We start from the raw sequence: 57,671 nt of genomic DNA, 5'->3' as shown, positions 1-57,671 counted from the left end.
GCCCTACTTCCTTACGGCCAACCACTGTGGCATTGATACCGACAATGATGCCTCGATGGTAACCTACTGGAACTACGAATCAACCCTCTGTCGCACGGTTGGTTCAGCTGAAAACGGCACGCCATTGCCCAAGCCTAACACCACCATGACGGGGGCGGTTTTACGGGCCAACTATGCCGCATCAGACTTTGCCTTGGTTGAGCTTGATGATGCAATTCCAACCGAATATGCACCATTCTGGGCTGGTTGGAACGCCCAAAGTGGCGACTTCCCCAGTGTGGTGGCGATTCACCACCCTGGCGTTGAAGAAAAACGCATTAGCTTCGAGAACCAAGCGACCCAAACCACCGACTACCTTGGCACAACCCCTCCCGGCGGCGGCACGCACATTCGCGTTGTCGATTGGGATCTAGGGACAACTGAAGGTGGTTCGTCAGGCTCACCATTGTACGATCCCAGCCATCGGGTGGTTGGTCAGCTCCATGGTGGTTATGCTGCCTGTGGTAACAATGATTCCGACTGGTATGGTCGGGTATCGGTTTCGTGGAACGGCGGCGGCGCAAGCACAAATCGCTTGAAAGATTGGCTTGATCCAACCAACTCAGGTTCATTAGTGCTTGATGGCACTGGTGGAACCCCAGCCTTTACCATGAACGTCAACCCATCGAGCGTGGCAGTTTGTGCGCCTGTTTCAGCCCAAACGACCGTTAACCTCGGTTGGATTCAAGGCTTTAGCGAACCAGTAACCCTCTCAGCAAGCAACTTGCCTGCTGGTGCAACTGCAAGCTTTACGCCAAATCCAGTTATTTCGCCAACCTTAAGCAGCCAACTCACGCTTGGCAACCTCAGCACAGCAATGGCAGGCGATTATAGCGTGGTTATCCGTGGCGATAGCACGACGATCAGCCGCACCGCCGACTTGGATCTCAGCATCTCAGGCGGCGTGCCAAGTGCTGCCCCAAGCTTGACGGCTCCTGCTAACAATGCAACCAATGTTAGCGAAACCCCTGCATTCAGTTGGTCAAGTGCTGCTGGCGCAACCAACTACTTGCTGGAAATTGCTAGCGATGCCGGCTTCAGCAACTTGGTTTATACCGCAACCACCGAATTGACCAGCTTGACCAGCGCTCCATTGAGCACCAATACCAAGCACTACTGGCGCGTTCGCGCTGCCAATGCTTGTGGGGTCAGCGCCTATAGCAGCATCTTCAGTTTCACCACCGAAGCTGCACCAGGCGATTGTCCAATTGGCACCGAAACCGTGGTTGCCTTCAACGAAACCTTTGATAGCGACCCAAGCTGGACTCATGGCGGCACTGGTGATACCTGGGCCTATGGTGCGTTTGGCTATAACGGTGGCAATGGCATCAAGGCTGTTGATCCTGCATCGGTATCCGATCAATGGATTACGACTCCAGCAATTAGTTTGACCGAAGGTTTGACCCCAACGTTGCAATTCTGGAACTCGCAAACCATCGAAGATCGCACTGCTGGTGGCTGTTATGACGGTGCATTGGTAGAAGTTTCAACTGATGGTGGCTCAGCTTGGAACCAAATTCCAAACTCAGCCTTGTTGACTGACCCATATAACGGTGCAATTACCGCTTCAACCAACCCACTCAACGGTAGCCAAGCTTGGTGTGGAGACCCCCAAGATTGGTTGAAGAGCGTGGTTGATTTGAATGCCTACAACGGCCAAAGCGTGATGTTCCGCTTCCGCCTTGCGTCCGACGATTCAGTTGGCCGCCCTGATGGTTGGAAGATCGATAACGTCAGTGTCAAGGCTTGTGTTGCCGAAGCCGAGCCAGAAGGCCCATCGTTGGTCTTCTTGCCAGCAATTACCAAGAACTAAACTGATCAACTAAATTCAAAAAGCCCCGTGCTTGTAATAAGCACGGGGCTTTGTTTTAGGCCTAATCTATTGGTTTTCTAAGGCAATCACTTTATCCAAGCGTCGAGTAAAGCGAGCTTCATTGTGAAAGGTGGCGCTCAAAAATGCTTGGACAATTTCGCCAGCCAAGGCTGGGCCAATCACCCGTCCGCCCAAACATAACACATTCAGATCGTCGTGCTCAACGCCTTGATGCGCCGAGTAGGTGTCGTGGCATAAACAAGCCCGCACGCCTTTAATTTTATTGGCGGCAACAGTCACGCCAACGCCACTGCCGCAAATTGCGATGCCACGTTCGGCTTGGCCACTCACCACAGCATTACCCACAGCCGCAGCAAAATCGGGATAATCGACCGAGGCAGGTGAGTCGGTGCCAAAATCGAGCACCTCGTGGCCTAGCCGTTGCACTTCTTCAATCACTGCTTGCTTCAAAATCAAGCCACCATGATCGGTTCCGACCGCAATTTTCATAATCATTTGCCTTTCCACAGCATAACGCGAAGCACGAGCAACTCGTCCTTCGCGTTATATGGTTGATCGATCAATTAATTATTTGGCCAACAAGGCCTTGGCACGGGCAATCAGGTTTTCGGCGGTAAAGCCAAATTCTTTCATCAAGATATTAATTGGCGCTGAAGCACCGAAGTGATCAATCCCAATAATATCGCCCTCTGTCCCAACATATTTATACCAGGTCACGGGATGCGCAGCTTCGATCGCAATCCGTTTGGTCACAGCCTTGGGCAGCACGCTCTCGCGATATTCCGCAGACTGAGCATCAAACAGCAAGGTTGATGGCATACTGACCACCCGTACCTTGACTCCTTCGCCACTCAATTGCTCGTAGGCTGCGACGGCATGTTGCAATTCCGAGCCAGTTGCAATGATGATCAACTCTGGTTGACCAGCGCTATCAGCCAAGACATAGCCACCTTGAGCCACACCCTCTGCCGAGGCATAGCGGGTGCGATCAAGGGTTGGCAAGTTTTGGCGGGTCAAGGCCAGCAACGTTGGGCCTTTGTGACTTACTGCCACGCGCCAAGCTTGGCTGGTTTCGTTGGCATCACCAGGCCGCATCACATTCAAATTGGGGATAATTCGCAACGATGGAATGTGTTCGATTGGCTGGTGGGTTGGGCCGTCTTCGCCAACCCCAATGCTATCGTGAGTAAAAACTTGAATCGTCCGAATGCCCATCAAGGCTGCCAAGCGAATCGAGGCGCGGCAATAATCGCTGAAAACCAAGAAGGTTGCGCCGTAAGGAATTGTGCCGCCATGTAAGGCCATACCGTTGACGGCGGCAACCATGGCATGCTCACGAATCCCCCAGTGCATATTGCGGCCTTGCGGCGTATCGGCTTGGAACGATTGAGCATGCTCGATCAAGGTAAAGGTCGATTCGGCCAAATCGGCTGAGCCGCCAATCAAGGCTGGAATTTGCTCGGCCAAGGCGTTCAAGGCGGTTTCAGATGATTTGCGGGTTGCCACGCCTTTGGCATCAGCTGGCCAAACCGGTAAGGTGCTATCCCAACCTGCTGGCAATTCGCCCGACATGCGTTGCTTGAAATCAGCAGCTTTTTCAGGATGGGCCGCCGTGTAGCGTTCGAGCAATTCGTTCCAGGCTTGCTCAGCAGCCGCACCGTGATCCAAGGCTTGGCGGAAGTGGGCCAAGACTTCTTCAGGAATGTAGAAGGTTGGTTCGAGTGGCCAACCAAGCGCTTCCTTGGTCAATTTAACTTCATCGGGGCCGAGTGGCGAGCCGTGGGCCTTGGCCGTGCCAGCCCGATTGGGCGAGCCAAAGCCAATCACGGTGTGAGCCACAATCAACGATGGCTGATCGGTTACCGCTTTGGCAGCATGCAAGGCCGCATCAACTTGCTCAGGATCAAGCCCGTCGATCTCTTGGACATGCCAGCCATAAGCACGGAAACGCGCTGGCACATCTTCGGTGAAGGCAATTGAGGTATCGCCTTCAATCGAAATTTCGTTATCATCATACAGATAGATAAGTTCGCCTAATTTGAGGTGACCTGCCAACGAAGCAGCTTCGGCGCTAATCCCCTCTTCCAAATCGCCATCGGAGACAATCGCATAAATATGATGCTTGACGATTTCGAGTTCAGGCTGATTGAACGTGCCTGCTAAATGGCGGGCGGCAATCGCCATACCCACGCCCGTGGCAAACCCTTGACCAAGTGGCCCAGTTGTGGTTTCGATGCCTGCGGCATAGCCATATTCTGGGTGGCCAGCCGTTTTGCTATGCCATTGGCGAAAATTCTTCAAATCATCGAGTGAAAGATCATAGCCCGTGAGATGCAACAAACTATACAACAGCATTGAGCCATGACCTGCCGACAGCACAAAGCGGTCGCGATCAGCCCAATCTGGATTAGCCGGATTATGTTTAAGGTGACGCGTCCAGAGCACATAAGCCATGGCCGCTGCCCCCATTGGTAAACCTGGGTGGCCCGAATTAGCCGCTTGCACACCATCAACCGACAACATGCGGATTGTATTGATGGCCCGTTCATCGAGTGTATGTGCTTGAGTCACAAATCCTCCTGCGGTGGTGTATCAGTTCCAACTGTCAATTATAGCAGAGGCCGATCCATTGTCATTCTATGGTACACTCCACATTAAGGGATCGTCCGTAAAGATTTAGCATGGTTAAAATATCAGGATCACACCAGTATGCTGACAAAACTTATCATTCATAACTTCAAACGGTTTGATCATGTTGAAATAGATTTAGGAAATCCAGTTATTTTTATTGGCCCGAACAATTCTGGTAAAACAACTGCCTTACAAGCATTGGCGTTATGGGATATGGGGCTACGTCGTTGGCGCGAAAAACGACTGGGTAAAACCGCACCTGAACAACGGTCTGGTGTCACCATCAATCGGCGGGATTTTGTGTCACTGCCAGTCCCTGATGCAAATTTATTATGGCGTGATTTACGGGTGCGCAAACAAAAAGCAAATTCACAGAATGGTACTGAGAATATTCGAATCGATATTATCGTTGAAGGCATAACCAATGGTGAGGCTTGGCAATGTGGCTTTGAATTTGATTATGCAAATGAAGAATCATTTTATTGCCGACCGCTACGAATTACAAATGATCTGAATCAGCGGATGCCTGTGCCAGAAGCTGCATATACAACCAAGGTTGCCTTTCTGCCGCCAATGTCTGGTTTAGCTGCCAATGAATTACGTTTAGATGTTGGTGCAATTAATGTGCGTATTGGCGAAGGACGCACTGCTGAAGTATTACGAAATCTTTGTTATAGCGTTTATCAACAACATCCTGAACAATGGCAGAGCTTAATTCAGCATATCCATATATTATTTGGAGTAACCCTTAATCCACCAGTCTATATCAGTGAACGTGGTGAGATTGTGATGGATTATAAAACAAATTCCGGGCGTAATTTAGATCTATCGACGAGTGGTCGCGGCCTGCAACAGATGTTGCTTTTATTGACCTATTTAATGACAAATCCTAAAACCGTATTGCTTTTAGATGAACCAGATGCTCATTTAGAAATCTTACGCCAACGCCAGCTGTATAATGTTTTAAATGATCTGGCTAGAATCAATCAATGTCAGATTGTGGCGGCTAGTCATTCAGAGATTATCTTGAATGAAGCAGCAGATCGTGATGTTGTCGTGGCATTTGTTGGTAAACCTCATCGGATTGATGACCGCAGTTCAACATTACAGCAGGTTGCAAAATCGTTGAAGGAGCTTGGTTTTGACCAATATTATCAGGCTGAACAAAAAGGTTGGGTTTTATATATTGAAGGCTCAACTGATTTAGAAATTCTACGTTCTTTGGCTCAGCGATTAAACCATCCAGCGAAGCATTATTTGGAACAGCCATTTGTCCATTTTATTAATGCCAATCAGCCTCAAAAAGCGCGTGATCATTTCTATGGTTTGCGCGAGGCTAAAGCCAATTTAGTCGGTATTTGTATTCTTGATCGAGTTGATAAGGTTTTCAATAGTCGTGAAGCGCTGCATTTTACCACATGGTCAAAGCGTGAAATTGAAAATTATATTTGCTACCCTGAATCAATCCAGGGATATATTCGTGATTTTTTCAAAGAGGAATCGCCTGGACAGCTTGAGAATATCATAGAAAAGCTTGACAGTATTATTCAAGAATTAGAAAAAGCTTTTAAACTCCTTAATGGTATATCCCCATGGGATGATAGTGTAAAAGTCTCTGATCAATTTCTTAATCGGGTTTTTGAACACTTTTTTAGTTCAATTAACATAAGTAATCTGTTACGCAAAACAGATTTTCATCGGCTTGTACCATTTGTTCCATTCGATAAAATTGACCCTGAAATAACTCAAAAACTCAACTTGCTCGTTGAGGTGGCCCAACGAGCAGTGATTGATGAAACGGAATAGCCATGAATCTTAATCAACAACTGACTGAATTACAGACAGAACTCCAACGCTATCACCGCCAGCGCCTGCTGATTCGCGCCGCATGGATGGCGCTTGGTGTGCTGTGCCTTGGCTTAATTGGCCGAAACTGGCTAGCTTGGCCGCTTTCATGGCCAATTCTAAGTTTAATCGTGATTCTCGTTGCAGCCTTAGGCGTAGTTTATGCTTGGAAGTCGATTCTCTCACCCACTCAATTGGCGCAATTACTTGATCAACAATATCAATTAAATGCCCAACTAAGCACTGCCAGCGAGTTTCAACGCCAACGCGATGGCTTTCATCTGGTCAATCTTGAACGGGCTAATCGTCGGTTGCCCAGTGTCGCCCGTGATGCAACCAGCCGCGTGCTTGCCCCAATTGCGCTTGAATGGCAAAGTTTGGGCTTAGCCGCACTGTTGGCAACTGGCCTGTTTGTGCTTGGTCAAATCAACGCAGGCTTGCCTGATGCCACCGCCGAGCCATTGAGCGAATTGGCAAGTTTAGCGACCACCGAGCCACCCCAGCAACCTGCCACCGAACAAGATCCAGCCGCCGATCCCAATCAGCCAGTCGGCAGCCAACCTGATCAACAGCCCGAGCTTAGCCCCGAAGGCCAAGAAATAGCCGATGCTTTAGCCGATGGTTTGAGCGATAATGGTGCAACCCGCGCTGCCGCCGATGCGCTACGCCGTGGCGATGTGCAACAAGCCAGCGAGGAACTGGCCAAACTGGCCGATCAAGCCGATCAGCTATCGCCGCAAACCCGCAACGAAATTGCCGATGGGCTTGAACAAGCCGCCGAGCAGTTGCAAGATCAGCCTGAGGTAGCCGAGCGTTTGCGCAACAATGCCGACCAATTGCGCGGTAATCCCCAAAATGCTGCCGATGCACTCGAAGATTTGGCCCAACTAACCGATCAACTTGACAATGCTCAAGCCGATTTTGGTAATGGCGACCAGCAACAAGGCCAAACCAGCAACGATCCTCAAGCAGGCAGTGATCAGCAACAAGGCCAGACTGGCCAAACTGAAAATGGCCAGCCCAATAATAATGGTGCTGGCAATAATCCGGGCACTGGCAGCCGTTCATCGCCCGCCCCCTCCGATGCGCTTGGCCCTGATCTCGATTTGCCTGAAGCCCCAGCAGTTGGCGAAACCACCGCTGGTACTGGCGGCGATACCTCAATCACTCTACCAGGTGGTGAAGGCACTGGCGGCGGCAACACTGGCAGTAGTGGTGGCAGCGTTCCCATCGATATCAGCGATCCATCCAATATTCCAGCGGAGCTACGCGATGCGATTCAAGACTACTTCGGGCGCTAGCGGCGATCTGTTCAACCCAGAATTTTTAGCGCGGATCGAGCGTTTGGCCTTGCGTTCGCGCCGTAACTTGCGCGGTGGGCTGAGCGGCGAACATGCCTCACGCCGCCGCTTGCCAGCGCCAACATTTAGTGATCATCGCGCCTACAGCCCAGGCGACGATCTGCGCCACGTCGATTGGTTTGCCTATGCCCGTCACGAAGATTTGCATCTCAAACTGGGCGAAACTGAGCAAGATATCAATGTAACGATTGCCTTGGATTGCTCGGCCTCATTGGATTGGGGCCATGGTGAGTTGCATAAAGGCCGTTATGCCTTGCGCTTAGCGGCGATGCTGGGCTACCTCGGCCTAACATCAAACGATCAAACCACAATCTGGCCCTTCACCAGCAAGTTAATCAAGCCATTTGGGCCGATGGTTAGTCGGGCGCGTGGCCCCGATATGCTGCGTTATTTGAGCAATTTGAATTGGGCTGAACAAACCTCATTCACGCCAATTACGCAAGCAGTTCGACGCAGTGCTGGCGGCATGCTTTTAATTATTTCCGATTTATGGACGAGTGATTTAGAGCCATTATTGCGGGTTGCGGCCCCACCAGTTTGGCAAGTTGTCGTCTTGCATCTGCTTCACCCCGAAGAAATCAAGCCAACCTTAACTGGCCCAGTCGAATTCGAGGATAGCGAAACTGGCCAAGTGCTGGCGCTTGAACTTGATCAACAAACCCACAAAGCCTATCGCGAAAAATTAGTTCGTTGGGTACGCATGCACGAACAAGTATGTCAGCGCTATGGCGCAACCTATGCTGGCATCCGCACTGATCGCCCACTCGAACAAAGTATCTTGCCCTTCTTGCGTCGGCGCGGCATTATTGGACTATAAAGGCAGAAGGCAAAATAGCGATCAAGGGAAGATTTAACGCAGAGGCGCAGAGGAGAGGATTGCTCTAGGCTTTGGCCGATAGGCTATCAGAAGATTGGTATGGATTATGAATCTCGATAGCCAAAAGCCCATAGCCTCATCTTGATAGTCTTCGCGCCCTTCGTGGTTTCAACGCTTCGTGTGTTTCGTGAATTAAAATTGATAATCTAGCCATGATCGGCTATTGCAGATTGCGCTCGAAAAAACTACCATCGATCTATAGCATATTGGCTGTTACTGATTCAGCCGAGGCTATTGTTTAGGAGGATGGTATGAATTGGATCGAACGCTCAGGCGCTATCCTTTTGATAGGGCTGATCGGACTGTTCGTCGTCGGTATGGTTGTTGATCCGGGTAGTGCGAATTCAGCCACATCAACCAAACTTGTACAAGCCCGTGGCGAGCCAACCGCAACTCCACCGCCAGAACCAGTTTTGCAATCACCAGCAGATAGCGCCGTCTTGGCTCAACCCATTGCCCCGAATAAATGGGTGTTTAATTGGCAAGGCCCACGTTGTGGTCACAAAATCTACCTCAATGGCCCAGGCGATCGCGACTATATCTTCAATGGCACTATGGGTTCAGGCCCACCACCATCATCATTTACCTATAGCTACACCCAAACTCAAGCTCTACCAGCCGATGCATTAGAAGCATGGAATTGGCATGTTGAATATGATTGTGGTTCGTTCCAAGGCCAAAGTGCTACGCGCACATTCAAAGTCGTGCCTGCCAATTTCGTTTATTTACCATACACGACGCATTAGGCAAGCCAAAGCAAAGCATGAAGGATGAACATGAGGGATGAAGGCTAAATCAAAAGGCAGAAGGCAAAAATCAAAAGGGGCTAGATGTTAACGCAGCGATGTAGAAAAAGGATGAGGGATGAAGGATGCGGGATGAATCTAATTCGTGCAATTCGTGGAATTCGTGGCTAAAACCTTAACTTTGTGATCTTCGTGCCCTTCGTGGTTTCAATTCTTCGTGCGTTTCGTGTCTTGAGCACTCCAAAGCTTGATTAGCTGTTGACGATAGCGTTTGAGCAAGGTTTGCAAGAATTTAGGTGCAACCCGTTGCCAGCGAAATAGCCAGCGATCACTAGCACTCAGTACAATTTCGGTTTCACCTGCCAAATAGCGCTGGATAATTTGCTCGCCAACTTTATTGGCTTCAGCGAGTGGGAAGCGTTGGACAGTTTGTTGCGCCATAGCCGCGGTCATGGCGGTTTTGGTGGCTGGGGGGTAGGCCCGCACAATCTTGATCGTGGCTTCGGCTGCCAGTGCCAAACCCCAAGCCTCAAGCGCAGCTTTGCTCAGGCTATACAAGCTGGCCCCAGGCATGGCCACGCGGCTAACCGTGCTGCCGATAATCAGTACCGTTTTTGGCAGTAGTTGGCGGGTTAGCCAAATTGGGTGCAGCAAATTGGCATTGAGGGTTGCAAGGATTGCTGATTCTGGCAGTTGATCAAACGCACCGCCCGCCAGTAGTGCCGCATTGTGAATCAAGAGATCGAGCTGAACATAACGTTGGGTGATTTGAGTGGCGAGGGCGGCAACCGCTTGACGATCGCTCAAATCACAGACGATCGGCCACGCTTGCCCACCTGCTTGGGTGATCAAGCTGGCCGTTTGCAGCAGCGGTTCGCGGCGGCGTCCAACCAAAATAATTGTTGCGCCACGTTTGGCCAAAGCCAAAGCCATGGCTTGACCAATCCCCGTGCCAGCCCCAGTAATCAACCCAACCATCGCGATTTCCTAGTAAATCAAAGCCACAGCACCCAAGGTAATTCCAGCGCCAGAGCCAAGCAGCACCAAGCGGTTGCCGCGCTGAATTCGGCCAGCCGCAACTGCTTCGGCCAAGGCTAAGGGCACGGATACCGAAACGCAATTGCCCCGGGTAGCGAGATTGCTAATCACTTGATCAGACCGAAAACCCAAACGTGCTTGCACTTGCTCGATCGCATGGCGGTTGGCTTGATGGGGAATAACTGCATCAATTTCACTATTTTGCCAACCCAGCTCGGCCAAAAAATGCTCAACAAACTGCTGCATTTCGCGCAAAACAAAGCGAAACGCCAACGGCCCTTGCATCATAAACCAATTCATGTCGGGCGTGGTATCGGCAGCGTTGGGATGCTGAGCCGTGCCGCCGCCGCGCACCTGAATCAAATCGCTGCCATTGCTCCAGGTGGCAAATTGGCTATGTTGCAGGCTGCTGCTGCCATCGCCGCGTTCCAACACCACTGCCGCCGCTGCATCGCCAAACAGCGCTGTCGATTCCCATTCATGCGGATTGAGCGAAACGGAAGCGCGTTCGCTGCTGACTAACAGCACGCGTTGATAGACCCCACTATTAATTAATGGTGCTAACAATTGCAATGCCAGCATAAAACTCATACAGGTTGCATTCAAATCGAAGCAGGCACTACGGCCAACTGGTGCTTGCAAGGCGTTTTGCAATAAGGCCGCTGTGCATGGGATGGCTTGGTGCATGCCAGCCGAAGCCACCACAATTAAATCGATGCTATCAAGCGCATAATTGGCGTTGGCTAGCGCTTGCTGGGCGGCTTGGGTGGCCATGGTCAAGGCAGTTTCAGCTCCAGCGTAACGGCGCTCACGAATGCCCGTGATTCGCTCAATTAAGCCTGGATCAACGCCAAAGCGCTCGGCTAGCTCGCTGGTGGTAACAATGGTGGCTGGTAAGTACGCGCCGATTCCGGCGATGCGCAGAGGAAACTGCATAACACTACCTCGTGTAATTTCAAAATCGTTGTTTTAACCAAGCTATGGCCTTGGTTACGCCTTGCTCTTGGGCTAATTGGGTCGCAAGCTGCTGCGCTGCTGCATGATAATCATCGCGCTCAATCAAGCTGCGCAGCAAATTAGCGAGCTGCGTAATTTGCAATTGGTTGGCTGGCACAGGCGCTGGCCCCGCTTTAAGATCATACACCCGCTGACCCCAAAAGTATTGGTCGCCCAAAAATGGCGTGACCAAGGCGGGCTTGCCTGCACCGAAGGCTGTAGCGGTTACGCCCGCCCCGCCATGATGCACAACCGCCGCTACCTGCTCAAATAACCAAGTATACGCTAGGCCATTGATTGCCAAACAGTTGCTGGGCAACCTGCCCTGAGCTAAATCGCCCCAGCCTTGGTTGATAATTAAGCGTACTTTGGCTTTTTGGCTGGCAGCAGTCAGCAATTGGCTCAATTCGGCACCACGCTTTTGACCATGCAGCATGCTGCCAAAACTAATGGTGATTGGCGCTGAGCCTGCTGCCAGAAATTGCTGTACTAGCGTTGGTGCTTGCCAATCTGTCGCCGCAGCCAGCGACCAATAGCCTGTGATCGTGCCATCGTCAAGCCAATTTGCTGGCGGCGGAGCGACCAACGCGCTATAGGCATACAAGGTTGGTGGCTGAAAATTGTGACTTCGTTGCCATAGTTGGCCGATACTTAGGCTTGGGCGTTGCAATATTTGCTGACGTGCTTGATTAAAGGCCATGCGCAAGACTTGCCATTGCAATTGCTCGGCCACGCGATAGCTCATTCGGCGATAGCTCGGCCATGCCAGTTGCGGCGCAAAATGATGGGCGGTTTGGCTGCTAGCAGCATAAGGGTGCAGATGTACCAAAACCACGGGAATGTGCAAATGCTCAGCTAGATGCAGCGCTGGCCACATCCCCAAACTGGAAACGATCAAACAATCGGCAGTTTGGCAGGCTGCTAGGGCATCAGCGATTAATTGACGAATAATCGGTGGCGTTTGTTGAAGAAATTGTTTGATGATTGCGCCGCGACCTGCTGCCAAGTCCACCGCCATGTGCTCAGGGTCGAGCAAGGCCGGAATTGAGCCAACCAACGGGGCAAAACGGCAGCCATAGCTTTCAACCAAACTGCGATAATCATGGGCAGCGGCGATCACGACCTGATGACCCTCAGCTTGCAAACCAAGCGCCAAGGCGATAAATGGTTGGACATCGCCGCGCGAACCAAGCGCCAAGATACAATAATTCATTGGCGAATCACTCGCCGACGTTTATTGACCAAGCCATACTCGATTGGCGCAAAATTAATGCTCATTTGGCAATTTGTACAACCATAATCCGCCAGATGCAGCTTAATCTGCTGCTCAACTGCTGCGCCAACCACCGCCTCGTCAGCCGCCGCCGCAAGCATCAATGTGATCGTAAGTTGATCGTCGTGGGTTTGGATGATTTGATATTCTTGGATGGCTGAATGCGCCAAGAGCATGGCACGGCGCAAACTATCAGGAAAGATCGCTTGACGCTGGCCGTGGCAGGTGAAATAACAGAGATCATCGCGCCGCCCCTCGATTTGCTCAACCACTGCAAAGGCGCTACCACAGCTACATGGCTGCGAACTCAACCGCAATACGTCATTTAAACGATAGCGAATAATCGGCTGAGTCCGTCGCCATAAATCGGTGATATACGGTGTAACGCGGCCTTGACCCAACTGCTCAAAATCGATAGCTACAATATCTTCTTGAAGGTGCAAATTGCCGTGAGCACACGAAATACCCAGCAAACCTTCGGTTGCTTGGTAGATTTGCTCAATTGGAATGCCAAAGTAGTTGCTGAGTTGTTGCTGTTCATCGCTAGCCAACGCATCGGCGACACTAATAATTCGTTCAGGCCGATGGGTCAATTGGCCGTTTTGGGCCGCTGCTAGCAATTGCAGCAACAAGGCTGGTGGGGCTACAATAATTGTTGGTCGATAGTCGTTGAGCGTTTGAATCTGTGGGGCTAAGGCTTGAGTCAAGTCAAAATAGCGAAATTGAATTAAACGCCCGCCTAACTGCTGATAGAGATTGCTGTTGGCTCGCAGAAAAAAGGCGATTTTGGTGGGCTTGATTTGGTGCAATGTGCGACCTAAAATCGTGCCAGCCCACAGCAATTGCTCGGCGGCGCTCACCAAAAATAAGCCGCGATGACCCGATGTGCCCGACGAAAGCCCGACCGTCAGATCGCCCAAGCGTGGCACAAAATCACGCTGTTGCTCGGCTTGTTGCGCCAAATCGAAGGCCGCCGCTGCTGGCACTTGCAACGTGTTGAATTCACGAAAATTGGCCATCATCAAGCCTTTATCGACGGCTGGCAAATTGCGCCAATCGTTAAGGTCGTGGCCCTGCCAATGCTGGCGATAGAAGGCTGAGTGTTGGGCAACCCAAGCAATCAATTGCCGTGCTTTGGTAGCTTGAAAGGCTGGCAAGCGTTCGGCATTGAGCCGTTGCCAACGCCAACGTGCCTGCCCAAAATGGTAGCCCATAGTCAACACATCGCTGATACTCACGCCGTCGCAACCTCGCTGGCATAAATTTCTGGGCAATGACAGGGCACAATCAGCACTTCAGGGTAGGCTTGGGCAAAGGCGCTCAAACGGGCCAACGTTGTGGCCATGGCCTTGGCATCGTCGATCATAAAATAGGTGATTGGGTGGGGCAACACTTGTTCGCGAATTGCCCGCGAATGCCAAGCGCCATCGGCTGCCAACAAGATTGGGCGCGAATTGGCGATATACATGCCGATTTGGCCCTGTGCATGGCCAGGCAATTCGACCAAACGTAACAAGCTATCGCCAAACAAATCGTGGGTATTGCCCAAGGCAAACAGGGGTTGGTCGCGAAATTCATGAATTAAATGTAGTCGTTGATGCCAACCTTGGGGAAACAAATGGGGAATAATCCCCCGTCGCAAGGCATCAATCCCTTGAACCTGGCTGAGCAATTCAAAAGCCGTGGCTGACATGTAAATTTGGGCTTGCGGAAAATCGGCCAAAGCGGCTACATGGTCGGCGTGAGCATGCGAAAGCACAATCCAACCAATATCGGCGGCGCTCAAGCCATAGCGTGGCAATTGATTGACTACTTCTAATTCAGGCGCTAATTGCAAGGGCGTTGCCTGGCGATAGAGCGACCACGGCAAATGCTGGGTTGCGCTGATCATCGCTTGGCTATACCCAACATCAAACAAGCCCCAGCCACGTTGAGGATGCTCAATCAAGGCCACAACTGCATGGCAATCGAGCATGCGGCGACTGCCATCACGCAGCACATGAAATTCGGGGACGCGACAAATTCCAGTATCCAGTAATATCACTTGCATTGGTTAAACTCCCTTGGTTGGTTGTTTAAGCGCGGCGATGGTGCGTTGAATCCCCGTTTCAAGGCTGACCAACGGCTGATAACCCAAATCATGTTGGGCGGCAACCAGTGAGTGAGTTTGGCTGCGGGCCAGCGCCAACACACTGTAGCGCGTCAATAATGGCTCACGTCGGGTTAGCACGCTGATGCTTTCCATAATTCGTGCCACGGCTAAGGCTAGCGACAAGGGCATTGGCTGCAACTGGCTAGGCAAACCCAATTCAGCCAACACCCGCCGAATCACCGCCCAGAGCTGGGGATGTTCGCCATTGGTGATTGTATAACACTTGCCAAGCGCTGCCGGAGCGGTTAATGCCAACTCAATTGCATGCACCACATTCGCAACGTAGGTCAAATCAACTAAATTTTGACCATTGCCAAATTGACGTAAGCGGCCAGCGCGGGCGGCGGCAATAATCCGTGGCAATAAGGCTTGGTCGCCCTCGCCAAAAATTGCCTTAGGCCGCAAAATCACGCTGGGCGTAGAATGCTTGAGCACCAATTGTTCTGCTTGCTGTTTGCTGGCCGAATACAGCGAAATTGGCCGTGCTGGGTAAGGCAGCGTATCCAGCAAATCAAACTGATCGCGGCCATTGGAAAGAACGCTTGGTGATGAAATAAACACCAAGCGTCCGACCTTCTGCGCAGCACAACCAGCTAGTACATTGGCTGTACCATCAACGTTAATGGTTTGAAAATCGCTGCGACTGCCCCAAGGAGCCGAAAGTGCCGCGCTATGCACCACCACATCGCAACCAGCACAGGCCGCAATCAGCGTAGCGCGATCGCGCAGATCGGCCTTGATTGGCTGAATGCCAGCGCTCAGCAGGTGTGGAACCTGCTCCCAGCGGCGACCCAAGCCCAATACCGTATGCCCAGCTTTTTGCAAAGCCAACGCGGTGTGCGCACCTAAAAAACCAGTAGCTCCTGTGACTAAGATTCGCATTGTAAGCTACGTCCCAAATTGGCGGTCGCCAGCATCGCCCAAGCCTGGCACAATATAGCCTTGCTCGTTCAATCGCTCATCAAGCGCTGCCAAATGAATCTCCACGTCGGGGTGAGCAGTTTGCAAGCGTTCTACCCCTTCAGGTGCGGCGATTAACCCCAAGAATTTAATTTTGGCTGCGCCCCAAGCCTTCAAAATATCGACTGCAGCAACTGCCGAGCCGCCAGTTGCCAACATTGGGTCGAGAATCAAACAGACATCAATATCTGGCTGAGCTGGCAATTTATTGTAATAGGTGACTGGCTCAAGCGTGTTGTGGTCGCGATAGAGACCCAAATGCCATACATGGGCGGTTGGCAAAAGGTCGATAACTGGCTCGACCATGCCCAGTCCAGCGCGTAAAATCGGAATCAAACCAATGCGGGCACCGATGGCATGACCTTGCATAGTTGAGAGCGGTGTTTGAATAGTATAGGGTGCGAGTGGCATATCTGCCGTCGCCTCATAGACCAAAAATTGCGAAATTTCCCGCACCAATTCGCGAAATTTCTTCGGTTCGCTTTCTACACGGCGTAGTAAAGCCAATTTATGTAACACCAATGGATGTGACGATACATGCAAGCCCATAACACAACCTCATACTAAAAAACAGCAGATCGTGGTTATTGTATCCCATCTTGACAAACCCCTCTTAGGCGTGGTTAAATCAACCCGTCACATTGCACTTTCACTCCTCTCTGTGGAAACGTCTTCTAGTACTTCCATCCCAACCCTAGCCTTACCCCTGCATAGCACTAAAGAGTATTGGCATATCATAGACGGATGCATCCAGTTGCGACCATAATAGTGTTGTCATTTTTCTAACGTCGATGCTTGCAATAACGCCTAATAGAAAATATTTTGTTCCATCTACATATCATATTGACATTATTTGGACAAATCCTTGACAACATCGACCATTTGTACCGCACACAAAGGAGACGGCTATGGCGCTTGAAGGTAATTTTGCTGATATGCCATTAATTGACTTGATGCATGTATTTCATCACGGGCGCAAAACCGGTCGTCTTTTGATTGCGAATGCTCCATTCAAGGCGATGTTGTGGTTTTTCGATGGTGCGATCATCAATGCAGGGGTGGTGACCCAGAATGCCCACGAACGAGTTGCGTGTGGCGAACAAGCCGTGTTTGATATGTTGGCCTGGGATGATGCCCAATTTGTCTTTTTGCCACCCAACCCGCAAGAGTCGGTGTCGGTGCAAATTCAACGTTCGATCGATTGGCTGATTATCGAAGGCTTGCGCCGCCGTGATCAACCGCAACGTTTGGCAGGCACGACCAAACTGCAACCAATTTCACGCCTACGCTTAGTGCCAATGTTGCGGCAAGCCAGCGATATTACCCTAACCATCGAAGATTGGCGCATTTTGAGCCAGTTGGTGCAAGAATTAAGTGTGGCCGAACTCGTCGAAGCCACAGGCTGGAATTACGATCAAACCCTCAAAGTGCTGCATCGTTTGATCGCCTTGAATTTGGTGGAGGTGTGTAGCGAGATTGTTGTTTCTCAGCGTTCGCTTAGCCCAGTTTTGATGGCTCCTAACCCTGAGCATATGGTTGAGAATCGGGTGCGTGGGTTGGTTCAAGCAATCAAAGCGCGGCTGCGTCGCACCAGCGCCAGTGCGTAGGAGTGACAATGGTCAATTATAAAATTGTGATCACGGGAGCATACGCGGCGGGTAAATCGCAATTTATTCGTACCGTCAGTGAAATCGATGTGGTCGATACTGATGTTCCCGTGACCCACGCCGAGGAGAAAGAACTCAAACATCATACAACCGTTGGTTTGGATTTCGGCACCTTGAGCATTGATGCCGAACAACGCTTGCTCTTATTTGGCACGCCAGGTCAAGAACGTTTTGATTTTATGTGGGAAATTTTAGCCGAAGGTTGTTTGGGCTATATTGTTTTAGTTGATAGTTGCCGACCTGCCCATTTTAACGAGACGATTGTGGTGTTGGAACGTTTTGCGGAGATGACCCCTGTGCCATTTGTGGTTGCCGCCACAAAACAAGATTTACCCGGGGCCTTGCCGCCAATGTATATTCGCCGCCGCTTGGGACTACCAACCGATATTCCGATCCTCGCTTGCGTTGCCACCGATTACCCCTCAGTGAGCGATGTGATCAGTACCTTGCTTGATCGAATCGACGTTTTAGCCCAAGATTCATCCTCCTCCTCTGAAAATAACAAGGAGCATTCTCATGGCTAGTCGTTCGGAACAAATTAATACTATTTTAGGCCAACTTGTCACAAATAACGGTAATGATATTAACGGGGCTGCATTGATTAGCTCCGATGGGATTTTAATTGGCTCACGGATGTCGGCGGATGTGAATGCCGACCGCATGGGCGCAATTGCCGCAACCATGATGGGGGTTACCACCCGCGTGGTCAACGATTTGAAAATTGGTAAAGCCAATGAGGCAATTGTCAATGCCGAAAGTGGCTATCTCTTGGTTATGCCGGTGGCTGCTCAGATGATTCTAGCAATTATTCTGCGCCAACACGCCAATTTGGGCATGATTCGGATTGAAGCTCGTGAAACAGGTCGGGCCATCGCCGAACTGATGACCGCTTAATTCAAGGAGGTAGCTCATGGCAGATCGTCAAAGTTGGAGCGTGAAGGGAACCGCCATTCTGACCGAGTTGGTAAAAATGATGGATGTTTCGGCTGCTGAAGCGCAATTACTTGGCAGTTTGCACGATGGCGCTAAAGCACAAACCACCGCCTTCACCGATGCTTTTTACAAACGCTTGTTGGGGCACGCCGCCACTGCCGAATATCTCGATGGGGTGTCGGTCGAACGCTTAACCGGGATGCTTGGTATGTGGTTTAGCGATCTGTTTCGCGGCAATTATGATGAAGCCTATGCGCAACAACGTTTGAAAATTGGCGAAATTCATGTGCGGATTGGCTTGCCTGTGCGTTATCCTTTGGCCATGCTCGATGTGATTATGCCGTTTGGTGAGCAAGTTGCTGCCACCAGTAGCGACCCCGCCAAGGCTATGACGGCATTTCGCAAGGTGTTAGCCCTCGATGTTGCCCTCTTTAATCAAGCCTACGAAGATAATCAATTGTCGCACTTGGCCGATTTGGTTGGTGGTGAGCGCTTAGCCCGTTTGCTGCTGGCTGGTCAATAAATTTGGTTGGGCTTTCCTCAATTGCGCTGTTGCAACGCTCGAATATTTGTCAGACAACCTGCAAAATCCCAAATTAAATCGTCGTGATCGAGGCGTAAGCGCTGTTCGCCAATGCTTACCTCTATCTGATTGAGCAGTGGGGTAAGTACAAATGTGCCCTGTGGCGGCGTGTTACCATCGTGTAAGCGCCGCCGCACGACGTTCATGCCCTCGCTGATTAATTGTTGACTCAGTTGTTCAAGCAAGCTATCGCCTAGCCAGAGATCGCTGATCTGTTTGGCATGAATTAGCTGTTGCCAGTTGGTGCTGATGAAGGTAATGCGCCGAAAGCGCTGGGCCATAATTGGCTGAGGCAATGCTTGCAAGGCTCCAACTTCAAGCCGCCAATAACGTTCGTGGGCACGCGGATGCTCAGGTTGCTCAGGGATGAGTTGGCTGCGCGTGGCTTGGCTCACCTGCGCAATTGGCGCATACCAGCGAATTTGACCACCCTCAGCACCAAAGGCTTTGGTTTGATACCATGCCAACATGCCAGCCGCCATCCGGCGCGGAGCATGGGCCAGCGGAACACGATACCAGTGCTCTTGTTGAATTCGCTGCCAATCGGCGTGGTTATTCAAAACGGCGACTAAAACAGGTGTGTTGGCCTCAGGCATACGTTACTCCACATCAGAAATCTCAGCTGCAAAGCGTTGCAAATCGTTGCGTGCCCGTTCAATTGCCAAATCTCCAGCTTTAACCTCAAGCATCAGATCATATTCGCGCTGATATGGCAGGCGCAGCAGGCTAATCAATTCAAATGGATTGGCCAAATCGCTGTGTTCATGCCAGGTTGGCAATAGCAGTTGTTGGCGCTGCCCAAGCCGAATTTCGGTTCGCGGTGAGCTAAAATGCGCTTTGGGCTTGCGCTGAACTGGCCAAGTTGCTAAAGCATAATTTAAGGCTTCAGCATCATTCAATTGTGCTGGATTGTAAAGTTGATGATGCAGCCAATCGAAAATTACGGGAATGCTGGTTTGCGCATGAATATGCAAAGCATCGAGCAAACTCCAGACCCGACCATCGGCCTCAAGGGCTAAAACATTGATTACTGCTGGCTCAAGTTGTTGCAAGCTGGCGACGCTTTGGGCTAAGGCACTCGCTCGATCACCATATTGCGCCCCAATATGCACCACGATCACTGGATCATCACTACCCAAATTGGTTAAATAGGCTGCGGCGCTAGTGAGATAATTCAGCGCATATTGGCGAATTTGGGGATCATGACTGTTGAGCAGCACATTGCTGGGCACATGATAGGTTAGGCGAATGTTGGCTTGTTGGGCATAATTGCCGATTAATTGGAATTGTTCGGCGGCTTCGGGCCAGGTATTGAGCAATTCGTATGGCCAAGCAGGCAAGCGATAACAATGAATCTGTTGTTGTTCAAGATAGCGTAGCACATCATAAAGATACAAGACCCATTGGCTTAACTGCTGCTGGTTGGGTGCTTGCAAATCAGGGCGTTTGAGAATCCGGCCACTCAAGCCCAGATAACGCATTGGTAACTCCACAAAGGCTAGTTTGGGTGAAGACTTCCAGCCTTTGTGGAATGGATGCTATGCAGAACATAGCTGGTAAATCTATTCACTCACTGTATTAGATACAAACCATGGCGATTTTTCGCATGCAAGCATAGGCAATTTGCGAAATTGGCCGAAAGTTGCATAATTATTTTTTGGATGATGCGCCTAACTAGGAGCAGGTGATGGTTACAACTACCCAGCGATTTCAATTGTTGGCCTTTGATTTAGATGGAACCTTGGTCGATTCGGCTCAAGGGATTGTGGATACCGTGAATCAAGTGCTGGCTGAGCATGGTTTTGCGACTGCGGCCTATAGCCAGATGGCTCCATGGATTGGCTTGCCTTTGCAGGTATTTTGGGAGCGCTTGACTGATTTTCAGCCTGAAAACTATGGAATTTTGACCGAGCGTTATCGCACGATTTACCGTGAAATTGCGATTCCAAGCAGTCGCTTGTTTGCAGGCGTGGCCGAAACGATCGATCAACTTAAAGCAGCAGGCTATCGTTTGACGATTGCTAGCTCGAAAATCACGCCTGTGAGTAGCGCAGTGCTGCAACAAGTTGGCTTGTTTGACTATTTTGATTTGCTGATGGGCAACGATTCGGTCAGCCAACCCAAGCCCCATGCCGAAATGCTGGCTAAAACGTTGGCCTATTTTGGGCTGAATCCAACCCAAGCCTTGATGATTGGCGATACCACCCATGATATTACGCTTGGTCACAACGCCCACGTTGCTAGTTTGGCAGTTACGACTGGCACCCATGATCTGGCAACATTAACTGCCGCCCAACCACTGGCCATTTTGAATCAGCTGAGTGAACTGCCTGCGTGGTTGGCGCAACCAGCCTGAATGGTACAATAACAACATCTCAACTTCTGGAGGATTGTATGCCACAATATAAAAATCGTATGTATCGCAAGGAATGGCTCTCGGAACGCCGTAAATTGGCGCGAGCTTTAGAAGGCCTCGAACAAAATTGGGATCTTGAGGCCGAAGGAATTGTCTTACCAACTGACGATGATGGTGCTACCTTGACGGTTGAGCAATTGCGCGAACGAATTGCCGACCTTGATGGCAAGCTTGAGCGCTATCCCAACCCACAAAAGTAGGTTGATTTCTGATAGTGTATTTGCTAAAGCCACTTGCGTTCGGCCAATCACAGCCGTATCATGGTTTATGGCGGCGACTGTTGATCGATGGGATGAACAGCGGCGACCAAACTAAGGAGTAATCAACGATGATTCGTACCCTCGTGCATGCCAAAATTCACCGGGCAACCGTAACTGGTGCAGACCTCAATTATGTTGGTTCGATAACCATTGATGAGGATCTGTTGGAAGCAGCCGGAATTTGGCCGTTTGAACGGGTTCAGGTAGTCGATGTCAATAATGGAGCACGCCTCGAAACCTATGCAATCGTGGGCGAACGTGGCTCAGGCACGATTCAACTCAACGGTGCTGCGGCGCACTTGGTCAATGTTGGCGATTTGGTGATCATCATGGCCTATGCCCAAGTTGATGCTAAGCCCGAAGAGTGGGAGCCAACCGTGGTGTTTGTGGATGAACAAAACGCGATTACCGAGGTTAAGGCTTTGTTGCCGGTTGGTGGTCGCTAGTTGTTGCGAGGAGTGTGCCATGGATTGGGTTTTGCGACCCATCCATGGCCTTTTTTATGACTCTACTTGCTGTTGCTGATGCTCAAGCGGCGATTCTTGAGCGCATGACCACCCTTGCCAGCGAATCGATCGAATTAACTACTGCCTTAGGTCGCGTGCTGGCCGCGCCAATCTATGCCGACCGCGATGCCCCACCCTTTGCCAATTCGGCCATGGATGGCTATGCGGTGTTGGTCGCTGATTTGAACACTGCCAGCGCTGACAATCCAGTGGCGTTGCAGATTATCGAGCGGGTGGCGGCGGGCGCTGTGCCGCAACAACAATTGCGAGCTGGTAGCGCGATTCGGATTATGACTGGGGCGCAAGTGCCTGCCAATGCTGAGGCAGTTGTGCCATTTGAAGAAACCGATGAAGGCCAAGCTAATGCCCAAACTGAGGTTGTGCGCATGTTCCAGCCAACCCAGCATGGCAATAATATTCGGCCTGCTGGCGAGGATATGCAGGCTGGTAGCTTGGTTTTAGCGGCTGGTCAAGTTATTAATCCTGGCAGTATGGGGGTTTTGGCAACCATTGGCGCGTCCCAAGTGCCAGTCTTTCGCCAACCACGGGTAGCGATTATTGCCACTGGCGATGAATTGGTTGATGTTGGCGTTGAGCCAAAGGCTGGCCAAATTCGCAACTCGAATGGCTATGCTAACGCCGCCCAAGTGCGTGAAGCTGGGGCAATTCCAATTATGTTGCCGATTGTGCCCGATAATGCTGCTGCCTTGCGAGCAACTTTAGCGCAAGCTGTAGCCCAAGCCGATGTATTATTGACTTCTGGCGGTGTGTCGGTTGGTGATTACGATTTGGTCAAGCAAATTTTGAACGAAGTGGGCAAATTGGAATTTTGGCGAGTGCGTATGCGTCCAGGCAAGCCCTTGGCCTTTGGCTCGATCGATGGCAAACCAATTTTTGGCTTGCCTGGCAATCCAGTTTCGGCCATGGTTTGTTTTGAGTTATTTGTACGGCCAGCGTTGCGGAAGATCGGCGGATATCAACAATTGCTCCGCCCAAGCGTTTGGGCGAAGTTACTTGATGCCGATTTGGAAAGTAACGAGCGTCGTCAATATCTGCGGGTGATCGTTAAAAGCAGCGCCACTGGCTTAACCGCTGAATTAACTGGGGCACAAGGTTCGGGTTTGGTTAGCTCGATGGCGCGAGCCAATGGTTTACTGATTGTGCCCGAAGCAGGGCAGGGCATTAATCGTGGTGAAATGGCCGAAGTTGTGTTATTTGGGGAACTGCACTAGTTGAGGGAGCGTAGCGCATGCCGTTTGAGTCGTTTCAAGATCTGATAACAATGCTGGTGGTTATTCTCGTGCTCCAAGTGAGCTTGGCATTGTTGTTAATTGGTGTGCGCAAATGGCGACCAACACGCTATCAACGCTATCCGCGCATTAGCCTGCCACCAACCAGCGACGAACGCCATCAATTTCAGTTGTATATGTCGGGCGAAGAGCTGTTTCCGGCCATGCTGCAAGCGATTGAATCGGCGCAGCGCCTGATTTTGCTCGAAACTTTTATTTTCAAAGGCGATGATTTAGGCCACAAATTTCGTGAAGCCTTATTGCGCAAAGCTCGTAGCGGCGTGGCCGTGTATGTAATTATCGATGGATTTGCTAATTTGGTGGTTCCGCGCAAATTCAAAAAATTTCCGCCCGAAATTCAACTGTTGAGCTATCCGGCTTTTCCGCGTTTATCGCAGATTTTCGATATTGGTTCGTATGCGCGTGACCATCGCAAACTGTTGGTTGTTGATAACGAAGTAGCCTTTATTGGGGGCTACAATTTGGGTGAATTGTATCGCACTGAGTGGCGCGATACCCATGTGCAGGTGCGTGGCCCGATTGTGCGCAATTTGGCCGAAATGTTTGCTTCGCAGTGGAACCGCTATCGTCGCCGCCTAACGCGCTTGCACATCGACCTCGAGTTGGAATGGCAATCCACAGTGCGGGTACAGCGCAACGACGCTGGCCGCTTGGTTTTTCCAATTCGTTCGATGTATCTTGATGCAATTGAACGAGCTGAACGCTTTGTTTACATTAGCAATGCCTATTTTATTCCTGATCGGGCGATTTTAGAGGCCTTAGTAATGACCGCGCGGCGCGGAGTTGATGTGCGCATTTTGGTTCCAGCAGAATCGAACCATGTGCTGGCCGATTGGCTGGCACGGCATTATTTTGAATTTTGTCTGCGCCATGGGATTAAAATTTTTCTTTACGAAAATGCCATGATTCATGCCAAAACCGCTACAATCGATGGAATTTGGTCAACGGTTGGCACGGCCAATCTTGATCGGCTGAGTTTAGCGGGCAACCATGAAATCAATCTAGAAATTTATAATGCCGCCTTTGCTGAACGCATGCAAGAAATTTTTGCCTGCGATATGGCTAATGCCCGTGAATTAACCTTGGCCGAATGGATTAAGCGCCCATGGTATACCAAAGCCGCCGAGTTGGTGCTCTCGCCGTTATGGCCAATTTTGTAGAAATGGAGCAAGCATGCTCAAACGCAACGAATCTTTAGCCTTTGGTCGCCCATTTTTGATTACGGTGATTGCAATTGGCTATGTTTTGACTGCAATGTTGGAAGTTGCAGTCGCCTTGTATGGACGAGTGCCAGCATTCCTTGAACAATTTATTTTGTCTGACGATCCGTTTTTACTGATTGTGACCGCATGTTTTCAAGTAATGATGGGTTTGGCACTCTTCCAAGGCTGGCGGGTCATGTGGTGGGTGGTGATTGGCAGCGCCTATCTTTCAATTGGCAGCTATATTTTGGATGGGATATTGGGTGAACGTTGGGCTTGGGGCGGCATGTTGTGGAATGTGGTTGTGCTGGCCTATATGAATTCGCGCGATGTGCAGGCCTTTTTTGGCCGTGAAGTTTATTATTGAGGTTGCAAGGCTTGCGCGATCAAGTGCTCATCAGTTTCATGCTGCTGCAAAAAATCGCTCAAATGTGGGCTTTGTCGCCAGCGCAAGGCCATCGGCGCGACTGCTTTGATATCGTTGGGGGTAGCGCGAACCCGATCATCAGCCGCCGCCCGCGCCCGCGCCGCCTCAAGCAATACGATTTCGGCGCGATGTGATGGGATTGCCAATTGGGTAATGACCTGCATGGCATAGCGTTCAGCAGTTTTGGTTAAGTGAACTTTAGGTAATAATTCGCGAGCTTTGAGCACATCGAGGCGTAATTGGGTGGTTGCTTGGGCGTAGGCCATGCGAAAAGCTGTGCGATCTTGGCGAAAGGCGATTGCACGGCGATAAATTTCTAAGCGTTCGCGGGCGTTTGGCAGCGGCCCAACCCAAACCCGCAAGCCCAACCGATCCAAAATTTGCGGGCGCAGCCGACCCTCTTCAGGATTCATCGAGCCAATTAAAATCAAGCGACTCTGATAAAGCTTGACCATTGCCCCACGGCGCACGAAGGTTTGGCCTTGCGCCGCAGCATCGAGAATCGCATCGACGACAGCGTGATCAAGCAAATTAATCTCATCAACATACAGCAAATTATGATTTGCCCGCGCCAAAACTCCTTCTTCAAGCACCACCCGCTGTTGTTCGATTGCGACCCGCTCGTTTAAACCACCAACCACGTCTTCTAACCGAGCGTTGAGGGGTAGCTCGATTAAGCGCATCAGATCATCTTTGAGCCGTGACTCACCGCGTGCCAAAAAATCAAGACAGGTTGGGCAAAGATCGCTCTCGTCATCGGGGGGGCAATTATTCTCGCAGCGCGACCGTTTGACCAAGGGCATAATATCGAGCAAGCCACGCACGGCGGTGGTTTTGCCAACGCCATAGGGGCCACTTAACAAAACCCCACCCACCGCTGGATTGACCAAGGCTAAGGTGAGCGCTGTTTTAAGCTCACGCTGGCCGACAATTCCGAGCAGTGGATAGGGCAAAAGCTCATTCATGAGGCGCTTTATTTCTCGCTAACGCTGCGGGTAGCCGCAAAAATTTCGAGAATTTCGGTGATGGCCTGTTCGCGTTCGCCCTCGTTGGGTGAGCGAATGGCATTGGTCACGCAGGTTGAGAGATGGCGTTCGAGCACCAGGGCATCGACTTTTTCGAGGGCACGTCGAATGGCCAAGGTTTGGCGCAGCACATCGATACAATAGGCATCCTCTTCGAGCATGCGTTGAACGCCACGGACGTGACCTTCGATGCTTTTGAGTCGCCGAACTAAGGCTTCAGTTTGTTCATCGATCATGAACTTGACCTACTATGCCGCTTCTGCCGCAGCGCGGGCCTCGTTGACTGGCCGTTTTAAGAAGGCGTGAAGCACCTTGTTAAACTGGGCTGGCTCGTCGAGGAACGGAAAGTGGCGACTTTCAGGCATTACAAACACCTGGGTATTGGCCATATCGCGCTGCAAGAAAATATCGGCCTGATTGGGATTAACAATATCGTCGCGAGCACCATGAATAATCAGGGTTGGAATCGTCAATTGCTCAAGTTCAGGCCGCAAATCGGTGCGCATCATCGAGCCAACTGCGCGGCGCAAACTCTCTTCGGTGGGCTTAACGCTATCGTCGAGAATTTCGCCATAGGCCGTATCGTTGACATTGCCTAAGAACCAGCGAAACAAAAACTTGGTGACAACTGGCACTCGCGCCATTGCTCGCGAAACATACTGATTATCGGTGAGTTTGAGCAAGCCTGAAAGCGATGTACCAACGATCGGAGCACCAATCGCCGCAACTCGGCTAATCCGATTGGGGTGGCGGATTGCAGTTTTGAGCGCGACCATGCCGCCCATAGAGTGGCCAACCAGTGGAACTTTATCGATGCCCATTGCATCGAGAAATCGAATCACTTGATCAGAGAAATTGGTAATGCTAATGCTCTTGGCAGTACTCGTTTTATCTGAATCACCAAAACCCCAAAAATCGAACGAATATGTGCGGAAATCTTTGGAGACGAATTCCATCGTCGGCATCCAGTATCGCCACGAACCGAGCCAGCCGTGGAGAAATAGGACTGGACGACCACGCCCAAAGGTCTCGTAATGCACAACTTGGTCATCAATGACGATTACGCTCATGGTGATGCTCTCACGTTGCAGACTGCTGTCAACCAAACTATACCATACCGCCTAAAGCTCGGCAACGCGGTATTGCCAGCAACAATTGGTTCATGGTTGAGTGGTCGCTGTAGTGTACCCGTGATAGCACGTTTATGTCAATTCTCAAAAGTAGGATCTACAAGGGGGACTTCTGGGTCAATTGTAGGTTGGGTTTGTCGGGTAAAATGGCAGCCTGTGGTGTTGCTCCAAAGGTGAGTTGTATGTCAGATTTTCGTGCTCAGATTCGGCACTATATTCGTGAACAGGCTTTGCCAATCGATAAGTATAGCCATCAGCCGCGTTTGTATCAATTAATTTCGACCATCGGCCAAGGCCTGAGCTATGATGATGATGTGGTGTATGCTGCGGCTTGGTTGCACGATTTGGGTGTATTTATCGGCCATCGTCCGGCTGAGCCTGAGGCATTGGCGGTTTGGGATAATGTGGCTTATGCCTTGGAAAAAGTGCCCGCCTTATTGCAGCAATGGCAGTTTCCGCCAGAAAAAATTGAGGCAGTGTTGACAGCGATTGCCCAACATAGCCCACAGCAAACGCCAACAAGTATTGAAGCAACTTTATTGCGCGATGCTGATATATTGGAGCAACTAGGGGCGGTAGCAATCTTACGAATTGTCAGCAAAGTTGGGCGCGATACTCGATATCAAACCTTTGAGCAAGCTTTGGCGACCTTAGAACATAATCTGGAGCATTTGCCGAGCCAGCTGCGTTTGTCCAATTCGCAACAACTGGCGCAAGCGAGAATTGCAGTGTTGCGCCAATTTATTACGGCTGCCCAAGCCGAAGCGCAAGGGCAGCCGTGGTGATTTAGGGCTGTTTGAAGTATTTGATCCAATAGACCAAGCCTGCGGCCAAGCCAATGCCCAGCACTAAGGCGATGCTAAACCAGAGCAATAATGATGGTTCAGGCTCAGCAATCGCGATTGGCACAGGCTGAGCGGTTGGTGTTTGCTCCTTGAGCACTGGTTGCTCCAAATCGAGCGTATCGGGCGATGACGTACCATTTTGATCAATCAGCGGGCTATTCAAGGGACTACCAGCCAAAGCGGTGGCTTGCTCGGCGCTCATGCGGGCCATATCAGCAGTATCGCTGATTGGGAGCGAGCTATAGGCCATGGGTGTTGGATAACCCTCAATCATCGCTGGAGCTGCACCACCAACCATCGGCTCAGTTGGTTGCTGCATCAGTGCTGTATCTTCGGTGGTAGCCGTAGTTGGTTGGCCTGGATCGGCTGGGCCACTACCCATCGGTGGGGCGTCAGCACTCGTGTTACTATTTTGAGTTGCCATGCGATCTGAAACCCCATTGGCAGTTTCAGGGTTAGCCATCTCAGCAACTGGAGCCATGGTCATTGATTGTTCAGATTGATTCGTCAGTTGCAAGCCAACCGTGAGCATTAAGGCGAATGCCCCAACCACACCGACCCAACGCATCCAACCGCCGAGCCAGAAGCTGCGTTTGGGTGCATGGATTGCTGGATCGAGGGTGAAACTGCGGGGTGGACGAACAGGCGGGAGTTCTTGCAACAACGCCTGCATCGAGCGCAACTCGGCAAATTCCGCAGCTAAACCATGGTCGTGCTCAAGCTGTTGATCCAGTTGAGCTTGCTCGGCGGCGCTAAGCTGACCATCAAGGGCTGCCGAAAGAAGTTCTTGTTGTTGTTCAGATATTGGTGTCATTGCATACCCACTTGTGTAGTCATATCAAGCTTAACGTTCGGCAGTTGGCAAAAGTTCCCGACTTTTAAGATAATCGCGTAACTTTGCCCGTGCGCGACTGAGCCGCGATTTGACCGTCCCCAGTTGGGTATCAGTAGCCGCCGCGATTTCTTCGTAGGCAAAGCCTTGAATATCACACATAATTAAGACTGCGCGTTGATCTTCAGGCAAGGTTGCTAAGCCTGCTTGAATCGCTGCCTGCAACTCGCGATTGATCATATGCTGATCGAGCGGCAACGATTGGTCCTCGAATTGCTCGCCTGGACTATCATCATCGCCAGCGAGCAATTGATCCATCGAGGTGGTACGGCGGCGTTTTTGTGCTCGCAACACATCGTAGCAAGCATTAGTGGCGATGCGCAGCAGCCAAGCGGCAAACGAGCCTTCGCGAAAACGCTTGATCGCCTTAAATGCTGAGATAAAGGTATCTTGGGCTACATCGGCGGCGCTATCGCTATCGCCAAGCATACGATACGCCAAGCCATAGACTCGCCCTTCGTACATCCGCACTAATTGATTGAAGGCTTCAACGTCGCCATCTTTGGCGGCGCTAACCCATTGTCGTTCTGCATCGGTCATGCAGGCCATTCCCCCACGCCCATAACGGGTTCTGCTCCAAAAGGTGGTCGGAAGCAATAGCCCATATCATAGCATATCAACCGCTCATTCGTTAGTATCAGGACCCAAGGGTTTGCGCAAAAGGTCAAGAAATAGTTGAGCGGCATTGGTAATATGGCGGTCACGATGATGCACGACGTTATAAACGCGGCGGGTTGGTACATTGGCTAAATGAATTTGGCGCAAACGCCCAGCCGCCACTTCGCGCCGCACGGCCATGGCTGGCACTAAGGCGATGCCCAAGCCAACCTCAACCGACCGCTTGATCGCCTCTAAATTGCCTAGCACAATTGGCTGTTTGGGGCGAATTTGCTGGGCATTGAGCAATTCGCTGACGCTGGCTTGCAAGGCTGAGCCTTCCTCGCGCAAGAGCATGCGTCGCCCGTGCAAGGCCTCGATGTTAATTTGTTTTAAGCGTGCCCATGGGTCATCAGGGCTGACAATCACGACCAATTCAGTCGTCAAAAACGGCATAATAATCAATTGAGTATGCACAATTGGCGAGCCAACCATGGCCAATTCAAACTCGCCCGAAATGACTTGAGCCAGCAATTGTTCAGTGTTGCCAGTGCCAATATGCACCACAAACGCAGGGTGTTCCCAGTTGAAGCGTTGCAGCAAATCGGGCAGGGCATAGGTTGCCAAGGTATTGCCAACGCCTAAGAGCAAGGTACGTTCGCTTTGACCAGCGGCGGCCCGCACCGCTTGCTCAGCAATCCGTTCGAGGGCGATCATTTGCTCGGCATGCGGCAAGAGTGCCCGCCCAGCCGCTGTTAGCTCAATTCCACGGCTTAGCCGCTCGAATAAACTAACACCTAATTCGCGCTCAAGGGTTTGAATTTGCTGGCTCACGGTCGGTTGAGTTAGGTCAAGTTGCTCGGCAGCACGGGTAAAATTGCGACTTTGAGCCGCTGCCACAAACATCCGTAATTTTTGTAAATCCAACATACGTGTTCTCGCTGTGTTGATTGTGGCCTGCACTGTAGCATAAGTTTAAGCCGATCAAAAATCGCAGCACCTTAGCGATGCTGCGATAGATACTTGGTTGGTGATTAAGGATTAAGGATGAATGTACTTGCGTTCTTTGGTGACTAAGCGGCCATCACCAGCATTGACCTCGACCTTGAGCATAATTTCATCGCCAGTTTTATAGGTATCAGGAATGTTGAAGCTGGCACGATATTGGCCAGAAACCTCTTCGGCGACTTCACCATAAAAGCTGCTAAGTTGCTCTTTTGAAGGGGTTTGGTAGATCATGGCTTTGGTATCGCGCTGCAAATCTTCCAACAATTTACCATCAAATTCAGGGCTGGTGAGGCCGATGATGTAGGTTGGAATTTTGGCTTTATTGGCTTTGGTTACGATGCTGTCGTAATTATCGCCCTTGCTGGCAGTATCAGCGCCATCGGAAATCAAGACGATGAAGGTTTGGCCTTTGGCACGGCGCAATTGGGTATAGCTAATTGCCAGTGCATCGTAGATTGCGGTTTGACCTTCGGGTTTAAGCTCGGTGATACTTTGGCGCACTGCTTCAAGATCCTCGGTCAGTGAATGGTCAACCGTCACCAATGTGCCAAAGTGAATCAAGCCAACATTGGCATTTGAGGGCAGATGATCGAGGAAATCGAGGGCTGCAATTTTAGCTGCATCGAGGCCGCCATCGGTTAATCCCTCTTTGCTTGGCCCCATGCTCCCGCTAGTATCCATCACCAACATAATATTGAGCGGATCTTTGACCCGCGAGAGATTGACCCACGAAAAACCTTCGATCGGGTTATTATTTTGAAAGACATTCACATTTTGGCGCGGCACATCAGTTACCACGCCAGTTGGGCGCATGATGCTCAAGTACATATCGATTTCGGGGAAGCGAGTATCATCAATCCGATTAATTTCCACCCCATCGATATCTTCTAGCTGTACCAAACCGTCGCCCGTATTGCCTTGGTTAAAATCGGTAGTTTCGCCGTTTGCTTCGGCTGTTCCAAACGTGGTATTTGGTACGGTATCGCGGCGCGACAAAACATAGATTACCCCCCACATAATTGCTGCAGTTGCGATTGCGCCCGCCAGCCACTTCAAGTGGGAAGGTTTCTTTTTGGCAACTGGGGTAACTTTGCCCGACAACCAATCTTGGATTTGCTGACCAAGGTCTTGGGCGCTTGGGCGTTGGCTGGGATTAGCGGCTGTAGCTCGTTGCAAAATGCTGCGTAATGTGCCATCAATCGCTGGTAGCATTGCCAAAGGGTTACCTGCTGGAGCAAATTGACCACTAAGCATCCAGGCGATCAATGCTCCGATGTAGTAGATATCGCATTGAGGGCTGGGCTGTTCGTTGATTGGCAAGAGTTGGGCTGGAATCGGCCCAGCTTTTTGTCCAGCACTGGGATCAATTTTTGGCACGATTGTGCCTTGCGAACCAAGGTCAAGCAGGCTTGGCCCATACTGATTGCTGGCAGTAAGCGCGGTGCGTTGGCGATGATTAAATTCAGCAGTTTCAATTAAGCCCAAGGCATATTGGGCCGCAACCTGCGCTGGCAAACTTCCGGCTGTATCCAATAGTTGTTGGAGCGTCAACGACTGCACATCTAAAATCGCTACTTCACTGCCCGCTTGGTCGGCAATTTGAACAACCATTTGTTGTTTGCGCAAGGCATCAGGAATGCGGCTTTCCCACCAAACAAGGTGCGGAATACCCGATTTTTTGGCCATAAAAAAACGACGATGGGTTGATTGCTTGCCACAAGGGCCAATCATTTCAAATGGCGAGGGCAGCGATGGGTAGGTTAACGTAGACATTGCCTCTACACTTTCTACATTTATTTCGTATCAGGGGAGATTTTTTCTCAAAGGCGATTATATCATGCTATGCAAGCCCCTAGCTATGCGATAATACGCTTATGAAGAAATTTAAACGCCCAAAAATTGTAGCCTTGGCCGTCCGCCTCACAATCACGATGGTGGCGGTCAGTGTCTTGCCATTGGCATTAATTGCATTGATTATTCTGCTGGGTGTCCGTATCAGCGAAGCCGATCGCCGCAGCTTAGAATTAAATAATCAGCTTGAATTGTATGTGGCCTTTGCTGAGCAATTGATTGCCAGCGATGGCGATTTGCAATCAGCCAGTAATATTTTGTTGAGTCGGCCAGTTGGGAGTGGTGATGGTGCGATTCGGGTATTTGGTAGTGCTGGCCAGATTTTTGGAGCCAATGGCTCAAACTCGGCTTTTCCCAGCCGTGCTGCCGCCAGTCAATTTGTGACCAGCATTCCAACGGTGTTTGTGGCCGAAACTCGTGGTCGGCGCTATGTGGCGGGCCAAGTGCGTTGGCAGCAAAAAGTTGTGGGGGTAATCGAGGTTTCGCAAAGCGTCGAAGATGAAGATCGCTTGTTGCGGGTGTTGATTCGTTTTGTGTTTATTTCGATTGGTTTGGCTTTTGCGGCGGCCTTTTTAGGCTCTTCGTTGGTGGCTCGTTGGTTGGCTCGGATGATTGGCCAATTGCGTGAAACGGCTGAGCAAGTGGCCAATGGCGATTTGACTGAGCGGGCACTTGAACGCGGCCCCGCTGAATTTGTGCAATTAGCACGTTCAATCAACACCATGACCGACCAATTGGCCGAGCGTTTATCGCGGATCGAGCAGCAATCTGAGGCTCAGCGGCGCTTTTACCGTGATGTTTCGCATGAATTGCGCACGCCAATGATGGCCTTGGGCGGCTACTTGGAAAATATCGAGGATTCCGAGAACGCCGATGAACAAGCTCAATCGATTCGCGCAATGCAGGCCGAAATTGCCCGTTTGGCCCGTTTAGCCGATGAGCTTTTGCGCAGCGATGCCCAACCAAGCCTAACCCTTGGCCCCAAACAAACCCTTGATCTTGGTGCGATGATCCACGAGTTGGTGCAGAATTTGAGTGGGCGGGCGCAGCGGAGCGGGGTTGAATTATTGGCCCAAGTTCCGCCGCGCCCAATTGCAGTCGAGGCCGATCGTGATCGCTTGAAGCAGGCTTTATTAAATTTGTTTGATAATGCTTTGCGGGCCACCCCACCTGGCGGCCAAATTAGCATGCGCGTCAGTTTGACCGCTGATCAGGTGGTGATTGATGTGCAAGATACTGGCGAAGGAATTCCGACGGCTTTGTGCGAGGCGATTTGGGAGCGGGGAGTGCGTGGCGCTGAAGGTGGCTCAGGCTTAGGCTTAGCCATTGTCCGCACGATTTTGCGTGCTCATGGTGGCGAAGCTCTGCTGATTCCCAGTGAGCAAGGTGCCCATATTCAATTAAGATTGCCAATTGATGGGTAATGCTGGAGCCGTTTTGATGCAACATCTCATAACTGCTGACGATTGCCAAGGTTGCTATCAGGCTATGCTTGAGCGTTATCCACTTCAGCACGTAACCATCAACGGCCACGAATGGGAGTTTTGTGATACTGGCGGCGATTTGCCTGCCCTATTGATTTTGCCTGGTGGTTTGGCTCGCGCCGATTTGGCCTTTCGTTGGCTGGCCCGTTGCCATCAACGCTTTCGGGTGATTAGCCTGACCTATCCTAACACGATTCGTAAGCTCGCTGATTTGGCCAAAAATCTACAAGCCCTATTTGAGCATTTGCAAGTTAAGGCGGCTTGGATTGTAGCTGGCTCGTATAGCGGCTTGATCGCCCAAGCGGTTTTGCATTATCGCCCGCAGTTGGCCTTGGGTTTGCTGCTTTCCGATACAGGTGTGCCGCGCCGAACCCGTTGGATTTGGCTGACCCTGCTCCAACCGTTGGTCGCGATCTTGCCGTTGGGCTTAGTGCGGCGCTTGTTTTGGCATGGTACACAGCAATTTTTGCAGCCGATGGCTGCTAGCTTGCGGCCATTTTGGGCCGAGCGCTTGCACCACAATATTCACCATTTGCAGCGCCACGATTATCTGAGCTTGTTGGGCTGGTGGCGTGAGCTTGATTGGCATTTGGGTGCGGCCCGCTGGCATGGCAAGTTGGCAATAATTGTGGCTGAAAACGATAGTTTGTTTGGGCAGCGCGATCAACAGTTGTTGCGCCAATATTATCCAGCTGCCAGCTACCAACTCATGGTTCACGCCCAACATTGTGCCTCGTTAGCGCAAATTGATCAGTATATTGATTGGGCTTTGGCTTGGATTGAGGTTGCCTGATGCGTTGGTTGGCTTGGTGCTATCTGCTTGATCGCTGTTGGCGTTGGCTGGTGATTCGACGGTTTTTTGCTAAACCCAAACCGCCAGCACCCAAGCATTGGCCAAGTATTGATCTGATTCAGCCATTAACCCACGGGGTGTTTGATTTAGCCAAAACCTTGCAACAGCGTCTCGATTTGCGCTATGCAGGCCAACTTCAACATTATTGGATTGTCGATCAAGCTGATAGTCAAACATTAGCAGTGTGTTCTGCTTTACAGAAAAAACATTCTGAGCAGCGCATTACCATTATCCAAGTTGCGCCAGATTGGGGCCAACGCGCTTCGAAGTTGGTTAAATTGCAAGCTGCGCTAGCCCAAGCCAACTCTGAGGTGCTGTGGTTTATTGATGATGATGTCAGCTTGCCCGTTGATGGCTTGAGCCAAGGCCTACCCTATTTGTTCCAGCCGCAGGTTGGGGCAATGTTTGGTTTGGCTTGCTATGTGAATTGGCGCAATTTACCGTCGGCGTTGATGAGCAATTTTGTTAACGCTAACGCCTTGCCCAGCTATATCGGCTTGGCAGCTTTGACCGAGCCATACACAATTACTGGGCATCAATTTGCTTTGCAACGCCATATTTTTGAACAAATTGGCGGGTTTAGTGGCATGCAAGGGCGAATTGATGATGATCATGAGTTAGCGCGGCGGGTGCAGGCCCATGGTCTGCGCAATCTGCAAACGCCATTAATCTATCAGGTCGATAATTATTTTGTAAATTTACCAGCCTATCTTCAGCAAATGCAGCGTTGGTTTACGATTCCTCGTGTTCTGATGTTGCCTCATCTAAGCCAGCACGACCAATTTGTGACCAGTTTGACCAGCCTTGCCCAGCCGATTCCCACAATTTTAGCCTTGGCACGCATGCGCCAGCCAAAACTATGGCCTTGGCTGGTGGCATGTTTATTGGCGCAATTGAGCTTGCAGGGTTGGCAAATTCGGCGCTATTGCCAAACCAAAGCGCCATGGTGGGCTTGGCCACTGAGTATCATTGGTGCGTTGCTTGATCCCTTGCTGATGCTGTGGGGGTTGCTGGGCGATGATACGATTGTTTGGCGTGGTGAGCGGATTCGGTTGCGGCGTTCGGCCTCGGCTCAGTGGTTGGGCAAGGAGCAAGATCATGATTAAACGAGCGTGGATGGTGTTGTGTGGTTTGATGCTTGGCCAACGCTGCTGGAAATGGTGGCAGGTTTGGCGCTTTTTTGGCAAGCCTACCCCGGCTATGCAACACGCGCCAGCAACAACTTTGGTGAGTTTGCTCCAGCCAATTTTGAGTGGCGACCCGCATTTGGCCACATGTTTACGCGCCAATTTGAATGCTCCAAGCAGCTATAAGCGCGAATGGCTATGGTTAATTGATGATGATGATCAGTTTGCCCAAGACCTTTGCTATGGATTGCAAGCTGAATATACCGAGCAAACGATTCGGATTATCAGCTTGCCAGCCCCAGCCGAGCGGGTTAATCCCAAAACCTTCAAGCTGATTGCGGGATTGCAACAAGCCCAAGGCCAAATTATTTGTGTGCTCGACGACGATACCAGCCTGCCAGCTTATGGCTTGGAACAATGCTTGCCATGGCTTGATCAAGCGGGCGTGGGCTTGGCCTTCGGTTTGCCCTACTATCGCTCGTTCGATAATACTTGGTCGAGTTTGGTGGCATTGTTTGTTAATAGCAATAGTTTGCTGACCTACGTGCCTTATAGCCAAGTGAGCGAGCCATTTACGATCAATGGGATGTTTTATGCCATGCGTCGCGAAGTTTTGGAGCAATTGCATGGCTTTACTGGCCTAGAACATATTTTGGCCGACGATTTTGCGGTGGCGCAGCGGGTGCAACAGGCAGGCCTGCGCTTACAGCAAACCAGCATGCGCCATGCAATTCGTACCACCGTAACCAATGCCCAACGCTATCGCAGCCTAATCCAACGCTGGTTTATCTTCCCGCGTGAATCGCTGTTGCGCCATTTGAATTTGCGCGAACGCAGCTTGCTGTTTTGTTTGGCGATTGTGCCCACGCTGTTTCCATTGGTTTTGGCGATTGTGACCGTCTTGCGCCCCAGCCAACGTCAACGCTGGTTTGCAGCAAGCTACACCCTGCTTGGCCTGATCAGTTTTATTCAAATTGATCAAGCCTACCTAGAGCAGGCCACGCCACGGCGCTATTGGCTGTTCGTGCCATTTTTAGAATTGCTCATTCCGCTGCAATTGATTCAAGCCTTGCTTGCGCCGCAGCGCATTGTTTGGCGCGGCCATGTGATGGATGTGGAAAAAGGCGGCGCGTTTCGCTTTGTGCAACGGAGAAACGAGGAATCAGAGGGCAGGAGCTAGGTAGAAAGGCTCTCTGCGCCTCTGCGTTAAGGTATTGATCCACTAAGAACACGAAGCCCACGAAGGCTGAATTTTAGCCACGAATGATTATGCTTATTTCCCTTCCTAACATCAGATTTCTAGTTCCTACAGTTTAAATTTCCCGATCCCCGACCCCCAACAACTGATCCCTAAGCTGTTCCCGCTCCTTAAATTGGGTTTGATAGAGCTGGGCGTACAAACCATCCTGGGCTAGCAACTCGCTATGCGTGCCACGTTCGAGCACCCGCCCTTGATCGACCACCAAAATCAAGTCAGCCGCCAGAATTGTTGAAAGCCGGTGGGCAATCACAATACTGGTGCGATCTTTGAGCAATGGTTGTAGCGCAGCCTGAATTAATGCTTCTGAGCGTGAATCGAGCGCCGAGGTCGCCTCGTCAAGCACCAAAATTCGTGGGTTTTTGAGAATCACACGGGCGATTGCAATCCGTTGTTTTTCGCCACCCGAGAAGCGATAACCACGTTCGCCAACCACAGTATCATAGCCATTGGGCAGGCTGGCAATCAAATCGTGGATATTGGCAGCGCGACAAGCGGCCTCTAATTCCACATCAGTGGCATCGGGTTTAGCATAGCGCAAATTAGCCCGCAAGCTCTCGTGAAAGAGAAATGTTTCCTGGGTGACCATGCCAATCGCTTGGCCAAGACTATCAAGCTCCAACTCGCGAACATCAATTCCATCAATCAACACGCGGCCCCGACTAGGGTCGTACAAACGTGGCAACAAATAGGTTAGGCTCGTTTTGCCCGCACCGGATGGCCCGACCAAAGCCACCAATTGGCCTGGTTTAGCGATAAAATCAATATCGCTCAACGCCCATTCACGGGTAGTAATTGGGCTGATAACAGTGGTTTCTTGACCATCGCGCGAACTGAGACTATTGATCTCATCGGCCTGATAGCGAAACCAAACATGCTCAAATTGCACTTCGCCGCGAATAGTTTGCAGCATTTGGGGTTGTTTGGCATCAACAATTTCTAACGGCAAATCGAGAATTTCAAATACGCGCTCGAATGAAACCAATGATGAAGCTAATTCGACCCGCGTATTGACCAACGTGGAAATTGCGCCATACAAACCAGGCAAATACAAGGCCAAAGCAATAATATCGCCAGTGCTAAAATTATCCGAGGTGATTGCGAGATAGCCGCCAAACCAATAAACTGAGGTCACGCCAACTGCGCTGACCAAGCCAACCATCACAAAAAACGAGCGCATGACCAAGGCGGTGCGAATGCCGAGGTCGCGCACTTCGCCAGCATGTTGGCTAAATTTGGCGACTTCATCGTTGCGCCGCCCAAAAATCTTGACCAACAATGCACCGCTAACATTCAAGGTCTCGCCCATCAAGGCATTCATTTCGCCGTTGGCCTGCATTTGCGAGCGGGTCAAGTTGCGCACAATGCGCCCAACACGGCGGGCTGGCAGCATAAACAATGGCAATACCAACAAGGCCAATAAGGTTAAACGCCATTCGATCGTCAACATAATAAACAGCGTGATGCTAACGGTAATGACATTGGTGATTAACGTGATCAGCGTGCCAGTAACCGCCCGTTGCGAACCAACCACATCGTTATTAAGCCGCGAAACCAACTCGCCTGATTTGGTGCTGGTGAAAAAACGCAAGCTCATGCGCTGCATATGGCTATACAATGCCCGCCGCAAATCAAAAATAATTCCTTCGCCAACTAACGATGAATGGCGACGCTGCAAAATATCCAGCAAACCGCCGATCAAGGGAATTGCGACTAAGCCAACAGCAACTAGATTTAAGCGCCCCAAATTACGTTCTGGAATCGCCACATCGATCAAATGGCGTACCAACAACGGCGTAATCCGATCCAACAAGGTTCCGATGAAAATTGTAATTAAGACCACAATGATGCCGCCGCGATAGGGTCTGGCATAACCCCATACGCGCTGCAACAACATGCGGCTGATGGTGGGTTGTTCGTCCTCATTGGCGCGAACAAACCCTCGCCAGCCTCCACCATTCATGCAAACTCCTTCGATGTTCTATTTTTGGGTGTGCGTATTAATGTCATGCTAACACGCCTAGGCCCAGAGCTTGCTATACTTAAGGTTAGAATTTTCTGTCCATGCGGACAGGAACATTGAACAAGCATCCCCTTGGAGGATACCGATGATCTTCGACCCTTTGTATTTCGTTTTTGCCATCCCTGGTATGTTGTTTGCTTTCTGGGCACAGTGGTATGTCAAATCGACATTTAGCAAATATGCCAATGTGGCCAATATGCACAACATGAATGGCTTTGCGGTGGCTCAACGTTTGATGAACGCTGAAGGCCTAAACTATGTGCGGGTCAATCAAGTTGCTGGCCAGCTAACCGATTTCTACAATCCTGCCGATAAGTCGATCAATATTTCGCAATCGTCGGTTAACCCTTCGGTCGCGGCGATGGCAGTTGTTGCCCACGAATTGGGCCACGCACTGCAAGACCGCGAAGGCTATGCCATGTTGCGCTTGCGCAGCTCAATCGTTGGCATTGCTAACATTGGTAGCAATATTGGTACGTGGCTGGTGATGTTGGGCTTGATGTTTGGTGCTGCTTCACGTAGTGGCGGCATTGGCTTTACCATGGCCTTGATTGGCTTAGTGCTGTTTGCTGGCGCAGTGCTCTTTACCTTGGTAACACTGCCTGTTGAATTCAACGCTTCAAGCCGCGCCAAAAAAATGCTGATCGCCAATGGCTTGGTTAGCCCGCAAGATCAAGCGGCGGTTTCCAAAGTGTTGAATGCTGCTGCTTGGACTTATGTTGCGGCTGCGGCGCAATCAATTTTGACCTTTGCCTACTTTGCATTTCGGGTTTTTGGCGGTCGCCGCGACTAAAAATGCTATACTAGGGCGTAGCAACGCTTGTTGATTTAGGAGGAATAATTAATGGATGATGATTTGAAACGCCGCATTGTCTATGGTTTGTTGAGCTTGGCCTTAGGAACCTTGGCCACCCGCTTGGCCTTATACCTGACCAACAAAATCTTGGGCGAACCAGAAACCGTCTAAAAGTAAATCAAGCGAATGATGTTGAGAGGCGTAGCTTACGCCTCTTAATTTTTTTAATTCTGCTATCATACCCGCGAGATTGGCTCAAACATAAGGATGCTGCAATGAATCAAACGCTGGTAAATCGCTATCAGATTTTAGCAACGCTTGGCCAAGGTGGCATGGCGACGGTTTATCGTGCCCGTGATTTGTTGCTCAAGCGCGATGTGGCCTTAAAGCTTTTACGGCCTGAGTTTGCCAATAATCCTAGCTTGAGCCAGCAATTTAGCACCGAAGCTCAAACCGCCGCCCAATTGAGCCATCCCCATATTGCACGAATTTTCGATGTTGGCTACGATCCAAGCAGCGGGCCGTTTTTTGTGCAAGAGCTGATCGAGGGCCAAAGCCTTGATCAATTGTTGCCCGTTGCCGCGCCCCAATCCCTGACATGGACGCGTGAAATTGCCCTAGCCTTGGCCGCGATTCATCAACAAGGCTATGTGCATTGCGATGTAAAACCGCAAAATATTCGTATCAATGCCGATGGCCATGCCATTTTGCTCGATTTTGGGATTGTGCAAGCTATCGGTACAACCAACGCTGATCAAGTTTATGGCACGCCTCAATATATCGCGCCTGAACGGGCCGAGGGTGGTGCAACCACCGAGGCCAGCGATATTTATGCCTTGGGAATCATGTTATATGAGCTATTGACAGGGCGGGTGCCGCTTGATGGCGATTCGGCGTGGGCAATTGTGCAACGCCATTTGAATGAAGGTGTGCCCGCCTTGCGTCAAGCCTTGCCTGGCACCGCCACCGCAATTGAGAATTTGATCAAGCGTGCGACTGAGCGCGAGCCAAGCCAGCGTTTTGCCTCAGCCCAAGCCTTGGCTGGCGAGATCGAGAGCATTCAACAGGGAGCAAATTCGGCCACGATCGCCATGCCAGTGCGCCAACGCTCAACTGTTTCGATTCACAATATGGAAACCACAGCGGTGCGCGTGCCTCCTAAAACTGCGGCTTTGGTGCAGGCCAAGCCTCAGCCAATGCCAACCAAAGCCTTGCTTGCCAACCCCAAACCTGCCGCCAAAAAACAAATTGGCCTAACGTTGGCAGCCTTGGCCTTTGTAGTGCTGATTGCTATCGCCTTTGCCAAACTCAGTGGCGATCCCCAACAACCAAGCGCTAGCGGCAATGCAACGACTGTTGCTCAACCAAGTGCTACGCTTGTGCCAATAGCTGAAGCAACGTCAACGATTGTGGCCGAGACCACCAGCGCCCCAGCTCCCGAACCAACCATCGCCAGCCAACCTTTCCCAAGCATGCCCAATTTTGTTGGGCTAAAACGTGGCGAGGCCGAGCAGCAAGCACGCCAATTGGGGCTAAAAATTAATTTTATCGAAGAAGCCAACGAACAAGCCAAAGATCGGATTTTGAGCCAAGAGCCAGCCGCTGGTAGCCCAATCGCCGAAAATAGCCAAATTACTTTGGTGATTGCGGTCAAAGAAGCCAAAAAGCCTAAGCCACCTGGCCCAGGCAAAGGCAACGATGACGATGACGATTAGTTGCAAGAGTTTAGGGATCAGGGGCTAGTTGTCAGGGAGCAGAACAAAAGGGGATTAGGCTTTAACGCAGAGGCACAGAGAAGCAAAGTACTCATTTGATCTGAATAATATTTGCAATGAAAACAAAACTGTGGCTGATCAAAAAAGTTCTCTAAAGGCTGTCTCTGCGCCTCTGCGTTAAATTTTAGCAGCTACTCGGCGGCGACTTTGACCCAGCCAGCGCGTTGGACTAAAACGTCATACAACGGCTTGGGCAAACTACAAATCACATCACCATCTTTGGCAGGCAAGGCTTGGCGCAAATCGCTGCGACCAGCTTTAACTTTATTGGGCCAATCTGGCTCCCACAATGCTACTCGGCCAAGGGCAACCAATTCAGCGCCATCGCTTAATGGCAATTCGGCTTGTTCAGGCGTTTCGATCCCACCAACTGCCATCAATGGCACTCGCCCAGCTAATTTTTCAATTACCAAAGGGCTGAGCCGTTGAGTTGATTCGGGGTTGCGCATGGAGCCAGCGGCATAATTGCCCAACGAAATATGCAAATAATCCAAACGGCAATCGGCCAAACGATCCACCAAAACCAAAGTATCTTCAATCGTAATGCCTGGATTTTCGATCTCTTCTGGCGAGAAGCGATAGCCCACGATGAATGCATCGCCAACGGCTTCGCGCACAGCTTTGGCTAAAGTAATTGGATAGCGCAAGCGCCGTTCCAAATCGCCACCCCACTCGTCGTCACGGCGGTTGGAGTGTGGCGAGAAAAATTGCTGAATCAAATAGGTGTTTGCCCCATGGATTTCAACACCATCGAAGCCAGCGACTGCTGCACGTTTGGCCGCAGCGGCAAAATCGGCGATGCTTTTTTCAACTTCAGCAGCACTCATTGCGCGGGGTTCAAGGTAGCCTTGGCGTTCGGCGGCAACGGCTGAGGCTGAGCGTGGCGCTGGCTCGATTAACACCTTGGGATCAGCCATGCGTCCGCCATCGTGAATTTGCAGAATAGCAATTGCCCCTTCGGCCTTGATCGCGCTAGCTGCTTGACGTAATGAATCGAGTTTATCATCATTATCGCAGCCCCATTGATTGATAAAGGCTTGACCAGCCCGATCAACATAGCAAGCGGCAGTGATAACGGTTCCAAAGCCGCCAGCGGCACGGCGTTGCAATAACGCCACTTCACCTGGACTAATTTGGCCTTCAGGCGTGCCTGAATAGGTGGTCATGGGGGCGAGAACGAGGCGATTGGGCAGGGTAACACCGCTAACCGGCAGCGTATATGGCTCGAACAATGACATAAATTCCTCGTGGCACAATATATTGAATTACGCAGATATGCGTATCCCAATATATTGTGCCACAAGTCGATTTTGAAAACGGGCAGGCTAGAGGAGAATTAACACAAATCTTACAGAAGAGCTGATCGATTATGAGCTAGCAACGATGCCTTCGATGCCAACCCAAAAGTTATCTTTGCGAACATAAGGCCGTGAAACTACCCGCACACCTTCAACATCTTCGTTGAAAATCTGGGTAGCATTGACCAGCACGACATTTGGGCGTTCGCCGAAACGATCTTCATAAGCGAAAATCGCTTCGGCAATTTTGAAGCGTAATTCTTTACGCGGATGATCATCAAACCAAGCTAAATACACGGTCGGCCTCCTCTAGCGTTCAACGCACCACGCATTTAAGCGCACATCTTGGAAAATATTGTAAACTTGATTGTTGGTGCAACGCACCCGAAAATAGTGGCGTGGTGGTCGGGCCCAACGCGCCTCTTTGCTCCAAACTCGCTCGATCTTGGCGACCTGATGGCTGATACCACGCCATAAAAAGGCCATCGGCAAATAATTATGGCGTTTGTGGGTTAATTGAATTGGCTCAATCTGCATCTCGGTTACCCTTCGTGTTGTACTCAATCGTTGCAATGCTCCAAGCATCGTGGCTGGTAAAAGCCCAGAATCAAGCTTTCAAGCAATGGTGCGCACCGTGGATTACAAGCAGCAACTTGGAGAATTTGTGCTTCGAGTATACACGAACGGATGTGCTATGTCAATTAATTTGCACTTCAATCAGCCAAAAATGCTGATAACGCTCAGTGAGTTTGAATTATGGACTGTCCGACCCCCAACAACCAATCCCCGATCCCCTTTTCTGTTACAATAAACGCACAATTGAGCGAATCTAGATTTTGATGGCTATGCAAGCAAATCAGCATATTATTGAACTTGGCAAAACCTTGGCCGCCGAAGAAAAGGCGGGCTGCGACGATACTGCAACCGACCACGGTATCAGCCTATTTCTGCGTGAATGGCAGGCCCAACATCCCCAAGCCTTGCACGAACCAGTTGTGCAGGGCGTGCTTGATGCACTCGATGGCTACTCCGATTTGAGCCATGCCGAACGTGAGGCTCGCTTGAGCGTTGCACTTGATCGGCTACGCAATTTATTTCGCAAACAGCCCAAAGCTCCGGCTGAACCCGTGGGTGCTGTACCGCCAATCGATACCTTGCTGAAAACTTTGCAAGGCATTGGGCCAAGCACCGCCCGTTCATTCGCCAAACTTGATGTGCATACGCTCGAAGATTTGCTTTATCACGTGCCGCATCGCTACGACGATTTTAGCAAACGCAAGCAGATTTGTGATTTGGTGGTGGGCGAAACCGATACGGTGATTGTAACCGTCGATGCGATCAAAAGTTTCAATGCCAAAGGCCGTCAAGGTGTGGAAATTACCGTCGGCGACGATACAGGCGTGCTCAAGGCTTCGTGGTTTCGTGGTACGTGGATGGCCAAGCAATTTCGTGAGGGCATGCGGATTGTGCTCAGTGGCAAAGTTAGTATGTTCCGCGAACTGAAATCGATGAGCAATCCCCAGTGGGAGCCATTTGTTGAGGACGATTTGGTGCATACTGGCCGACTTGTGCCTGTCCATCCCCTCACTAAAGGCCTGCAAGATCGCAATGCCCGTCAAGTGATTAAACGGGTTGTTGATGCAGTGACCCCAACCTTGACCGACCCATTGCCGATTGAACTACGTGAACGAGCTGGATTATTGCCCTTGGGTGTTGCCATCAGCCAAATTCATTTCCCTGATAGCTGGGCGATGGTGCAACGCGCCCGCCAACGCTTGGGCTTTGATGAATTTTTGTATATTCAGCTGGGCGTATTACAGCGCAAACGGCTGTACCAAGGCGTGCAAGGCCAGCCAATTGCTTTTAATCAAGCGATTCATGATGCCTACCTGAGCAGTTTACCCTTTGCCTTGACCAATGCCCAAACCCGAACGTTTAACGAAATTTGCCGTGATCTGGAGCGACCAGTGCCCATGACGCGGCTGGTGCAGGGCGATGTTGGTTCGGGCAAAACGGCGGTGGCGGCGGCTGCATTGGTGCAGGCAGTTGCTGCGGGCTTTCAAGGGGCGATGATGGCTCCGACCGAAATTTTGGCCGAGCAACATTATCGCGGGCTGAAAAAACTACTCGCCAATGTCAAAATTCCTGGCCGCGAAACCAACAGCAACGGTGATTGGCGCGATGAACTTGATCAAGAAAAACGTAATCGCCTCGCCCAAATTAAGCAATTATTGATGCTGGCCGACGAGCCAGAACCAGAGCCAGGTGGCATTCGGGTTGCCCTGCTAACGGGCAGTCTCAAAGCTCGCCAACGTCGCGAAGCGCTCAAACTGATCGCTGATGGCGAAGTTGATATTATCATTGGAACCCATGCATTGATTCAAGCTAACGTCGATTATCAGGCACTGGGCTTGGCGGTGGTCGATGAGCAACATCGCTTTGGAGTTGAGCAACGCGAGGCACTCAAACGCAAGGGCTTCAATCCACATCTGTTGGTGATGACTGCCACGCCAATTCCGCGCTCGTTGGCCTTGACGATTTATGGCGATCTTGATGTTTCGGTGATCGACGAACGCCCGCCAGGTCGCCAGCCAATTCGCACCAAATGGATCACATCGGGCGAACGCAACAAAGCCTACAAACATATGCGCAAGGAGATTGCGGCTGGTCGCCAAGCCTTCGTGATTTGTCCGTTGGTTGAGGAAAGCGAAAAACTCGAAGATGTAAAATCAGCGATTGTTGAGCAAGAGCATTTACAACACGAGATTTTCCCTGATCTCAAAGTGGGCTTGATTCATGGTCGCATGACTTCGAGCGAAAAAGACACAATTATGGCCCAGTTTCGTGATCGCGAATTCGATATTTTGGTGGCGACGGCAGTGGTTGAAGTGGGGATTGATATTCCTAATGCCACGACGATTATGATCGAAGGTGCTGAGCGCTTTGGTTTAGCCCAATTACACCAATTTCGCGGGCGGGTTGGGCGGGGCAGCCATCAATCGTTTTGTGTGTTGGTTAGCGACAAAGAAGATAACGATGTTACGGTGGCCCGGCTTTCGTCGATGGAAGAGAGCGAAGATGGCTTTCGCTTAGCTGAAATTGACCTTGAATTGCGTGGGCCAGGTGAGTTTTTTGGCATTCGCCAGAGCGGCACGCCTGATCTTAAAGTTGCCCAGTTGACCGATACGCGCTTGCTGCATGCGGCACGGATTGAGGCTGAACGAATATTGAAGCTTGATCCTGAATTGGAATTGCCTGAGCATGCCAAAATTCGTGAAAAATTACAAGCTTTTTGGGCGGGTATGGAAACCCAAAGCAACTAGGTTGTGACGAATTCGCAACATTGCTTGACTAAAACACGAAAAACCCTCTTGACAGAGAGTGATTACTGCGGTACTATATGTTCAAACCTTCTCCTCTCTCTTCTCTCCCACAAGCGGCTCCATTATGCGAGCCGTTTGTGGTTTTAGAACCTTTTTTATTTTCCCTCAATAACAAACCCATTCTCACTTTGCCCTAAAAAATTTTTACTTTGTATCCAACGGTAGCGAAACTGCAACGTTCTGCCACTTTGGGAAGTGGTATGCTCAAAGCCTAAATCAACATCAAGAGGGTTTCGATTGTTTAGCTCATTTGAGCACAGCGATTAGCTAGGCTTGCCGTTCGGTCACGACGGCGCTATAATCGACAAACAATCAACCTCACATTGATTCCGTCGTCGTTTCAAGTAACTCCAAAGGAGGAGTCTCTATGAAAGAGTACGGTCCGGATCGTATCCACACAATTGGCCTCTTTGGCCATGGCGGTGCTGGCAAAACTACCCTCGCTGAAGCACTACTTTTCGCCAGCAAAGCTCTCCCACGGATGGGTCGCGTCGAAGATGGCTCGACGGTTAGCGATTACGACCCCGATGAAGTCAAGCGCCATGCCTCAATTAACCTCTCGGTGATTCCGATCGAATGGAATGGTAACAAGTTCAATTTTATCGATGTGCCTGGCTATGCCGATTTTCGGGGTGAAGCCGCTGCCGCGCTCCGTGTGATCGATGGGATGGTGCTGGTGCTCGATGCGGCTGGCGGGGTGGAAGTTGGCGCAGAATTGCTTTGGCAAATGGCTCGTGAGGCGAATATCCCACGGGTCGTTTTTATTAACAAGCTTGATCGCGAAAATGCCAACTTTCAACGTACTGTCGAACAAGCCAAGGGGCTGTTGAGCGAGGCAATCACGCCGGTGCATATGCCAATCGGCAGCGGAGCCAATTTCAAGGGTATCGTGTCGCTGCGCAAACGCAAAGCATGGCTGCATCATAATGGCAAAGATGGCGCTTACGAAATTGCCGAAATTCCCGCCGAAATTCGCCAAGAAGCGCTGCAAATGGCCGATGGCTTGATCGAAAAAATCGCCATGACCAACGACCACCTGATCGAAGAGTATTTGGAAGGCGGAGCCGATGCCCTGAGTGCCGAGGAAATTCGCCAAGGCTTCCAGGCGGCGATCAATGCGCATACGATTATGCCGCTGTTTATTGGCTCGGCCACCACGCTTTCAGGCATTCCCCAGTTGCTCGATGGGATTCTCGATGCGATTCCTTCGGCGGCCAATCGCTTGACGACCGCCCATGATTTGCGCAACGATGACGATTATTTCCTTGAAGGCAAAGCTGATGAACCACTCAGCGCTCTAGTGTTCAAAACCTTGGTTGACCAATATGTTGGGCGCTTGAGTTTCTTTCGCGTGTTTAGCGGCGAAATTCATTCCAACTCGGTGGTGCGTAATGCTCGTACAGGCCGCGAAGAGCGGATTGGTCAGCTCTTTCAGATGCGCGGCAAGGAGCAAATGCCTGTCTCCTCGGTTAGCGCTGGCGATTTGGGAGCTGTGGCCAAACTCGCTGATACGCTCAGCGGCGACACCCTCTACGGCCCCGATAATCCCTTACGTTTGCGCAGCGTCAGCTACCCCGAAGCTGCTTTTACTGCCAAAGTTACGCCCCACTCCAAAAACGATCTCGACAAGTTGGGCAATGCCTTGCATCGGATCGTCGAAGAAGACCCTACCTTGCACCTCGGACGCGACATCCAAACTGGCGAAACCTTGCTGGCTGGTTTGAGCGAAACCCACCTAAATTTTGTGGCCGAACGAGTCAAACGCAAATTCGATGTGCATTTTGATTTGGCAATACCCAGCGTGCCCTATCGCGAACGCATCAGCAGCACAGCTACGGCCACCTATCGCCACAAAAAACAAACTGGCGGCGCTGGCCAATTTGCCGAAATTTCGCTGCGGCTTGAACCATTGCCAACTGACCCGAATCGCGCTGATCCATTGGAATTTGTCAGTGAAATTGTGGGTGGCGTGGTTTCACGGTCGTTCTGGCCAGCAATTGAAAAGGGTATCCGTGAATCGATGGCCTTGGGCGTGCTGTCTGGGCATCCAGTGATCGACGTGAAAGCAGCGATTTACGATGGCAAGGAACATCCGGTCGATAGCAAAGAAATTGCCTTCAAAACGGCAGGTAAATTTGCCTTCCGCGAGGCCGCGCGTAAAGCCAACCCAGTTATTATCGAGCCAATTTATGCCTTGAAAATCAATGTGCCCGATGAATATGTTGGCGATATTCTGAGCGATTTGAATGGCAACAAACGTGGGCGCGTCCAAGGGATGGAGCAAATCGGCCATAGTCGCACCTTGATCACAGCCCATGTGCCATTAGCTGAATGCCAGCGCTACGCCACCGATTTGCGCTCAATTACCCAAGGCCGTGGCGATTTTGTGATGTGGCTTGATCATTATGATGATGTGCCACATAGCGTTGCTCAAACGATCATCGCCAACTCCAAACAGCAACACGACGATGATGAGTAGGATCGCGAAGGATGAATGATGAAGGATGAGGGATGAAATACTGATCCACGAAGGACACGAAGAGCACGAAGGCAGGCTACTGCTTCGTGTCCTTCGTGTCCTTCGTGTCCTTCGTGGTTAAAACTAGCCCCCAACCCCCAACAACTGATCCCCAGATTAACGCAAAAAAGCCCAAAATAGGGCTTTCGTTGCAGAGAATTGCTAAAAATGGCGGAGCTTATTGCACAGTGGTGCGAGTGCCGATGCCGTTAGCAATGTTAAAGCGGCGAACCAACCGTGATTTACGGCGGGCAGCTTGGTTTTTGTGAATGATGCCTTTAGCGGCTGCTTGATCAAGCGCCTTCAACGCTGCTGCCAATGATTCTTTGCTAGCTTCGTTTTTAGCATTGACGCTTTGGGCTGATTTTTTGACCAAGGTTTTGAGTGCTGAGCGCACCATGACGTTGCGGTTATGGCGGCGAGCATTTGTCCGAATACGTTTGCGGGCGGAAGCTGTATTAGCCAACGTGACCTCCTCGAAGGTTTGGTATCATAAGAAAACGCCGAGGCCACGCAGCCTGCGGCTAATTTGGTTTCGCGACGATGGATTATACCAGAAAGAATCAAAATGAGCAACGAGTCCTTATCGACGACTCCCGCGCCAACCCCAAGCCCATTACGTAAACGATCGATGAGCGCAGTGCTAAATAGCGCAATTGTGATGTTGGGCTATTTATTAAGCCGTGTGATTGGCATTGTGCGTCAAACGGTCTTATCAAGCTATTTTGGCACAAATATCGTTAGCGATATCTATACCACAGCCTTTCAAATTCCCGATTTGTTGTATTTGGTGATTATTGGTGGAGCTTTGGGCACGGCCTTTATTCCAATTTTTATCGAAGCCTATACGAAGGAAACCCATGAACGCGCTTGGCAAGTGGCAAATTTGGTGATCAATGCCGCATTAACGGTGCTGAGTATTGTATCGTTGGCAATTTTGTTGCTGGCCGACCCGCTGCTGCGTTGGCTCAACCCAACTTATACGCCTGAACAACTGGGCTTGGCGATTTATTTGGTGCGCTTGTTTATGCTTTCGCCGCTGTTGCTCGGTTTGGGTGGTTTGGCCATGGCGACGTTGAATGCGCTTGATCATTTCACCCTGCCAGCCTTGGTTCCGGTGATTTATAACGTGGCGATTATTGCCGGAATTGTGTTGATCGGGCCGTTGCTGGTGCGCTTTGGTTGGGTGCAGCACCCGATCAGCGTGGTTGAGCATAATGGTCAACCAGTTTCAATCGAAGGAGCCGCCTGGGGCGTGGTGTTGGGGGCATTGCTCTATTTAGTTTGTCAATTGCCAGTGCTCTATCGCTCAGGTTTTCGCTATCGCGTGCTGTTCAACTGGCGCGATGCCGCCTTGCGTCGCATTGGCCTGCTGATGGGGCCACGAGTGTTTGGCCAAGCAGCGATGCAAATCAACACAATTGCGATTTTTAGTTTTGCTAAATTATTTGGTGATGGCCGCGCCACAGCGTTGAGCAATGCCCTGACCTTAATGTTACTGCCGCATGGAATTTTTGCCCTCAGTTTGGCCACCGTGATGTTTCCACAACTCAGTCGTTTAGATGCTGCTGGCGATCACGAGGGCTTTAATCAAACGACGCGCAACACTTTGGGCACAGTCTTATGGGCAATTATTCCTGCTGCTGCTGGCTTGATCATGCTGGCCACGCCGATTGTGCAGGTGCTGTTTCAACGCGGCAACTTCGATAGCCAATCGACCTTGTGGGTGGTGCAGGCCTTGATGATGTATGCCACGGCCTTGCCGGCCTTTGGTGCTGCCGAAATTCTGATTCGTGGCTTTTATGCCCGCCAAGAAACTACAATTCCAGTGGTGATTGGAGTCGTGACCGTGGTGCTGAATATTGGGCTATGTTGGCTACTCGCTCAATCTAGCACCAGCCATATTGGCTTGGCTGGAGCATTTAGTATCACCAACAACCTCGAATTATTGCTACTGCTGGTGATGTGGCGGCGACGTAATGGCAATCTCGATGCGACTGGTCAACTACGCCGCTCCTTGCTAATTACCTTGGTGAGTTCGTTGGCGATGGTGTTGGTGTTGCAAGCGCCAGTCTATACCTTGCTGATTGTTGGCCTGCTACTGCTGGATTATGCTTGGCGGCGTTGGGGGCGGCAGCGCTGGCCGCAGGCTGGTCAAGCGCCGATTTGGTTGGGCTTAGCACTGGCTACGTTGGCAGGCTTGGGCTTAGGCTGGCAGTTGCAATTATTTAACCTAGATGCTTGGCTGCAAATTGCGCCGCAAGCTCAGAGTTTATGGCGTTTGCTTGGCTCGTTGGTTTTCAATGGCTTACTGGCAATCGCAGTTTATTTTGCTTGCTCAAGTGTTTTGGGTGCGCCCGAAGCCGCAGTTTGGCAACAACGGATTTTGGGTCGTTTGAAACGCCGCTAAATCAGCTGTGACCTAATTCACACCCTAATTGCTCAATCGGTGACAGAAATTGACACATTCGCCAATTATAGTGCCTACATCAACAGATAAATATCTATGGAGGAACGTAATCATGGCTAATCGACGGATTTCAACGATTGTAATGGCAGTTTTGGGTGTGTTGATGTTAGTTAGTATATTTTTGCCCTATGTTAAAAATACTACTGATGATACCCTGACCTATAGTCTGCTACAGATTGCTAGTGGCGATGTTCGCGGCACAATCGAAGCAGATGGCAAAACAATCTTCGTTATTACTGCAATTACTGTTGGTTTGGTTAGTTTATTGTCAATAGCAAGCTTAACTGGTAAAAAAATATTTGGAGTGTTTGCAATTATCATTAGTCTTGTCGTTGCTGGATTTCATGGGTTATTAAGCGCAGGATTATCGGAAAGAGACGGAGTTGGTATTGGCATTGGTTTTTGGTTCATTTTGATAGCTAGTATTGTATTATTTGTTACGAGTATCGTATTTGTAGCTCGCAAGCCCAAACTTGCCTAAATAGCATTTCGGAGAGCGGCGGCAGTTCCACCTAACTGCCGCCGTTTTGTATTTAACTATTCGATTTGGCAAATGGTAGATACATTCGGAAATTGAGGTTTGGCACAACTGTTGGTGTACGGCTGGGGGTTATTGTCGCGGTTGGGGTGCGACTGGGAGTTACCGTGATGGTGGCTGGTGTGCCAGTTGGGGTGCGGGTTGGCGTGTTGCTTGGCGTTGCGGTTGCAGTCCGCGTTACAGTCGCGGTTGGGATGCGCGTAATCGTTGGTGTGATGGTCGGGGTTGCCGTGCCGCCAGTGCCACTTTGGGCCATTTCATATAAATTGGGAAAATTGCCCGTGAGTAGCAACATACTCAACAAGCGCCATGCGTTGGGATAATAGCTGTTGGGTGTATCTTTGGTGGCGAGCACAGCGTTGTAGGCTTGTTGCGGCGTGGTTTTGAGGCTGGCAGTTGCTGCACCACAATTGACCGCTTGCGGAGTCGGAGCTGCCCAAATTGCCGCCGCTGCGTTGGCGACGAAGAATACGCCACGATAATTATCAACCGATGTGCCATCAAGCCGATAGCGAGCTTGCAGGTTGTCAATGCCCACGCTGCTGAAAAAACCACCAATTTCGTTCATGGTTTCGCGTGAGTTGCTGGTGTTGTACCAGGCCTTGTCGATCGCGATGCGCCATGCAAACCGCGCCGCATCGTAGCTCCACCAAGCCGATTCTTCCGGTTGCCACGACACATATTGCACATCGCCATCATATTGATTCCAATTGGGCACAAGTTTCGAGCAATTACCTGCTTTGGCTTGTACCAAGTTGGTGATGGCATAGTTGCGGGTGTTGACGGCGGCCCATTCAGTATTTTTGTTGGTGAATTTGCCAAAGACTGTGCTATAGCCAGGCGAGAAATAAGAAAGATTAACAATACCTTGAGTATATTCAGTCGCGGTTGACCATGAATCACCTGGCAGTAGTTCGTTGCCTTCGTTATTGGGCAAGCCGGCGGGTGGGTTGCTGCCAGCATGATCAACTTCATAGGTATAAATATTGTTGATCATGGTGCTGGCAAGCGTGCAATAATTCAGGCCATTGCTGCTAGCGGGCCAAACTCCTTGTTGCACTTTGATACAGGCATTGACTAGGCCCATAGCAATATCTTCATCGCCATCGGTCGCTGCGCCGCTACCATTAATTTGGCCTGGATTACCAATGTGCCAATGCATCAGGCCGCGGCTGGTAAAATAATCACGAGTAAACAGCCATAAGCCGTCGAAGGTGGTTTGATCGTCGAATAATGAGGCGAAGAGCAAGCCATAGCCTTGGCCCTCGGAAACAGTGGTGCTATTGCTAACTCCGCCGAGTACCCGCAAACGTCCGCCACCGCCAGCGTTGTTGCTGGTAATTTGGGCGCTTTTCCATTCATTCCAAGCTTGAGTGAGATCGGTCACATTGTAGTTAATGCCCGAAGCTTGATTATAGGGAAAGCTAAATGCTTGCGGATTGGCATTGGCTGACTGCTCGTGAGGAATTGTAAACCCAAGACCAACTAATAGAACCAAAATAAGCCAACGTGAGTGCAATGCTTGCTTCATCGAGGTTGCTCCTACACACAAAAACAAGGATGCAGTACAAAACTGCATCCTTGCAATAAACCGACGGCTAGTATATCAACAATCCTATGGCGCAACGCTACAAGCTGTGCCATTCAGGCTAAAGCTGGTTGGTTTGGGGTTGCTGCCATTGTAGCTGGCTTGGAAGCCAAAGCTAGCAGTACCGCCGCTGCCAATATAGCCATTCCAGCCGGCGTTGTTGACGCTGACTGCTTGACCAGTTTGGCTCACAACGCCATTCCAAAGATTGCTAATTTGTTGATTGCCAGCGAAATTCCAGCGCACATTCCAGTTGTTGATTGCTGCGCCGTTATTGCGAATGCTGACATCAGCGGTAAAACCACTACCCCAATCGTTGCTGATGGTGTAGGTAATTTGGCATGCGCCTGGAACTGGCGTATTGGTTGGTGGCACGCTGGTCGGAACAGTGGTTGGAATCGGTGTTAGCGTTGGAATTGGGGTCAAAATTGGTGTGATTGTGACAGGGGTATTAGTTGGCCGTGGGGTGCTGGTTGGCGGTACGGTTGTGCTGGTTGGTGGCACGGTTGTGTTGGTTGGCCGTGGGGTGCTGGTTGGTGGCACGGTTGTGTTGGTTGGCGTAACACCGTTGGCCAACTCATAAATATTGGGGAAATTGCCAGTCAACAACAACATGCTCATCAAACGCCAAGCATTGACATAATATGAATTTGGCGAATCTTTGGTCGTCAACACCATGTTATAGGCTTGTTGCGGGCTAGTTTTGAGCGTGCCCGTTGCCGCGCCACAATTGACAGCTTGCGCTGCAGGAGCGGCCCAAATTGCGGCAGCAGCATTGGCCACGAAGAACACACCACGATAATTATCAACTGATGTGCCGTTCATGCGATAGCGAGCCTGCACATTTTCGATGCCCACGCTGCTGAAGAAACCACCAACTTCGTTCATGGTTTCGCGTGAGCTGGCGGTGTTGTACCACGCCTTATCGACGGCGACGCGCCATGCAAAGCGAGCTGCGTCATAGCTCCACCAAGCATATTCCTCGGGCTGCCATGAAACTAACTGGGCATCACCATCATATTGGTTCCAGTTGGGCACGAGTTTGGAGCAGTTGCCAGCCCGCGATTGAGCAAGGTTAGTAATTTCATAATTGCGAGTGTTGACGGCTTCCCATTCGCTGGTCTTGCCCGTGAATTTACCAAACACGGTGAAATAGCCAGGCGAGAAATACGAGAGATTGACGATACCTTCGGGATAATCGCGGGCCAAATTCCAACCATCGCCGGGCAATAATTCGTTGCCTGGGTTGCTAGGCAAGCCAGCGACTGGCGATGAGCCTGGGTGATCAACTTCATAGGTGTAAATATTGTTGATCATGGTAGTGGCAAGGCTACAATAATCTAAGCCATTGCTGCTATTTGGCCAAACACCCTTGCGCACTTTGGTACAAGCATTGACCAGGCCGAGGGCAATATCTTCATCGCCATCGGTAGCGGCGTAGCTGCCGCGCAATTGGCCAGGATTGCCAATGTGCCAGTGCATCAAACCGTTGGGATCAAGGTGATCGCGGGTGAACAGCCACAAGCCATCGAGGGTGGTTTGGTCGTCGAATAGCGAGGCAAACAAAATGCCATAGCCTTGGCCTTCGGAGACGGTTGATGAGCTATCGACTCCACCCATCACCCGTAGCCGATTACCGCCGCCAGCATTATTGGCGGTGATCATGTTGCTTTTCCACTCGTTCCAAGCCTGCGTGAGATCGGTCACATTGTAGCTAATACCCGAAGCTTGATTGTATGGGAACAATAATGGACTAACGCTATTGCCTTGGGCGGCTTTGGATTGCCACCATGGCACGGTCAGTAGCGTGAGTAACGCTACTATCAGCAACATTTTGCGATGCTTTAACATTAAACAACCTCCAAAAGAACAATTGAGAAAAAAGAGGGCAGGCAATCAATTACTGCCGCCCTCAGTCTACTATTTATTAAGATATTTAATGGATAGCCTAAAAGTCCTAAGTTAATATTTATTAAGCGATGCTCGCCAGCCGGCGCTAGCGAGCATCGTGGGAGCTTACTGGAACAAGCGATCGTATTCGGCGTAGGCCATTGCGATATCGGCTTGAGCCCAGAAGCGGTGGTAAGTGAAGGTTGGTGCAGGGCCACCATTGAGGTAGGCTTGCACTGCTGGGAAGGCTGGATCATCTTCGTATTTGGTGCGAATGCTCAAGAAGGTTGATGAATTGTTGATTGGATCACCATTGGCCATGGTGCCCGTCCAGCCGTTTGGCACATAAACTGCATCGTCGAAGCGGTTGTAGTCTTTGCGGGTTTCGGGGTTAGCAACACCCTTATCGTCGCGATATTCTGACCACATGCGGTCGATCAATTCTTTGGCCATAGTTTGTGAAGCGACGTGTTGCGTGCCATAGCGCTTGGTTGCAGCGCTGTAGTACATCAAGGTCTTGGCATAGGCGGCGGCAACACCAACGTCTTGGGTCTTATCGACGACCGTGACGTGCAAGTTGGTGTTAGCGGCTGGATTGCTGGCGTTCCATGTAGCTGGTTGACCGCTCCAAGCCAAGGTTGATGGAATTTCATAGCTGCCATTGCTGGTCAAGGTGGTGTTGGCCAAAGCCCAGGTTACCCACTTGTCGAGCACGTTCTTGGCTTTGACATCGCCTGAAGCGTAGTAATATTCAGCGACCCGTTCCATCGACCAAGCTTGGAAACCAAACCAAGTGTTGCTAGCCGGATCGTGGTAGACTGGTTTTTCGTCGTAGGCCATATTGTAGAAGGTGCTGGTTCCGGCTGGGGCTGCTTCGTAGCGGCCATTCCAGCTGTTGGTAGCACCACCAGCGATGGCACCTTCGCTCGATTGCAACCAAGTGTAGAACTCGATTTGGCGGGTCAAGCTGGTGTTCCAGTCGCGAGCGCCGTTGGTTGAAGCTGGTTTGAAGGCTGGTTGGCTGGCCAAAATCCAGGCTGCCATTGGGTTTTGGTAGCCAAAGTGATTGTGGCTGCTGCCGATGCGCCATGCCCAGCCGCCGCCATTACCAATTGAGCCACCCCAAGCGTAGTACCACGACAACAGATAGTGAGCGCTGTTGTAGCCTGATCCAGCTGGGCACGAGGTTGAAGTACAGCCAATTTGCTTGAAGTACTTATCGAAGAAGGCGTAGCGCAAGTAGTCGCCCATCTTGGCGGCCTTGGTTACCAAACCATTGACGATTGGCGAACCACCTTGTTCGTCAGCCCAGATCTTGGCCCAGTAGATCGCTTGGATGGCACGGGCATCAGCATCGGGAGCGTTGGTGTAGCGCCATTGGCGGGCATAGCTAGCATCGCCAGTGAACAAGTTCAAGAAGCCGAAGGGGCCGCCATCATTGAAGCTTTCCCACGATGGATGGGGCACGGTTTCCCAAACTGATTCTTGAGCGCCACGTTGGAAGGTGTTGATATATGATGGTTTGCTGGTGCCATCGCCACGGCGGCCATAGCCATACCAGTTATCAACGTCGAGCAACCAGTGCATGCCATAGACATCGCTGGTGCCATAAGCCGAGCGTAATTCAGCGGCAATTGGGTCTTGACCAACTGAAACGCCAGTTTGTAATTGTGATGGGTATTGGCTGGGCAATTCCCATTCGCCTGCATAGGTGGCTGGGCTATTGGCATTGTACGAACCACTGCTTGGTTGATCTTGGCTGGTTGGAATGATATACATTTCCATGTTGCGCCAAGCATCGGCCAATGGTTGCCAGTTGCCAGTTGCTTCGCCGTACATGGCTTCGAGCCACAACCAATAGCTGTAGGCTTCGGATGTGGTTTCGTGGCCATAATCCGGAGCTTCAACAATCAAGGTTTCGATTGAGTGGTAGGGCACACCTTCGGGGCTGAAATAGCCATTAGCTGGGTTCTTCAACTCAGCATACATTTCCAAGAAGCGTTGATCGTAGGTATCATCGCCTGGTTGGGTTGGGGTGCTGGTTGGTGGTACAACCGTTGGGGTATTGGTTGGCCGTGGCGTGCTGGTTGGGCCGTTGGTCGCGGTTGGTGGCACTGCCGTGTTAGTTGGTGGCACGGTTGTGTTGGTTGGGCGCGTCGTGCTGGTTGGCGGCACCGCCGTGTTAGTTGGCACAACTACGGTGTTGGTTGGGCGGGTGGTTGCAGTTGGTGGAGTGGTTGCGGTTGGGTTCGGATTCGTTTCACCA

At 50.8% G+C, this 57,671-nt stretch carries 52 protein-coding genes (2 of these 52 cut by a window edge); 26 read left to right on the top strand and 26 right to left on the bottom strand.

Annotated features, from left to right (window positions below):
• Positions 1-1,852 carry the 3' portion of a choice-of-anchor J domain-containing protein gene (locus LCH85_10380; protein MCA0352391.1) on the top strand. 755 nt of this gene lie to the left of the window's left edge, so 1,852 of the gene's 2,607 nt are visible here — the last part of the coding sequence; its start codon lies beyond the left edge, outside the window; the stop codon is at positions 1,850-1,852.
• Between the two features lie 66 nt (positions 1,853-1,918).
• Here LCH85_10380 and rpiB read toward each other — a convergent pair whose 3' ends face one another.
• Positions 1,919-2,362, bottom strand: a complete 444-nt coding sequence (gene rpiB, locus LCH85_10375) for a ribose 5-phosphate isomerase B (protein MCA0352390.1) — start codon at positions 2,360-2,362, stop codon at positions 1,919-1,921.
• 78 nt (positions 2,363-2,440) lie between these two features.
• Positions 2,441-4,444 carry a transketolase gene (gene tkt, locus LCH85_10370; protein ID MCA0352389.1) on the bottom strand — a complete coding sequence of 668 codons (2,004 nt, stop codon included), beginning with the start codon at positions 4,442-4,444 and terminating at the stop codon, positions 2,441-2,443.
• A 138-nt stretch (positions 4,445-4,582) separates the two neighbouring features.
• Here tkt and LCH85_10365 point away from each other — a divergent pair, with 138 nt between their 5' ends.
• From LCH85_10365 to LCH85_10350, 4 genes are all read left to right on the top strand, one after another.
• Positions 4,583-6,310, top strand: coding sequence for an AAA family ATPase (locus tag LCH85_10365; protein ID MCA0352388.1), 1,728 nt, complete (start codon positions 4,583-4,585; stop codon positions 6,308-6,310).
• A gap of 2 nt (positions 6,311-6,312) precedes the next feature.
• Positions 6,313-7,650, top strand: a complete 1,338-nt coding sequence (locus LCH85_10360) for a hypothetical protein (protein MCA0352387.1) — start codon at positions 6,313-6,315, stop codon at positions 7,648-7,650.
• Positions 7,622-8,527, top strand: coding sequence for a DUF58 domain-containing protein (locus LCH85_10355; protein MCA0352386.1), 906 nt, complete (start codon positions 7,622-7,624; stop codon positions 8,525-8,527). Before LCH85_10360 ends, LCH85_10355 begins: the two co-directional genes overlap by 29 nt.
• A 311-nt stretch (positions 8,528-8,838) precedes the next feature.
• On the top strand, positions 8,839-9,333 hold the full coding sequence (locus LCH85_10350) for a hypothetical protein (protein ID MCA0352385.1): 495 nt from the start codon (positions 8,839-8,841) through the stop codon (positions 9,331-9,333).
• Positions 9,334-9,540: 207 nt separating this feature from the next.
• Here the strand turns inward: LCH85_10350 and LCH85_10345 are convergent, their stop codons facing one another.
• From LCH85_10345 to upp, 7 genes are read right to left on the bottom strand one after another with little or no spacing between them, the layout of a single operon-like run.
• Complete coding sequence (locus tag LCH85_10345) at positions 9,541-10,311, bottom strand: SDR family oxidoreductase (GenBank protein MCA0352384.1); 771 nt, start codon at positions 10,309-10,311, stop codon at positions 9,541-9,543.
• A 9-nt stretch (positions 10,312-10,320) separates the two neighbouring features.
• A complete protein-coding gene (locus tag LCH85_10340; protein ID MCA0352383.1) occupies positions 10,321-11,307 on the bottom strand; it encodes a ketoacyl-ACP synthase III in 987 nt (328 codons plus the stop codon).
• Positions 11,308-11,326: 19 nt separating this feature from the next.
• Positions 11,327-12,580 carry a glycosyltransferase gene (locus LCH85_10335; protein ID MCA0352382.1) on the bottom strand — a complete coding sequence of 418 codons (1,254 nt, stop codon included), beginning with the start codon at positions 12,578-12,580 and terminating at the stop codon, positions 11,327-11,329.
• Entirely contained in the window at positions 12,577-13,878 is a 1,302-nt protein-coding gene (locus LCH85_10330) for an adenylate cyclase (GenBank protein ID MCA0352381.1), read from the bottom strand. Before LCH85_10330 ends, LCH85_10335 begins: the two co-directional genes overlap by 4 nt.
• Positions 13,875-14,690, bottom strand: coding sequence for an MBL fold metallo-hydrolase (locus LCH85_10325; GenBank protein MCA0352380.1), 816 nt, complete (start codon positions 14,688-14,690; stop codon positions 13,875-13,877). Before LCH85_10325 ends, LCH85_10330 begins: the two co-directional genes overlap by 4 nt.
• A 3-nt stretch (positions 14,691-14,693) precedes the next feature.
• Positions 14,694-15,674, bottom strand: a complete 981-nt coding sequence (locus LCH85_10320) for an NAD-dependent epimerase/dehydratase family protein (GenBank protein ID MCA0352379.1) — start codon at positions 15,672-15,674, stop codon at positions 14,694-14,696.
• Positions 15,675-15,680: 6 nt separating this feature from the next.
• Positions 15,681-16,301, bottom strand: coding sequence for a uracil phosphoribosyltransferase (gene upp / locus LCH85_10315; protein MCA0352378.1), 621 nt, complete (start codon positions 16,299-16,301; stop codon positions 15,681-15,683).
• A 359-nt stretch (positions 16,302-16,660) separates the two neighbouring features.
• On the opposite strand from upp, the gene LCH85_10310 reads away from it, so the two are divergent.
• Genes LCH85_10310 through LCH85_10295 form a run of 4 tightly spaced genes read left to right on the top strand, consistent with a single transcriptional unit; the run spans position 16,661 to position 18,875 of the window.
• The gene (locus LCH85_10310; GenBank protein MCA0352377.1) at positions 16,661-17,359 is read left to right on the top strand and encodes a DUF4388 domain-containing protein; all 699 of its coding nucleotides are present in this window, start codon (positions 16,661-16,663) and stop codon (positions 17,357-17,359) included.
• An 8-nt stretch (positions 17,360-17,367) separates the two neighbouring features.
• Positions 17,368-17,943: an ATP/GTP-binding protein gene (locus LCH85_10305; protein MCA0352376.1), complete on the top strand. Its 576-nt coding sequence runs from the start codon at positions 17,368-17,370 to the stop codon at positions 17,941-17,943.
• Positions 17,936-18,313, top strand: a complete 378-nt coding sequence (locus tag LCH85_10300) for a roadblock/LC7 domain-containing protein (protein MCA0352375.1) — start codon at positions 17,936-17,938, stop codon at positions 18,311-18,313. Before LCH85_10305 ends, LCH85_10300 begins: the two co-directional genes overlap by 8 nt.
• A gap of 16 nt (positions 18,314-18,329) precedes the next feature.
• Positions 18,330-18,875: a Globin-coupled histidine kinase gene (locus LCH85_10295; protein MCA0352374.1), complete on the top strand. Its 546-nt coding sequence runs from the start codon at positions 18,330-18,332 to the stop codon at positions 18,873-18,875.
• 17 nt (positions 18,876-18,892) lie between these two features.
• Here LCH85_10295 and LCH85_10290 read toward each other — a convergent pair whose 3' ends face one another.
• Together LCH85_10290 and LCH85_10285 are read right to left on the bottom strand one after the other, a co-directional pair.
• Positions 18,893-19,531 carry a hypothetical protein gene (locus LCH85_10290; GenBank protein MCA0352373.1) on the bottom strand — a complete coding sequence of 213 codons (639 nt, stop codon included), beginning with the start codon at positions 19,529-19,531 and terminating at the stop codon, positions 18,893-18,895.
• 3 nt (positions 19,532-19,534) lie between these two features.
• On the bottom strand, positions 19,535-20,416 hold the full coding sequence (locus LCH85_10285; GenBank protein ID MCA0352372.1) for a hypothetical protein: 882 nt from the start codon (positions 20,414-20,416) through the stop codon (positions 19,535-19,537).
• Positions 20,417-20,622: 206 nt separating this feature from the next.
• Between LCH85_10285 and LCH85_10280 the strand changes: the two genes are divergently transcribed.
• The 6 genes from LCH85_10280 to LCH85_10255 all read left to right on the top strand — a co-directional run bounded on the left by LCH85_10280 (position 20,623) and on the right by LCH85_10255 (position 24,996).
• Positions 20,623-21,291, top strand: coding sequence for an HAD-IA family hydrolase (locus LCH85_10280; GenBank protein ID MCA0352371.1), 669 nt, complete (start codon positions 20,623-20,625; stop codon positions 21,289-21,291).
• 38 nt (positions 21,292-21,329) lie between these two features.
• Positions 21,330-21,551 carry a hypothetical protein gene (locus LCH85_10275; protein MCA0352370.1) on the top strand — a complete coding sequence of 74 codons (222 nt, stop codon included), beginning with the start codon at positions 21,330-21,332 and terminating at the stop codon, positions 21,549-21,551.
• A gap of 128 nt (positions 21,552-21,679) precedes the next feature.
• A complete protein-coding gene (locus tag LCH85_10270; GenBank protein ID MCA0352369.1) occupies positions 21,680-22,057 on the top strand; it encodes an aspartate 1-decarboxylase in 378 nt (125 codons plus the stop codon).
• A gap of 56 nt (positions 22,058-22,113) precedes the next feature.
• Complete coding sequence (locus LCH85_10265; protein MCA0352368.1) at positions 22,114-23,349, top strand: molybdopterin molybdotransferase MoeA; 1,236 nt, start codon at positions 22,114-22,116, stop codon at positions 23,347-23,349.
• Positions 23,350-23,366: 17 nt separating this feature from the next.
• Positions 23,367-24,587: a phospholipase D-like domain-containing protein gene (locus LCH85_10260; protein MCA0352367.1), complete on the top strand. Its 1,221-nt coding sequence runs from the start codon at positions 23,367-23,369 to the stop codon at positions 24,585-24,587.
• 13 nt (positions 24,588-24,600) lie between these two features.
• Positions 24,601-24,996 carry a hypothetical protein gene (locus LCH85_10255; protein ID MCA0352366.1) on the top strand — a complete coding sequence of 132 codons (396 nt, stop codon included), beginning with the start codon at positions 24,601-24,603 and terminating at the stop codon, positions 24,994-24,996.
• On the opposite strand, the gene LCH85_10250 is transcribed toward LCH85_10255, so the two are convergent.
• From LCH85_10250 to LCH85_10240, 3 genes are read right to left on the bottom strand one after another with little or no spacing between them, the layout of a single operon-like run.
• Positions 24,990-26,021 (bottom strand): magnesium chelatase, encoded by a 1,032-nt coding sequence (locus LCH85_10250; protein MCA0352365.1) that lies wholly within the window; start codon positions 26,019-26,021, stop codon positions 24,990-24,992. The two genes, LCH85_10255 and LCH85_10250, sit on opposite strands and share 7 nt — an antisense overlap.
• A gap of 8 nt (positions 26,022-26,029) precedes the next feature.
• Positions 26,030-26,317: a metal-sensitive transcriptional regulator gene (locus LCH85_10245; GenBank protein MCA0352364.1), complete on the bottom strand. Its 288-nt coding sequence runs from the start codon at positions 26,315-26,317 to the stop codon at positions 26,030-26,032.
• A 12-nt stretch (positions 26,318-26,329) separates the two neighbouring features.
• Positions 26,330-27,151, bottom strand: a complete 822-nt coding sequence (locus tag LCH85_10240; GenBank protein ID MCA0352363.1) for an alpha/beta hydrolase — start codon at positions 27,149-27,151, stop codon at positions 26,330-26,332.
• Positions 27,152-27,393: 242 nt separating this feature from the next.
• On the opposite strand from LCH85_10240, the gene LCH85_10235 reads away from it, so the two are divergent.
• Complete coding sequence (locus LCH85_10235; GenBank protein ID MCA0352362.1) at positions 27,394-27,996, top strand: HD domain-containing protein; 603 nt, start codon at positions 27,394-27,396, stop codon at positions 27,994-27,996.
• 1 nt (position 27,997) lies between these two features.
• On the opposite strand, the gene LCH85_10230 is transcribed toward LCH85_10235, so the two are convergent.
• From LCH85_10230 to LCH85_10215, 4 genes are all read right to left on the bottom strand, one after another.
• Positions 27,998-28,870, bottom strand: coding sequence for a hypothetical protein (locus LCH85_10230; GenBank protein ID MCA0352361.1), 873 nt, complete (start codon positions 28,868-28,870; stop codon positions 27,998-28,000).
• 30 nt (positions 28,871-28,900) lie between these two features.
• Positions 28,901-29,488 (bottom strand): sigma-70 family RNA polymerase sigma factor, encoded by a 588-nt coding sequence (locus tag LCH85_10225; GenBank protein ID MCA0352360.1) that lies wholly within the window; start codon positions 29,486-29,488, stop codon positions 28,901-28,903.
• A gap of 84 nt (positions 29,489-29,572) precedes the next feature.
• Complete coding sequence (locus tag LCH85_10220; GenBank protein MCA0352359.1) at positions 29,573-30,475, bottom strand: LysR family transcriptional regulator; 903 nt, start codon at positions 30,473-30,475, stop codon at positions 29,573-29,575.
• Positions 30,476-30,586: 111 nt separating this feature from the next.
• A complete protein-coding gene (locus LCH85_10215; protein ID MCA0352358.1) occupies positions 30,587-32,326 on the bottom strand; it encodes a VWA domain-containing protein in 1,740 nt (579 codons plus the stop codon).
• A 101-nt stretch (positions 32,327-32,427) separates the two neighbouring features.
• Here LCH85_10215 and LCH85_10210 point away from each other — a divergent pair, with 101 nt between their 5' ends.
• Genes LCH85_10210 through LCH85_10195 form a run of 4 tightly spaced genes read left to right on the top strand, consistent with a single transcriptional unit; the run spans position 32,428 to position 37,048 of the window.
• Positions 32,428-33,828: a HAMP domain-containing histidine kinase gene (locus LCH85_10210; protein MCA0352357.1), complete on the top strand. Its 1,401-nt coding sequence runs from the start codon at positions 32,428-32,430 to the stop codon at positions 33,826-33,828.
• Between the two features lie 16 nt (positions 33,829-33,844).
• On the top strand, positions 33,845-34,681 hold the full coding sequence (locus tag LCH85_10205; protein ID MCA0352356.1) for an alpha/beta hydrolase: 837 nt from the start codon (positions 33,845-33,847) through the stop codon (positions 34,679-34,681).
• Positions 34,681-35,847, top strand: a complete 1,167-nt coding sequence (locus tag LCH85_10200) for a glycosyltransferase (GenBank protein MCA0352355.1) — start codon at positions 34,681-34,683, stop codon at positions 35,845-35,847. The genes LCH85_10205 and LCH85_10200 overlap by 1 nt, the downstream gene beginning before the upstream one ends.
• A complete protein-coding gene (locus LCH85_10195; GenBank protein MCA0352354.1) occupies positions 35,840-37,048 on the top strand; it encodes a glycosyltransferase in 1,209 nt (402 codons plus the stop codon). The genes LCH85_10200 and LCH85_10195 overlap by 8 nt, the downstream gene beginning before the upstream one ends.
• Positions 37,049-37,181: 133 nt before the next feature.
• Here LCH85_10195 and LCH85_10190 read toward each other — a convergent pair whose 3' ends face one another.
• Entirely contained in the window at positions 37,182-39,089 is a 1,908-nt protein-coding gene (locus LCH85_10190; GenBank protein MCA0352353.1) for an ABC transporter ATP-binding protein/permease, read from the bottom strand.
• A gap of 145 nt (positions 39,090-39,234) precedes the next feature.
• Between LCH85_10190 and LCH85_10185 the strand changes: the two genes are divergently transcribed.
• Both LCH85_10185 and LCH85_10180 read left to right on the top strand, forming a co-directional pair.
• On the top strand, positions 39,235-39,942 hold the full coding sequence (locus LCH85_10185; protein ID MCA0352352.1) for a zinc metallopeptidase: 708 nt from the start codon (positions 39,235-39,237) through the stop codon (positions 39,940-39,942).
• 278 nt (positions 39,943-40,220) lie between these two features.
• Positions 40,221-41,660 (top strand): protein kinase, encoded by a 1,440-nt coding sequence (locus LCH85_10180; GenBank protein ID MCA0352351.1) that lies wholly within the window; start codon positions 40,221-40,223, stop codon positions 41,658-41,660.
• A gap of 191 nt (positions 41,661-41,851) precedes the next feature.
• On the opposite strand, the gene LCH85_10175 is transcribed toward LCH85_10180, so the two are convergent.
• From LCH85_10175 to LCH85_10165, 3 genes are all read right to left on the bottom strand, one after another.
• Positions 41,852-42,958, bottom strand: a complete 1,107-nt coding sequence (locus LCH85_10175; GenBank protein MCA0352350.1) for an NADH-dependent flavin oxidoreductase — start codon at positions 42,956-42,958, stop codon at positions 41,852-41,854.
• Positions 42,959-43,087: 129 nt separating this feature from the next.
• Positions 43,088-43,315, bottom strand: coding sequence for a hypothetical protein (locus tag LCH85_10170; protein ID MCA0352349.1), 228 nt, complete (start codon positions 43,313-43,315; stop codon positions 43,088-43,090).
• A gap of 12 nt (positions 43,316-43,327) precedes the next feature.
• Entirely contained in the window at positions 43,328-43,555 is a 228-nt protein-coding gene (locus LCH85_10165) for a hypothetical protein (GenBank protein ID MCA0352348.1), read from the bottom strand.
• 308 nt (positions 43,556-43,863) lie between these two features.
• Between LCH85_10165 and recG the strand changes: the two genes are divergently transcribed.
• Positions 43,864-46,341: an ATP-dependent DNA helicase RecG gene (gene recG / locus LCH85_10160; protein ID MCA0352347.1), complete on the top strand. Its 2,478-nt coding sequence runs from the start codon at positions 43,864-43,866 to the stop codon at positions 46,339-46,341.
• A 427-nt stretch (positions 46,342-46,768) separates the two neighbouring features.
• Complete coding sequence (locus LCH85_10155; GenBank protein ID MCA0352346.1) at positions 46,769-48,880, top strand: elongation factor G; 2,112 nt, start codon at positions 46,769-46,771, stop codon at positions 48,878-48,880.
• 217 nt (positions 48,881-49,097) lie between these two features.
• Here the strand turns inward: LCH85_10155 and rpsT are convergent, their stop codons facing one another.
• On the bottom strand, positions 49,098-49,385 hold the full coding sequence (gene rpsT, locus LCH85_10150) for a 30S ribosomal protein S20 (protein ID MCA0352345.1): 288 nt from the start codon (positions 49,383-49,385) through the stop codon (positions 49,098-49,100).
• A gap of 102 nt (positions 49,386-49,487) precedes the next feature.
• Here rpsT and murJ point away from each other — a divergent pair, with 102 nt between their 5' ends.
• Positions 49,488-51,329 (top strand): murein biosynthesis integral membrane protein MurJ, encoded by a 1,842-nt coding sequence (gene murJ / locus LCH85_10145; protein MCA0352344.1) that lies wholly within the window; start codon positions 49,488-49,490, stop codon positions 51,327-51,329.
• A gap of 112 nt (positions 51,330-51,441) precedes the next feature.
• Positions 51,442-51,870 (top strand): DUF5336 domain-containing protein, encoded by a 429-nt coding sequence (locus LCH85_10140; protein ID MCA0352343.1) that lies wholly within the window; start codon positions 51,442-51,444, stop codon positions 51,868-51,870.
• A gap of 52 nt (positions 51,871-51,922) precedes the next feature.
• Here the strand turns inward: LCH85_10140 and LCH85_10135 are convergent, their stop codons facing one another.
• The 3 genes from LCH85_10135 to LCH85_10125 form a co-directional block, all read right to left on the bottom strand.
• A complete protein-coding gene (locus tag LCH85_10135; GenBank protein ID MCA0352342.1) occupies positions 51,923-53,458 on the bottom strand; it encodes a glycoside hydrolase in 1,536 nt (511 codons plus the stop codon).
• Between the two features lie 84 nt (positions 53,459-53,542).
• Positions 53,543-55,366: a cellulose binding domain-containing protein gene (locus tag LCH85_10130; protein ID MCA0352341.1), complete on the bottom strand. Its 1,824-nt coding sequence runs from the start codon at positions 55,364-55,366 to the stop codon at positions 53,543-53,545.
• A 165-nt stretch (positions 55,367-55,531) separates the two neighbouring features.
• Positions 55,532-57,671, bottom strand: partial view of a cellulose binding domain-containing protein gene (locus LCH85_10125; protein MCA0352340.1) — the 3' portion only. Its footprint extends 356 nt past the window's final position; the window shows 2,140 of its 2,496 coding nt (coding positions 357-2,496); its start codon lies off the right edge, out of view; its stop codon occupies positions 55,532-55,534.

Source organism: Chloroflexota bacterium (genome assembly GCA_020161265.1).
Lineage (GTDB): Bacteria > Chloroflexota > Chloroflexia > Chloroflexales > Herpetosiphonaceae > Herpetosiphon.
Note: the sequence above shows the minus strand (reverse complement) of the source record. Positions and strands in the feature narration are given on the sequence as shown.

Coding starts and splice junctions, on each gene's coding strand:
- rpiB (MCA0352390.1), bottom strand. CDS start 2,362: ATGAAAATTGCGGTCGGAACCGATCATGGTGGCTTGATTTTGAAGCAA.
- LCH85_10365 (MCA0352388.1), top strand. CDS start 4,583: ATGCTGACAAAACTTATCATTCATAACTTCAAACGGTTTGATCATGTT.
- LCH85_10360 (MCA0352387.1), top strand. CDS start 6,313: ATGAATCTTAATCAACAACTGACTGAATTACAGACAGAACTCCAACGC.
- LCH85_10355 (MCA0352386.1), top strand. CDS start 7,622: ATGCGATTCAAGACTACTTCGGGCGCTAGCGGCGATCTGTTCAACCCA.
- LCH85_10350 (MCA0352385.1), top strand. CDS start 8,839: ATGAATTGGATCGAACGCTCAGGCGCTATCCTTTTGATAGGGCTGATC.
- LCH85_10345 (MCA0352384.1), bottom strand. CDS start 10,311: ATGGTTGGGTTGATTACTGGGGCTGGCACGGGGATTGGTCAAGCCATG.
- LCH85_10340 (MCA0352383.1), bottom strand. CDS start 11,307: ATGCAGTTTCCTCTGCGCATCGCCGGAATCGGCGCGTACTTACCAGCC.
- LCH85_10335 (MCA0352382.1), bottom strand. CDS start 12,580: ATGAATTATTGTATCTTGGCGCTTGGTTCGCGCGGCGATGTCCAACCA.
- LCH85_10325 (MCA0352380.1), bottom strand. CDS start 14,690: ATGCAAGTGATATTACTGGATACTGGAATTTGTCGCGTCCCCGAATTT.
- LCH85_10320 (MCA0352379.1), bottom strand. CDS start 15,674: ATGCGAATCTTAGTCACAGGAGCTACTGGTTTTTTAGGTGCGCACACC.
- upp (MCA0352378.1), bottom strand. CDS start 16,301: ATGGGCTTGCATGTATCGTCACATCCATTGGTGTTACATAAATTGGCT.
- LCH85_10310 (MCA0352377.1), top strand. CDS start 16,661: ATGGCGCTTGAAGGTAATTTTGCTGATATGCCATTAATTGACTTGATG.
- LCH85_10305 (MCA0352376.1), top strand. CDS start 17,368: ATGGTCAATTATAAAATTGTGATCACGGGAGCATACGCGGCGGGTAAA.
- LCH85_10300 (MCA0352375.1), top strand. CDS start 17,936: ATGGCTAGTCGTTCGGAACAAATTAATACTATTTTAGGCCAACTTGTC.
- LCH85_10295 (MCA0352374.1), top strand. CDS start 18,330: ATGGCAGATCGTCAAAGTTGGAGCGTGAAGGGAACCGCCATTCTGACC.
- LCH85_10290 (MCA0352373.1), bottom strand. CDS start 19,531: ATGCCTGAGGCCAACACACCTGTTTTAGTCGCCGTTTTGAATAACCAC.
- LCH85_10285 (MCA0352372.1), bottom strand. CDS start 20,416: ATGCGTTATCTGGGCTTGAGTGGCCGGATTCTCAAACGCCCTGATTTG.
- LCH85_10280 (MCA0352371.1), top strand. CDS start 20,623: ATGGTTACAACTACCCAGCGATTTCAATTGTTGGCCTTTGATTTAGAT.
- LCH85_10275 (MCA0352370.1), top strand. CDS start 21,330: ATGCCACAATATAAAAATCGTATGTATCGCAAGGAATGGCTCTCGGAA.
- LCH85_10270 (MCA0352369.1), top strand. CDS start 21,680: ATGATTCGTACCCTCGTGCATGCCAAAATTCACCGGGCAACCGTAACT.
- LCH85_10265 (MCA0352368.1), top strand. CDS start 22,114: ATGACTCTACTTGCTGTTGCTGATGCTCAAGCGGCGATTCTTGAGCGC.
- LCH85_10260 (MCA0352367.1), top strand. CDS start 23,367: ATGCCGTTTGAGTCGTTTCAAGATCTGATAACAATGCTGGTGGTTATT.
- LCH85_10255 (MCA0352366.1), top strand. CDS start 24,601: ATGCTCAAACGCAACGAATCTTTAGCCTTTGGTCGCCCATTTTTGATT.
- LCH85_10250 (MCA0352365.1), bottom strand. CDS start 26,021: ATGAATGAGCTTTTGCCCTATCCACTGCTCGGAATTGTCGGCCAGCGT.
- LCH85_10245 (MCA0352364.1), bottom strand. CDS start 26,317: ATGATCGATGAACAAACTGAAGCCTTAGTTCGGCGACTCAAAAGCATC.
- LCH85_10240 (MCA0352363.1), bottom strand. CDS start 27,151: ATGAGCGTAATCGTCATTGATGACCAAGTTGTGCATTACGAGACCTTT.
- LCH85_10235 (MCA0352362.1), top strand. CDS start 27,394: ATGTCAGATTTTCGTGCTCAGATTCGGCACTATATTCGTGAACAGGCT.
- LCH85_10230 (MCA0352361.1), bottom strand. CDS start 28,870: ATGACACCAATATCTGAACAACAACAAGAACTTCTTTCGGCAGCCCTT.
- LCH85_10225 (MCA0352360.1), bottom strand. CDS start 29,488: ATGACCGATGCAGAACGACAATGGGTTAGCGCCGCCAAAGATGGCGAC.
- LCH85_10220 (MCA0352359.1), bottom strand. CDS start 30,475: ATGTTGGATTTACAAAAATTACGGATGTTTGTGGCAGCGGCTCAAAGT.
- LCH85_10215 (MCA0352358.1), bottom strand. CDS start 32,326: ATGTCTACGTTAACCTACCCATCGCTGCCCTCGCCATTTGAAATGATT.
- LCH85_10210 (MCA0352357.1), top strand. CDS start 32,428: ATGAAGAAATTTAAACGCCCAAAAATTGTAGCCTTGGCCGTCCGCCTC.
- LCH85_10205 (MCA0352356.1), top strand. CDS start 33,845: ATGCAACATCTCATAACTGCTGACGATTGCCAAGGTTGCTATCAGGCT.
- LCH85_10200 (MCA0352355.1), top strand. CDS start 34,681: ATGCGTTGGTTGGCTTGGTGCTATCTGCTTGATCGCTGTTGGCGTTGG.
- LCH85_10195 (MCA0352354.1), top strand. CDS start 35,840: ATGATTAAACGAGCGTGGATGGTGTTGTGTGGTTTGATGCTTGGCCAA.
- LCH85_10190 (MCA0352353.1), bottom strand. CDS start 39,089: ATGAATGGTGGAGGCTGGCGAGGGTTTGTTCGCGCCAATGAGGACGAA.
- LCH85_10185 (MCA0352352.1), top strand. CDS start 39,235: ATGATCTTCGACCCTTTGTATTTCGTTTTTGCCATCCCTGGTATGTTG.
- LCH85_10180 (MCA0352351.1), top strand. CDS start 40,221: ATGAATCAAACGCTGGTAAATCGCTATCAGATTTTAGCAACGCTTGGC.
- LCH85_10175 (MCA0352350.1), bottom strand. CDS start 42,958: ATGTCATTGTTCGAGCCATATACGCTGCCGGTTAGCGGTGTTACCCTG.
- LCH85_10165 (MCA0352348.1), bottom strand. CDS start 43,555: ATGCAGATTGAGCCAATTCAATTAACCCACAAACGCCATAATTATTTG.
- recG (MCA0352347.1), top strand. CDS start 43,864: ATGCAAGCAAATCAGCATATTATTGAACTTGGCAAAACCTTGGCCGCC.
- LCH85_10155 (MCA0352346.1), top strand. CDS start 46,769: ATGAAAGAGTACGGTCCGGATCGTATCCACACAATTGGCCTCTTTGGC.
- murJ (MCA0352344.1), top strand. CDS start 49,488: ATGAGCAACGAGTCCTTATCGACGACTCCCGCGCCAACCCCAAGCCCA.
- LCH85_10140 (MCA0352343.1), top strand. CDS start 51,442: ATGGCTAATCGACGGATTTCAACGATTGTAATGGCAGTTTTGGGTGTG.
- LCH85_10135 (MCA0352342.1), bottom strand. CDS start 53,458: ATGAAGCAAGCATTGCACTCACGTTGGCTTATTTTGGTTCTATTAGTT.
- LCH85_10130 (MCA0352341.1), bottom strand. CDS start 55,366: ATGTTAAAGCATCGCAAAATGTTGCTGATAGTAGCGTTACTCACGCTA.